53 protein-coding genes and 1 pseudogene (2 of these 54 only partly in view) are annotated in these 54580 nt (G+C 72.2%); 23 read left to right on the top strand and 31 right to left on the bottom strand.

Annotation, left to right across the window (positions count from 1 at the left end):
• Both ABZ887_RS34400 and ABZ887_RS34395 read left to right on the top strand, forming a co-directional pair.
• Positions 1-538, top strand: the 3' portion of a protein-coding gene (locus ABZ887_RS34400) for a cation acetate symporter (protein WP_361298182.1). Its footprint begins 1175 nt before the window's first position; 538 of the gene's 1713 nt are visible here — the last part of the coding sequence; its start codon lies beyond the left edge, outside the window; its stop codon occupies positions 536-538.
• On the top strand, positions 535-1716 hold the full coding sequence (locus tag ABZ887_RS34395; RefSeq protein WP_361298179.1) for a histidine kinase: 1182 nt from the start codon (positions 535-537) through the stop codon (positions 1714-1716). Before ABZ887_RS34400 ends, ABZ887_RS34395 begins: the two co-directional genes overlap by 4 nt.
• Positions 1717-1810: 94 nt before the next feature.
• Here ABZ887_RS34395 and ABZ887_RS34390 read toward each other — a convergent pair whose 3' ends face one another.
• The 7 genes from ABZ887_RS34390 to ABZ887_RS34360 all read right to left on the bottom strand — a co-directional run bounded on the left by ABZ887_RS34390 (position 1811) and on the right by ABZ887_RS34360 (position 9648).
• Entirely contained in the window at positions 1811-1990 is a 180-nt protein-coding gene (locus tag ABZ887_RS34390) for a hypothetical protein (protein ID WP_361298176.1), read from the bottom strand.
• 13 nt (positions 1991-2003) lie between these two features.
• Positions 2004-3827 (bottom strand): protein kinase, encoded by a 1824-nt coding sequence (locus ABZ887_RS34385; RefSeq protein WP_361298173.1) that lies wholly within the window; start codon positions 3825-3827, stop codon positions 2004-2006.
• A 22-nt stretch (positions 3828-3849) separates the two neighbouring features.
• Positions 3850-5238, bottom strand: coding sequence for a PASTA domain-containing protein (locus ABZ887_RS34380; RefSeq protein ID WP_361298170.1), 1389 nt, complete (start codon positions 5236-5238; stop codon positions 3850-3852).
• Positions 5239-5295: 57 nt separating this feature from the next.
• Entirely contained in the window at positions 5296-6246 is a 951-nt protein-coding gene (locus ABZ887_RS34375) for a cytochrome c oxidase assembly protein (protein ID WP_361298167.1), read from the bottom strand.
• A 208-nt stretch (positions 6247-6454) separates the two neighbouring features.
• A complete protein-coding gene (locus tag ABZ887_RS34370) occupies positions 6455-7480 on the bottom strand; it encodes a 6-phosphofructokinase (protein ID WP_361298164.1) in 1026 nt (341 codons plus the stop codon).
• Positions 7481-7660: 180 nt separating this feature from the next.
• On the bottom strand, positions 7661-8389 hold the full coding sequence (locus tag ABZ887_RS34365; RefSeq protein WP_093505915.1) for a glutamine amidotransferase: 729 nt from the start codon (positions 8387-8389) through the stop codon (positions 7661-7663).
• A 20-nt stretch (positions 8390-8409) separates the two neighbouring features.
• A complete protein-coding gene (locus ABZ887_RS34360) occupies positions 8410-9648 on the bottom strand; it encodes a MurT ligase domain-containing protein (RefSeq protein WP_361298160.1) in 1239 nt (412 codons plus the stop codon).
• Between the two features lie 150 nt (positions 9649-9798).
• On the opposite strand from ABZ887_RS34360, the gene def reads away from it, so the two are divergent.
• Entirely contained in the window at positions 9799-10338 is a 540-nt protein-coding gene (gene def, locus ABZ887_RS34355; protein ID WP_361298157.1) for a peptide deformylase, read from the top strand.
• A gap of 97 nt (positions 10339-10435) precedes the next feature.
• On the opposite strand, the gene ABZ887_RS34350 is transcribed toward def, so the two are convergent.
• The gene (locus ABZ887_RS34350) at positions 10436-11080 is read right to left on the bottom strand and encodes a TetR family transcriptional regulator (protein WP_361298154.1); all 645 of its coding nucleotides are present in this window, start codon (positions 11078-11080) and stop codon (positions 10436-10438) included.
• Positions 11081-11252: 172 nt separating this feature from the next.
• Between ABZ887_RS34350 and ABZ887_RS34345 the strand changes: the two genes are divergently transcribed.
• The gene (locus ABZ887_RS34345) at positions 11253-12479 is read left to right on the top strand and encodes an acyl-CoA dehydrogenase family protein (protein WP_361298151.1); all 1227 of its coding nucleotides are present in this window, start codon (positions 11253-11255) and stop codon (positions 12477-12479) included.
• A gap of 83 nt (positions 12480-12562) precedes the next feature.
• On the opposite strand, the gene ABZ887_RS34340 is transcribed toward ABZ887_RS34345, so the two are convergent.
• From ABZ887_RS34340 to ABZ887_RS34330, 3 genes are read right to left on the bottom strand one after another with little or no spacing between them, the layout of a single operon-like run.
• Positions 12563-13084: a cupin domain-containing protein gene (locus ABZ887_RS34340; RefSeq protein ID WP_361298148.1), complete on the bottom strand. Its 522-nt coding sequence runs from the start codon at positions 13082-13084 to the stop codon at positions 12563-12565.
• A 7-nt stretch (positions 13085-13091) separates the two neighbouring features.
• Positions 13092-14342 (bottom strand): cytochrome P450, encoded by a 1251-nt coding sequence (locus ABZ887_RS34335; RefSeq protein WP_361298145.1) that lies wholly within the window; start codon positions 14340-14342, stop codon positions 13092-13094.
• A 5-nt stretch (positions 14343-14347) separates the two neighbouring features.
• Positions 14348-15412 carry a type III polyketide synthase gene (locus ABZ887_RS34330; protein ID WP_361298142.1) on the bottom strand — a complete coding sequence of 355 codons (1065 nt, stop codon included), beginning with the start codon at positions 15410-15412 and terminating at the stop codon, positions 14348-14350.
• Between the two features lie 185 nt (positions 15413-15597).
• On the opposite strand from ABZ887_RS34330, the gene ABZ887_RS34325 reads away from it, so the two are divergent.
• Positions 15598-16260, top strand: a complete 663-nt coding sequence (locus tag ABZ887_RS34325; RefSeq protein WP_361298139.1) for a transcriptional regulator — start codon at positions 15598-15600, stop codon at positions 16258-16260.
• A gap of 81 nt (positions 16261-16341) precedes the next feature.
• On the opposite strand, the gene ABZ887_RS34320 is transcribed toward ABZ887_RS34325, so the two are convergent.
• The 5 genes from ABZ887_RS34320 to ABZ887_RS34300 form a co-directional block, all read right to left on the bottom strand.
• Entirely contained in the window at positions 16342-16572 is a 231-nt protein-coding gene (locus ABZ887_RS34320) for a DUF6213 family protein (RefSeq protein WP_089105419.1), read from the bottom strand.
• 25 nt (positions 16573-16597) lie between these two features.
• On the bottom strand, positions 16598-17983 hold the full coding sequence (locus tag ABZ887_RS34315) for an NADP-dependent succinic semialdehyde dehydrogenase (RefSeq protein WP_361298136.1): 1386 nt from the start codon (positions 17981-17983) through the stop codon (positions 16598-16600).
• 75 nt (positions 17984-18058) lie between these two features.
• Entirely contained in the window at positions 18059-18526 is a 468-nt protein-coding gene (locus tag ABZ887_RS34310) for an NUDIX domain-containing protein (RefSeq protein ID WP_361298133.1), read from the bottom strand.
• The gene (locus ABZ887_RS34305) at positions 18523-20061 is read right to left on the bottom strand and encodes an ATP-dependent DNA ligase (protein ID WP_361298130.1); all 1539 of its coding nucleotides are present in this window, start codon (positions 20059-20061) and stop codon (positions 18523-18525) included. Before ABZ887_RS34305 ends, ABZ887_RS34310 begins: the two co-directional genes overlap by 4 nt.
• 54 nt (positions 20062-20115) lie before the next feature.
• On the bottom strand, positions 20116-21057 hold the full coding sequence (locus tag ABZ887_RS34300) for an NAD(P)/FAD-dependent oxidoreductase (protein ID WP_361298127.1): 942 nt from the start codon (positions 21055-21057) through the stop codon (positions 20116-20118).
• Positions 21058-21135: 78 nt separating this feature from the next.
• Between ABZ887_RS34300 and ABZ887_RS34295 the strand changes: the two genes are divergently transcribed.
• From ABZ887_RS34295 to ABZ887_RS34270, 6 genes are all read left to right on the top strand, one after another.
• Positions 21136-21708 (top strand): XRE family transcriptional regulator, encoded by a 573-nt coding sequence (locus ABZ887_RS34295; RefSeq protein ID WP_361298124.1) that lies wholly within the window; start codon positions 21136-21138, stop codon positions 21706-21708.
• 120 nt (positions 21709-21828) lie between these two features.
• A complete protein-coding gene (locus tag ABZ887_RS34290) occupies positions 21829-22797 on the top strand; it encodes an NADPH:quinone oxidoreductase family protein (RefSeq protein ID WP_361298121.1) in 969 nt (322 codons plus the stop codon).
• On the top strand, positions 22794-23975 hold the full coding sequence (locus tag ABZ887_RS34285) for an acyl-CoA dehydrogenase family protein (RefSeq protein WP_361298118.1): 1182 nt from the start codon (positions 22794-22796) through the stop codon (positions 23973-23975). The genes ABZ887_RS34290 and ABZ887_RS34285 overlap by 4 nt, the downstream gene beginning before the upstream one ends.
• Entirely contained in the window at positions 23972-25063 is a 1092-nt protein-coding gene (locus tag ABZ887_RS34280) for an acyl-CoA dehydrogenase family protein (protein ID WP_361298115.1), read from the top strand. Before ABZ887_RS34285 ends, ABZ887_RS34280 begins: the two co-directional genes overlap by 4 nt.
• Positions 25064-25262: 199 nt before the next feature.
• Positions 25263-26126, top strand: a complete 864-nt coding sequence (locus tag ABZ887_RS34275; protein ID WP_361298112.1) for a phosphatidylinositol-specific phospholipase C/glycerophosphodiester phosphodiesterase family protein — start codon at positions 25263-25265, stop codon at positions 26124-26126.
• A 102-nt stretch (positions 26127-26228) separates the two neighbouring features.
• Positions 26229-26423 carry a hypothetical protein gene (locus tag ABZ887_RS34270; RefSeq protein WP_089105410.1) on the top strand — a complete coding sequence of 65 codons (195 nt, stop codon included), beginning with the start codon at positions 26229-26231 and terminating at the stop codon, positions 26421-26423.
• Between the two features lie 9 nt (positions 26424-26432).
• Here the strand turns inward: ABZ887_RS34270 and ABZ887_RS34265 are convergent, their stop codons facing one another.
• The 4 genes from ABZ887_RS34265 to ABZ887_RS34250 form a co-directional block, all read right to left on the bottom strand.
• Positions 26433-27605 carry a phosphodiester glycosidase family protein gene (locus ABZ887_RS34265; protein WP_361298108.1) on the bottom strand — a complete coding sequence of 391 codons (1173 nt, stop codon included), beginning with the start codon at positions 27603-27605 and terminating at the stop codon, positions 26433-26435.
• Between the two features lie 144 nt (positions 27606-27749).
• Positions 27750-28118 (bottom strand): DUF779 domain-containing protein, encoded by a 369-nt coding sequence (locus ABZ887_RS34260; protein ID WP_350789064.1) that lies wholly within the window; start codon positions 28116-28118, stop codon positions 27750-27752.
• 80 nt (positions 28119-28198) lie between these two features.
• Positions 28199-30541, bottom strand: coding sequence for an ABC transporter permease (locus ABZ887_RS34255; RefSeq protein ID WP_361298104.1), 2343 nt, complete (start codon positions 30539-30541; stop codon positions 28199-28201).
• Positions 30538-31230, bottom strand: a complete 693-nt coding sequence (locus ABZ887_RS34250) for an ABC transporter ATP-binding protein (protein ID WP_361298101.1) — start codon at positions 31228-31230, stop codon at positions 30538-30540. Before ABZ887_RS34250 ends, ABZ887_RS34255 begins: the two co-directional genes overlap by 4 nt.
• Positions 31231-31403: 173 nt before the next feature.
• Between ABZ887_RS34250 and ABZ887_RS34245 the strand changes: the two genes are divergently transcribed.
• The 3 genes from ABZ887_RS34245 to ABZ887_RS34235 all read left to right on the top strand — a co-directional run bounded on the left by ABZ887_RS34245 (position 31404) and on the right by ABZ887_RS34235 (position 34699).
• Complete coding sequence (locus tag ABZ887_RS34245) at positions 31404-32633, top strand: sensor histidine kinase (RefSeq protein WP_361298098.1); 1230 nt, start codon at positions 31404-31406, stop codon at positions 32631-32633.
• Positions 32630-33304 carry a response regulator transcription factor gene (locus ABZ887_RS34240; protein ID WP_361298095.1) on the top strand — a complete coding sequence of 225 codons (675 nt, stop codon included), beginning with the start codon at positions 32630-32632 and terminating at the stop codon, positions 33302-33304. The genes ABZ887_RS34245 and ABZ887_RS34240 overlap by 4 nt, the downstream gene beginning before the upstream one ends.
• A 63-nt stretch (positions 33305-33367) precedes the next feature.
• A complete protein-coding gene (locus tag ABZ887_RS34235; RefSeq protein WP_361298092.1) occupies positions 33368-34699 on the top strand; it encodes an enolase C-terminal domain-like protein in 1332 nt (443 codons plus the stop codon).
• 67 nt (positions 34700-34766) lie between these two features.
• Here ABZ887_RS34235 and ABZ887_RS34230 read toward each other — a convergent pair whose 3' ends face one another.
• On the bottom strand, positions 34767-36365 hold the full coding sequence (locus ABZ887_RS34230) for an MFS transporter (RefSeq protein ID WP_361298089.1): 1599 nt from the start codon (positions 36363-36365) through the stop codon (positions 34767-34769).
• Positions 36366-36558: 193 nt separating this feature from the next.
• Here ABZ887_RS34230 and ABZ887_RS34225 point away from each other — a divergent pair, with 193 nt between their 5' ends.
• Positions 36559-37554, top strand: a complete 996-nt coding sequence (locus ABZ887_RS34225; protein ID WP_361298086.1) for an Lrp/AsnC family transcriptional regulator — start codon at positions 36559-36561, stop codon at positions 37552-37554.
• Between the two features lie 109 nt (positions 37555-37663).
• Here the strand turns inward: ABZ887_RS34225 and ABZ887_RS34220 are convergent, their stop codons facing one another.
• From ABZ887_RS34220 to mdlC, 3 genes are all read right to left on the bottom strand, one after another.
• Positions 37664-38908, bottom strand: a complete 1245-nt coding sequence (locus ABZ887_RS34220) for a cytochrome P450 (protein WP_361298083.1) — start codon at positions 38906-38908, stop codon at positions 37664-37666.
• Positions 38909-39010: 102 nt separating this feature from the next.
• Positions 39011-39760: an SDR family oxidoreductase gene (locus ABZ887_RS34215; RefSeq protein WP_361298080.1), complete on the bottom strand. Its 750-nt coding sequence runs from the start codon at positions 39758-39760 to the stop codon at positions 39011-39013.
• A 72-nt stretch (positions 39761-39832) separates the two neighbouring features.
• The gene (gene mdlC, locus ABZ887_RS34210) at positions 39833-41242 is read right to left on the bottom strand and encodes a benzoylformate decarboxylase (protein ID WP_361298077.1); all 1410 of its coding nucleotides are present in this window, start codon (positions 41240-41242) and stop codon (positions 39833-39835) included.
• 10 nt (positions 41243-41252) lie between these two features.
• Here mdlC and ABZ887_RS34205 point away from each other — a divergent pair, with 10 nt between their 5' ends.
• Entirely contained in the window at positions 41253-41567 is a 315-nt protein-coding gene (locus tag ABZ887_RS34205) for a tautomerase family protein (RefSeq protein ID WP_361298074.1), read from the top strand.
• A gap of 232 nt (positions 41568-41799) precedes the next feature.
• On the opposite strand, the gene wrbA is transcribed toward ABZ887_RS34205, so the two are convergent.
• Both wrbA and ABZ887_RS34195 read right to left on the bottom strand, forming a co-directional pair.
• Positions 41800-42402 (bottom strand): NAD(P)H:quinone oxidoreductase, encoded by a 603-nt coding sequence (gene wrbA, locus ABZ887_RS34200; protein WP_361298307.1) that lies wholly within the window; start codon positions 42400-42402, stop codon positions 41800-41802.
• Between the two features lie 93 nt (positions 42403-42495).
• Positions 42496-42981, bottom strand: a pseudogene (locus ABZ887_RS34195) (YceI family protein); the annotation flags it as partial.
• 153 nt (positions 42982-43134) lie between these two features.
• Here ABZ887_RS34195 and ABZ887_RS34190 point away from each other — a divergent pair.
• Positions 43135-43719, top strand: coding sequence for a MarR family winged helix-turn-helix transcriptional regulator (locus ABZ887_RS34190; protein WP_361298071.1), 585 nt, complete (start codon positions 43135-43137; stop codon positions 43717-43719).
• A gap of 78 nt (positions 43720-43797) precedes the next feature.
• Here the strand turns inward: ABZ887_RS34190 and ABZ887_RS34185 are convergent, their stop codons facing one another.
• Positions 43798-45045: an MFS transporter gene (locus tag ABZ887_RS34185; RefSeq protein ID WP_361298068.1), complete on the bottom strand. Its 1248-nt coding sequence runs from the start codon at positions 45043-45045 to the stop codon at positions 43798-43800.
• A 99-nt stretch (positions 45046-45144) separates the two neighbouring features.
• On the opposite strand from ABZ887_RS34185, the gene ABZ887_RS34180 reads away from it, so the two are divergent.
• On the top strand, positions 45145-46230 hold the full coding sequence (locus ABZ887_RS34180; protein WP_361298065.1) for a helix-turn-helix domain-containing protein: 1086 nt from the start codon (positions 45145-45147) through the stop codon (positions 46228-46230).
• 14 nt (positions 46231-46244) lie between these two features.
• On the opposite strand, the gene ABZ887_RS34175 is transcribed toward ABZ887_RS34180, so the two are convergent.
• Positions 46245-46856, bottom strand: coding sequence for a TetR/AcrR family transcriptional regulator (locus tag ABZ887_RS34175; protein WP_361298304.1), 612 nt, complete (start codon positions 46854-46856; stop codon positions 46245-46247).
• 122 nt (positions 46857-46978) lie between these two features.
• Between ABZ887_RS34175 and ABZ887_RS34170 the strand changes: the two genes are divergently transcribed.
• The 3 genes from ABZ887_RS34170 (at position 46979) to ABZ887_RS34160 (ending at position 49512) form a co-directional block, all read left to right on the top strand.
• On the top strand, positions 46979-48406 hold the full coding sequence (locus ABZ887_RS34170) for an aldehyde dehydrogenase family protein (protein WP_361298062.1): 1428 nt from the start codon (positions 46979-46981) through the stop codon (positions 48404-48406).
• A 67-nt stretch (positions 48407-48473) separates the two neighbouring features.
• Positions 48474-48950: an MEKHLA domain-containing protein gene (locus ABZ887_RS34165; protein WP_361298059.1), complete on the top strand. Its 477-nt coding sequence runs from the start codon at positions 48474-48476 to the stop codon at positions 48948-48950.
• A gap of 109 nt (positions 48951-49059) precedes the next feature.
• Positions 49060-49512: a MarR family transcriptional regulator gene (locus ABZ887_RS34160; RefSeq protein ID WP_361298056.1), complete on the top strand. Its 453-nt coding sequence runs from the start codon at positions 49060-49062 to the stop codon at positions 49510-49512.
• 354 nt (positions 49513-49866) lie between these two features.
• Here ABZ887_RS34160 and tnpA read toward each other — a convergent pair whose 3' ends face one another.
• The gene (tnpA, locus tag ABZ887_RS34155; protein ID WP_266991251.1) at positions 49867-50295 is read right to left on the bottom strand and encodes an IS200/IS605 family transposase; all 429 of its coding nucleotides are present in this window, start codon (positions 50293-50295) and stop codon (positions 49867-49869) included.
• A 23-nt stretch (positions 50296-50318) separates the two neighbouring features.
• Here tnpA and ABZ887_RS34150 point away from each other — a divergent pair, with 23 nt between their 5' ends.
• Together ABZ887_RS34150 and ABZ887_RS34145 are read left to right on the top strand one after the other, a co-directional pair.
• Positions 50319-51599, top strand: a complete 1281-nt coding sequence (locus ABZ887_RS34150) for a transposase (protein ID WP_361298052.1) — start codon at positions 50319-50321, stop codon at positions 51597-51599.
• 56 nt (positions 51600-51655) lie between these two features.
• A complete protein-coding gene (locus ABZ887_RS34145; RefSeq protein ID WP_361298049.1) occupies positions 51656-52888 on the top strand; it encodes a HAMP domain-containing sensor histidine kinase in 1233 nt (410 codons plus the stop codon).
• 51 nt (positions 52889-52939) lie between these two features.
• On the opposite strand, the gene ABZ887_RS34140 is transcribed toward ABZ887_RS34145, so the two are convergent.
• Complete coding sequence (locus tag ABZ887_RS34140) at positions 52940-53563, bottom strand: DedA family protein (protein WP_361298301.1); 624 nt, start codon at positions 53561-53563, stop codon at positions 52940-52942.
• Positions 53564-53750: 187 nt separating this feature from the next.
• Positions 53751-54580, bottom strand: the 3' portion of a protein-coding gene (locus ABZ887_RS34135) for a substrate-binding domain-containing protein (protein WP_361298046.1). It continues 430 nt past the right edge of the window; the window shows 830 of its 1260 coding nt (coding positions 431-1260); its start codon lies off the right edge, out of view; it ends in the stop codon at positions 53751-53753.

The raw sequence follows: 54580 nt of genomic DNA, 5'->3' as shown, positions 1-54580 counted from the left end.
GCTCGGCGCGCTGGTGGCGGGCGGTGCCTTCGCCGCGTTCCTCTCCACCGCCTCCGGCCTCACCATGGCGGTCGCCGGCGTCCTCACCCAGGACGTCCTCCCGTCCCGCGGCGTACGGCACTTCAGACTCGGGACGGTCCTCGCCATGGCCGTACCGCTCGCCGCGAGCGTCCCGGTGGGCGGCCTGCCGGTCGCCGACGCCGTCGGACTGGCCTTCGCCGTGTCCGCGTCCTCCTTCTGCCCGCTGCTGGTCCTCGGCATCTGGTGGCGGCGGCTGACCCCGCCAGGCGCGGCCGCCGGGATGCTGGCCGGGGGCGGCTCGGCGTTCTGCGCGGTGGCCGCGACGATGGCCGACCTGCCCGGCACCGGCGAGCTGCACGCCCTGCTGGCCTGGCCCGCGCTCTGGTCGGTCCCGCTGGGCTTCCTCACCATGATCCTGGTGTCCCTGGCGACCCCCGGCCGGGTACCGCCCGGAACGGCCGCGATCCTGGCCCGCTTCCACCTGCCGGAAGAGCTGCGCGCGGAGGTCAAGGCGTGACCGGGTTCCTCGCGGGCCTCCTCGTGGCCGTCCTCCCGCTCCTCGCCGCCGGCTTCTGGCTCGGCCGCCGCACCGCACGCCCCGAGAGCCTCGGCGGCCTCGGCACCCCCGTCGAGCACGCCACCTTCGAGACCCTGCACACCGCCTCCCTCGCCGCACCCCCGCTGCGCGCGGGCCTGACCGAGGAGACCGCCCGCCGCTCGGCCCGCCGGCTGCGCACCCTGCTCGGCACCGACGCGCTCTGCCTCACCGACCACGAGAACCTGCTCGTCTGGGACGGCGTCGGCGACCACCACCGCACCGAGATCACGGAACGGCTCGCCGGGCCGCTGGAGTCCGGCCGCGGCGAGGCCTTCCGCCTGCACTGCGAGTATCCCGACTGCCCGGTCCGCTGGGCGGTGGTCGCGCCCCTCACCGTCGACGACCGCGTCCACGGCACCCTGGTCGCCTGCGCCCCGCGCGAGTCCGCCGTCCTGGTCCGGGCGGCCGGCGAGGTCGCCCGCTGGGTCGGCGTCCAGCTGGAACTGGCCGACCTGGACCGCTCCCGGACCCGGCTCATCGAGGCCGAGATCCGCGCCCTGCGCGCCCAGATCTCCCCGCACTTCATCTTCAACTCGCTCGCGGTGATCGCCTCGTTCGTCCGCACCGACCCCGAGCGCGCCCGCGAACTGCTCCTCGAATTCGCCGACTTCACCCGCTACTCGTTCCGCAGGCACGGCGACTTCACCACCCTCGCCGACGAACTCCACGCCATCGACCACTACCTGGCGCTGGTCCGGGCCCGCTTCGGCGACCGCCTCACGGTCACCCTGCAGATCGCCCCCGAGGTACTCCCGGTCACCCTGCCCTTCCTCTGCCTCCAGCCCCTGGTCGAGAACGCCGTCAAGCACGGTCTGGAGGGCAAGACCGGCACCTGCCACATCCAGATCACCGCCCAGGACGAGGGCGCCGAGGCCCTGGTGGTCATCGAGGACGACGGCGCAGGCATGGACCCGGTCCTGCTGCGCCGCATCCTCGCCGGCGAGACCAGCCCCTCCGGGGGCATCGGCCTGTCCAACGTCGACGACCGGCTCCGGCAGGTGTACGGGGACGACCACGGGCTCGTCATCGAGACCGCGCCCGGTGCGGGGATGAAGATCACCGCACGGTTGCCCAAGTACCAGGCCGGAGTGCACTAGCGCTTCGCTGGAAGGGCCGCGTTGTGCCGTCGTTCGTCTGCGGCGCCGTCGTGGCTGGTCGCGCAGTTCCCCGCGCCCCTTCGGGGGCGCTGTGTCAGTTGTTCTGGGTCACCACCATCGCCAGTGTCAGCAGGCCCAGCACCACCCAGCCGAACCAGAGCCAGCCGTTGCTGCCGAGCGCCACCGTGTAGGCCGTCACCACGACGAGTCCGCCGACGGTGAGCACCCCCATCGCCTTGGTGGCACCGTTCGAGCCGTTCGCAGAACCGGGCATCGCGACACCCTCCTCATGGTCCGTCTCCCTCCATGGTGCCCCCGTTCTGCTTCCTGACGGCGCACACGGCGAAATGAAAGCCGGCCGTCCATGTGGCCTCACTGGTCCAGGAGTCCGCCTCGTACACGGAAGGATCGAATCCGTACTCCTCCGGCGGTACGTCCCGGGCACAAGCCCTGTCCTGCTGTTTCGCCGCCTCGGCCAGCGTCAGGCCGGCGGCCAGCCGGGTGAATCCGAGCACCTCCTCGTCGTGGGGGCCCGAGCAGGAGACGAGCAGCGCGGTCCGCGCGGGCGGCAGCCTGAGACAGTCCCGCTTCTGCATGGTGGCGTTGCCCACGAACGCGGACCCCAAGGTGCGATACCCGTCGAGCGGCCCGTAGACGGGGCCGTGCGCCCCCAGCACCAGGCAGGCGACCCGGCCGCCGGTCGAGTCGAACCCGTCCCCGATCGGTACGACGGCGACGGACCGCACATCCGCGAGTTTCCCGCGCAGATCCCCGGTCCGCTCCGCGCACCCGGCGGGCCCCTTCGCACGCGCCTCCGAGGCGGACGCCACCGGCACGAACGTCATCACCTGGCCGTCCGGTGCCTTGTCCGCGCAGGTCGGGTCGACGGTGAGCGTGGGGGTGCCCACGAAGCGCGTCCCGCTGGACCACTCGGCGACGACACAGTCACCGCCGTCGAGGGGCTGCGTCAGGCCGACCACGCTGCCGTACGGCCCGGCAGCGGAGCCACCGCTCTGATGCGCGACCGCCCACCAGACTCCGGTCAGGGCCAGCACCAGCCCCAGGGCGGCGGCGACAGCGGCCCGCAGGGCGTGCGGAGGCGGACGGCGCCGGTGTCCGGGCGGGGGAGCGGGCGACGGGTCCGGGCCCGACACGACGACGGGGGCTCCGAAGTCGGGCACCACAGGGGGAGCGCCCCAGGGCGGTACGGAACCGGGATCGGTGCGGGGACGGACGTCCGCCTCCGCCCGCGACGACACGACCAGCGACAGCGCGGCCTCGGCGGCCACCGCCGACATCCGCAGCGCCGGATCCTTGACGAGCAGCGCGAGCACCGCGGGCGCCAGGGCACCCGCCAGCACCGGCGGAGCGGGCTCGTCCGTGACCGTGGCGGAGATCTCCGCGGTGTCCGAACCCCGTTCGAACGGTCGTCGCCCCTCCACCGCGTGGTACAGCGTGCACCCCAGGGAGAACAGATCGGCGGCCGGTGTCGGTGGCCGGCCGGAGATCCGCTCCGGCGCCAGATATCCGGCCGTCCCCACCAGCGCCCCGGACTGCGTGTACCGGGGCTCCCCGCCGTCCGGCTGCACCGAGATGCCGTAGTCCGTCAGCAGCACCCGGCCGTACGGCGCGCTCATGCGGTCGGGCGCGAGCAGGATGTTCGCCGGTTTCACGTCCCGGTGCAGCACGCCCTGCTGATGTCCGGCGGTCAGTGCGTCGAGGACGGCGAGGCCGATCCGGGCGCACTCCGCGGGCGGCAGCGGCCCGGCCCGCTCCAGCAGTGCCCGCAGATCGACCGCGCCCTGCACGTACTCCATGACGATCCACGGCAGCCCCTCGTGCTCCAGCACGTCGTGCACGGTCACCACATGCGGATGCCCGCGCAACCCGGCCGCGTGCCGCGCCTCGGCCAGGGCGCGGGCCGCCCGGCCGGCCCGTTCCTCCTCGTCCGTACCCCGCAGCACCAGCTCCTTGAGCGCGACCCGGCACGTGAGCTTCGGGTCGTGGGCGAGCCAGACATGGCCCATACCGCCGCTGCCCAGTCGGCTCAGCAGCACATACCGGTCGGCGATGATCCGGCCCGCTCCCGACGACGGCGAATCTTGAGGCATCCGGCCACTCCCGGGTTCGGTGTCACGTCGTACTCGCACTGGACTCGCCGTCCGACGCCGGCGCGCCGTCCTCCGGCACGTCGGAGGCCGGGGGATCGCTGTCGGCCGGGGTGTCGGCCGGGACGGATTCGGTGACCGGCGGGGGAGCGGCGGATGATGCCGGCGGTGTGGTGTCCGCCGCGTGGGTACTCGGGACCGGCTCGAAGGAGGAGGCGGGCGGTGTGGACCCGACGGACGGCGAACCGGCGTCCCACGACGCGTCCGGGGCGGACGACGAAGGCGACGCGGACCCCGACGCGGGATCGGCGGACGAGGGCGACACGGCCGTACCGGAATCCCCCGAGGACGAGGACGAGGACGAGGACGAGGAAGAGGAAGAGGAAGAGGAGGAGGCGGACGGTGACGAAGACGCCGACGGAGACGAGTCCGAGTCCGAGCCCGAGTCCCCACCCGGGGACCGGTTCTCCGCCCCGGACTCGCCGCCCACCCGCAGGGTGACGTACTCCCCGAACCCCAGCTCCGTCCCCGCCACCGGGTCCGAGCCCACCACCCGGGCGTCGTCGGACGGCAGCTCGGCACCGTCGGAGGCGACGGCCAGCCCCGCGTCGGAGAGCCGTCCGCTCGCCGCCCCGAAGGACATGCCGATGACGTCGGGTACAGAGTGCAGCTCGCCGGTACGGAACACGGTGTCGTGCGTGCCCGTCGTCCCCACCGGCCGCTCGAAGCCCCGGTCGGGGTCGGTGACATCGACGAGCGCCAGTCGCTTCAGTGGCCGCGCGGCGGGTCGTACGGCCGTCACCTCGGTCCGGTCGTACCCCCGCCACTTCTTGTTGCCGTGCTCGAACCCGACCTTGATACGGCCGGCATCGCCCTCGAAGGGCCGCAGCGGATTTCCGCACGAGCACTTCACGGCGGGCTGTCCCTGCCGATCGACGAGAACGGCGATTCCGGCCTGGAGCAGGGAGTCGTAGGGGACGGCACTTCCCTTTTTGTAATCGTGGTTTTTCGCGAGGGTGTCGTGACGCAGCAATACGGGAGTGAGGCGGTCGAGGAAATCAGGAATGTGTTCGGTCGAGATGCCGAAGACACTGGCCCAGGCCTGTGCCTTGCGGTGATTCGCGGGATCGGTGAGGAATTTCCTGAGTTTCTCGACGTCGCAGATGGTCGGCTGCCGGGTGCCCCCGTAGAGGCCGGGCGAGTCCCCTTGCTGCAGGTTGCCGCGCACCGGCAGTGAACGGACCTGTTTGTCGTGGCCGAGCCCCTGGTCCTCGTCGAAGAACGGGTCGAGTGCCGGTACACCGGCGGCGACCGCCTTGACGGCGATCGAGTCCCGCCCGCAACCGCTGAGTACCAGTACCGGAACCAGGACGACGAGTACGCATGCCCGGTGCAAGAAAGCGCGCAGTGCCATGACCGCTCCCCCCGGCGGTTATTCCGTCGCGCTTTATGCTACTGAATGAAAAGCCTTTCAGCCCTTGCGTGCGTGCAGTGAGGCCAAATAGGCGTTGTATGCCTCGAGTTCCTTGTCGCCGTCCCGGTCGGCGGCCCGGTCCAGGCGCCGGGCCTGGCGCTGCTCGGAGCCGTACCACTGGAACAGCAGGGCGATCAGCACCAGTACGGACGGGACCTCACTGAACGCCCAGGCGATGCCGCCGGCCGCGGTCTGGTCGGAGAGCGCGTCGATGCCGAGCGAGGCGGGCGGATGCTTGAACGTCTCGACCATCGGCTCCGACGCCATCATCAACGCGATGCCGAAGAACGCATGGAACGGCATGCCCGCGAACAGCTCCAGCATGCGCATGAGGTACCCCGGCCGCTGCGGTCCCGGGTCGACGCCGATGATCGGCCAGAAGAAGACGACACCGACGGCGAGGAAGTGCACCATCATCGCGATGTGCCCGGCCTTCGAGCCCATCAGGAAGTCGAACAGCGGGGTGAAGTAGAGCGCGTACAGGCTGGCGATGAACAGCGGGATGGTGAAGGCGGGATGGGTGATGATCCGCATGTACCGGCTGTGCAGCAGGGCCAGCAGCAGCTCACGCGGCCCCTTCCGGCCCCGCCCGGCGACGGGCAGCGCGCGCAGCGCCAGGGTCACCGGGGCGCCCAGCAGGATCAGGATGGGCGACAGCATGCTGATGATCATGTGCTGCACCATGTGCACGCTGAACATGACCATTCCGTAGTCGTTCAGCCTGGTGCACATCACGAGCATGATGGTCAGTACGCCGATGACGAACGACACGGTCCGCCCCACGGACCACGAGTCCCCGCGCCGCCGCAGCCGCACCACACCCCACCCGTACAGGGCGAGCCCGGCGACACAGGCGACGAGGAAGAAGGGATCCGCCGACCACTCCAGTCCGCGCCCCAGCGTGAACGGCGGCAGATCCATGGTCATGCCATGCCCGCTGTGATCCATCCGCCGGCTCCTGATTCGTGGGGGGTTGTACGTTTACAGCCGCCCACAAGACTAGAACCGCCCTCGACCGCACTTGCGAGCGGGGGCCAGGACACCCACCTGAAGGGGCGCGGGGCTGTATCGATATGCGGCTCCGCCGCGTGGGCGCGAGCAACCACACACGACCCGCACCCGGCAACGAATCGGAACCTCCTACGGCGAGGCCCCCCTAGAGCACGGTCTCCGCCTCGTCGTACCGCTCCGCGGGAACCGTCTTCAACGTCTCCACCGCCTCCGCCAGCGGCACCATCACGATGTCGGTCCCCCGCAGCGCGGTCATGTGGCCGAACTCCCCCCGGTGCACCGCTTCCACCGCATGCCACCCGAACCGCGTCGCCAGGACGCGGTCGTACGCCGTCGGCGTGCCACCCCGCTGCACATGCCCGAGGATGACCGGCCGCGCCTCCTTGCCGAGCCGCTGCTCCAGCTCGACGGAGAGCTGCCGGGCGATCCCGGCGAACCGCTCATGGCCGTAGATGTCCTTGCCGCCCTCGTCGAAGGCCATCGTGCCCGCCTTCGGCTTGGCCCCCTCCGCCGCGACGACGATCGCGAACCGCTTGCCCGCCTCGAACCGCTCGCCGACCCGGCGGGTCAACTCCTCGATGTCGAAGGGCCGTTCCGGCACGACGATGGCGTGCGCGCCGGCCGCCATGCCGGAGTGCAGGGCGATCCAGCCGGTGTGCCGGCCCATGACCTCGACGACGAGCACCCGCTGGTGGGACTCGGCGGTGGTCTTCAACCGGTCGAGCGCCTCGGTGGCGACCCCCACGGCCGTGTCGAAGCCGAAGGTCACGTCGGTGACGGCGATGTCGTTGTCGATGGTCTTCGGCACGCCCACGATCGGCAGGCCGGCGTCGGACATCAGCCGGGCCGCCTTCAGCGTGCCCTCTCCACCGATCGGGATGATCGCGTCGAGCCCGAGCTCGGCCACATGGCCCCTGGCCCGCTCCACACCGTCCCGCAGATGGGAGGGCTGGACCCGGGACGACCCGAGGATGGTGCCGCCGCGCGCCAGGATGCCGGCCACGGCGTCGAGGTCGAGCTTGAGGTAGTCGCACTCCAGGAGGCCCTTCCAGCCGTCCCGGAAGCCGATGACCTCGTCGCCGTGGTCGGCGACGGCACGGTGCACGACGGACCGGATGACGGCGTTCAGGCCGGGGCAGTCGCCGCCGGACGTGAGGACACCAATGCGCATAGCCCGAAACAACCTTCTCCACGTGGGCCGGAGACCGGACCACGCTGTCCGGCTGACATCGCGGCCACCCTACCGGCGCAAGGGGGTCATTCCGCACCGGGCGTCCGCCTGCTGGACGTGCCCGCACATGTGAGCGGACACCCTGTCAGGCGGGCCCCGGAACCGGCCGTTCCAGAAGGTTTACGCGGGCTGCTGAGCGGCGGCGATGCGCTCGTTGCGGAGCGCCTCGTACCAGCGGTCGTCGATCGGCGGCAGCGCGTTCACGTCGAGCGCCAGCTTCAGCAGCAGGTCCGCGATGAGCGGGTTGCGGGCGAGGACGGGCCCGTGCATGTACGTGCCGAAGACGGTGTCGTTGTACGCGCCCTCCGTGCCGTCCCCGGTGCCGTTGCCCTTGCCCAGCTGGACCCGGGCGAGGGGGCGGGCGGTCGGGCCGAGCTGGGTGACGCCCTGGTGGTTCTCGAACCCGGTGAGCGGGGGCAGCCCGAGCCGCGGGTCGATGTCGGCGAGGACGTCACCGACACACCGCTCGCCGGTGCCGCGCACGGTCGTCACGTCGAGCAGGCCGAGGCCCGGCTCCCGCTGCCCGAGGTCGTTGATGAACTCGTGCCCGAGGATCTGGTAGCCGGCGCACACGGAGAACACGATCGCGCCGTTCTCCACCGCCCGGTACAGGTGCCCGTCACGGCGCAGCCGCTCGGCGGCGAGCCGCTGCGGACGGTCCTCGCCGCCGCCGATCAGGTAGATGTCGCCGGAGGTCGGGATCGGCTGGTCGCTGCGCACGTCGAGCCGGGCCACGTCGAGACCGCGCTGCCGGGCCCGCCGCTCCACGACGAGCGCGTTGCCCTGGTCGCCGTAGGTGCTGAGCAGGTCGGGGTAGATCCACACCAGCCGCAGTTGGTTGTCGCTCATGAACTCTTCGTCCTTCGTGGTCAGTTGCCGACGCGGCGGCGCAGGTCCTGGAACGCGGTGTAGTTCGCGATGACCTCGATCCGGCCCGGCGGGCACATCTGCACGGCCTGGTCGAGGGAGTCGCAGACCTGGAAGTGCTGGTTCGCGACCTCCAGGCGCACCGCGAGGTCCAGCTTGCGGTCGCCCAGCACGAAGATCGGGTGGCCGGTCAGGCGCGTGTAGTCCACGTCCCACAGCCAGGAGGTGTCGGTGCCGTCCGCGCCGCGCGCGTTCACCGAGAGGATCACCGGCGCCGGCGGCGGGTCGATGAGCGAGAACGTCTCCAGCCAGCCGGCCGGGTTCTTGGCCAGGAGCAGACGCAGGTCGCGGTTCTGGAACTGGACGACGTCGTAGCGTCCCGCGACGGCCTGTACCTGGTACATCCGCTCCAGGGCGACCTGCGGCGGCACCCCGAAGACGGCGGCGACGGCGGCCGAGGAGGCCGCGTTCGCCTTGTTGGCGCGCCCCGGCAGCTGCAGGTGGATCGGCCAGGCGGACCCGTGCGGGTCGAGGACGTGGTCCCCGGAGAGCACCCAGCTCGGCGTCGGGCGGCGGAACCCGCACTCACCGCAGAACCAGTCGTCGCCGGGCCGCTGCATCACGCCACCGCAGGACGGGCAGGACCAGGCGTCGTCCTTCCACATCTGGCCCGCGGCGACCCAGATCACGTTGGGGGAGGAGGACGCGGCCCACACCACCAGCGGGTCGTCGCAGTTCGCCACGATGACGGCCTTGGTGCCGGCCAGGCCCTCCCGCCAGTTCTCGGCGAGCATCCGGGTCTCGGCGGCGCGGTCGAGCTGGTCGCGGGAGAGGTTGAGCAGTGCGATGCACTTGGGGTCGGTGTCCCGGGCCACCCCGGCCAGGTACTTCTCGTCGACCTCGATGACACCGAACTTGGACTCCGAGCCGCCCGCCAGCGCCGACGTGATGCCGGCCGGCATGTTGGCCCCGAGCGCGTTGGACACGACCGGCCCGGCGGCCTTCAGTGCCTCGGCGATGAGCCGGGTGGTCGTCGTCTTGCCGTTGGTCGCCGAGACGAGGGTGACGTCCAGGTTCTGGGCGAGCCGGGCGAGAAGGTCGGGGTCGAGTTTGAGCGCGACCCGGCCACCGATCACGGAGCCGCTGCCGCGACCCGCCGCCCGGGACGCCGCCGCGACCGCCTTGCCCGCGGTCACGGCCAGCTTGGCCCGCGGCGTGAGCGGGTCCGAGTTGCCTGCCATCAGTTCTCGATCCTCCTTGCGTACGCGCCGCGCCTGAGCCATCCGGCAACGTGGTGTGAGGTCAGCCTATCGAGATCCATTCGCACACCCGAATTCCGGCCCGTGCCTGCGCGGCGAGCAGGGGCCGATCCGAACCGTACCCTTGCGGCCATGCGACACGGTTCCATTCCGGGCGCCCACGGGCGGGTCCGGCCTCTCACCCTGCTCGGCGACCCCGTTCTGCACGCCCCTTGTGCGGAGGTCACCGACTTCGGCCCCGAACTCTCCCGGCTGGTGGAGGACTTGTTCGCGACGATGTACGCGGCGGAGGGCGTGGGCCTGGCGGCGAACCAGGTGGGGGAGCCGCTGCGGGTGTTCGTCTTCGACTGCCCCGACGACGAGGACGTCCGCCACCTGGGGCATGTGGTCAATCCGCGTCTGGTGGCGGCGGACGGCATCACACTCCGCGGCCCCGAGGGCTGCCTGTCCCTGCCGGGCCTGGAGGCGGGCACGGAACGGTACGACCACGCGGTGGTCGAGGGCTTCACGGCGACGGGGGAGCCGATCACGATCCACGGCACCGGCTTCTTCGCGCGATGCCTCCAGCACGAGACCGACCACCTGGAAGGCCACGTCTACGCCGACCACGTCACAGGCAGGCGCAGGCGCAAGCTGATGCGCCAGGTGGCCAGATCTTCTTGGCACCGGTGAGGAGAGATACCCAGGGGCACGGGGCTGTGTCTGATTTGCGGCTGCCGCCGCGCGGGCGCGAGAAGCCTCACCGGGCGGGTAGCCGAAACCGAACCCCTCAGAACCCCGGCCCCCCCACTTTGTCCCCCGCAGCCGCCAACCGCCCCCACAGCAGGTCCGCCAAACTCTTCACCAGTTCCGCACGGGAACAGGGCCGCTCCCCCAGCCACCAGTCCCCGGCCGCATGCATCATCCCGACGATCCCGTGCCCCCACACCCGCGCCAGCTGCTGACTGTTCGGCCCCAGATCCAGCCGGTCCTCGATGACCTGCGCCAGCTCCTCACCCATCCGCCGCAACAGCGGAGCCGAGTGCACCCCGACGTCGAACCCCTGGTCGGTCCCCGTGCCGCCCTCCGCGGGATGCATCAGGAACCGGTACACCTGAGGCCGCGCCTCGATCGCCGCGAGGTACGTGTCCAAGGTCGCCTCGACGCGCTCGCGGCGCTCCGCGGGAGCGTCCAGCGCGGCCCGCAACGAGTTCAGCAGCGCGTCCGTGTGCCGCTTGGCCAGCGCCGCGTACAGCCCGCTCTTGTCGCCGAAGTGGCGGTAGAGGATGGGTTTGGTGATGCCCGCCTCCGCCGCGATGGCGTTCATGGAAGCCTGTGGGCCGTCCCGCAGCACCACCCGGTCCGCGGCCTCCAGCAGCTCGCGCCGTCGGCGGTCGGCGGACCTCTGCTGTTCGGTCCGCTGCGTGGTGTCCATGTGCTCTCCCCACCCCGTGCTGTTTCGGTGACGCCTGCGCAAACTAACACCTGACGGCCATCCGCTCTCGAACTGGCTGCCGAGGTGACCTTGGGAGTTGACTTTTCCTACCGACGAGTAACAGACTCGGGTTACCGCTAGTAACACATTATGCGCCGCCGCTGGAGGAGTCATGGCCGAGTTCACCATGGAACTCAACGACGAACAGAAGGAGGTCCGGGACTGGCTGCACGGTTTCGCCGCCGACGTCATCCGTCCCGCGGCCGCCGAATGGGACGAGCGTGAGGAGACTCCCTGGCCGGTCATCCAGGAGGCCGCGAAGGTCGGCATCTACTCCCTCGACTTCTACGCCCAGCAGTACTTCGACCCCACCGGGCTCGGCATCCCGATGGCCATGGAGGAGCTGTTCTGGGGCGACGCGGGCATCGCCCTGTCCATCGTGGGCACGGGCCTCGCCGCCGTCGGCGTCCTCGCCAACGGCACCGAGGAGCAGATCGGCACCTGGATCCCCCAGATGTACGGCGACACCAACGACGTCAAGGTCGCCGCGTTCTGCTCCTCCGAGCCCGACGCCGGGTCCGACGTGGCCTCCATGCGCACCCGGGCCGTCTACGACGAGGCCAAGGACGAGTGGGTGATCAACGGCACGAAGACCTGGGCGACCAACGGCGGCATCGCCAACGTCCACGTCGTCGTCGCGGTCGTCGACCCGGAACTCGGCTCCAAGGGCCACGCGTCCTTCATCGTCCCGCCGGGGACGCCCGGGCTCTCCCAGGGCCAGAAGTTCAAGAAGCACGGGATCCGTGCCTCGCACACCGCCGAGGTCGTCCTCGACAGCGTCCGGGTGCCCGGTTCCTGCCTGCTCGGCGGCAAGCAGAGGCTGGACGAGCGCCTCGCCCGGGCCCGGGAGCGGGCGAAGTCGGGCGGTGAGCGGGTGAAGAACGCGGCGATGGCCACGTTCGAGGCCTCGCGGCCCGCCGTCGGCGCGATGGCCGTCGGTACGGCACGCGCGGCGTACGAGGTCGCGCTCGACTACGCCATGACCCGTGAGCAGTTCGGGCGGCCGATCATCGACAACCAGGGGGTGGCCTTCGCGCTCGCGGACATGCGGACGTCCATCGACGCGGCCCGGCTGCTGGTGTGGCGGGCGTCCTGGATGGCGATCAACGGGAAGCCGTTCGACGCGGCCGAGGGGTCGATGTCGAAGCTGTTCGCCAGCGAGACGGCGAAGAAGGTGACCGCCCAGGCGATCCAGATCCTGGGCGGCAACGGGTACACGCGGGAGTATCCGGTGGAGCGGATGCACCGGGATGCGGCAATTTACACCATCTTCGAGGGTACGAGTGAGATCCAGCGGCTGGTGATCGCGCGGACCTTGTCGGGGATGCCGATTCGGTAGCGCCGTAGGGGTGCGGGTGCGTTGCGGGCCTACGGCGCGTTGTGGCTGGTCGCGCAGTTCCCCGCGCCCCTAGGTAAATATCCTCACCGGTGCTTCAGAGGTGTGAGCTGCTCGATGTCGTAGCGCTTCCGGAGTTCCTCGATGGCCTCGTGGTCGGGTGGGCCCTCGCTGCCCAGGATCTCCAGGAGTTCCTCGAAGTAGCGCTCGTGATCCGGCGGTGGGGATGCCTGGAAGAACATCCGTGCCGGGGTGTCCGTCGGGTTGGCGAAGGCGTGGGGGCAGCCGGGGGGTACGGCGATCAGTGTGCCCGGGGTTGCCCGCACCACCCTCGTGCCCGAACTCGACTCCCACTTCTGCCAGTTGTCGGGGGTCCGGATGCGGGGCTCGAAGGCGAGGACGTCCAGTTCGCCTTCGAGGACGTAGAACAACTCCTCGCTGCGGGTGTGCACATGGGCGCCCACGTCGAAGCCCGGCGGGACCTCCACCTCGAAGGTGGAGGCCATCCGCGAGTGCGTGCCCGTCACCTTGAAGGTGACACGCTGGGCCGGCGTGTGGACCACGCGGCCGTGTCCCGGTGGTACGAGGAGTCCCTCGGTCGTGGTCATGAGCCGCTCACCACGTCACAGGTAGTGCCTCGGGTCCCCGGATCAACGCGCCCTTTCTGAAGGGGACCTGCTCCGGGGGCACGGCGAGCCGCAGCCCGGGCAGCCGGTCGAGGAGGGCGTCCACCAGCAGTTCCTCCTCCAGCCTGCCGAGCTGGCCGCCGGGACAGTAGTGCGGGCCGAACCCGAAGGAGACGTGCGGGTTGGGGCTGCGGGTGAAGTCGATCGTCTCGGGGTCCGGGAAGACCAGCGGGTCACGGTTGGCGGCCAGGTACGAGACGTAGATCGGGTCGCCCGCGCGGATCCGTACGCCCTTGATGTCCACGTCCTGCAGGGCGATCCGGGACAGGCCGACCGCGCTGCGGTGCGGGATGTAGCGCAGCAGCTCGTCGATCGCCCGGGGGCGGATCGCCGGCTCGGTGCGCAGCCGGTCCAGGAGGTCGCGGCGGGTCAGCAGCAGGTAGAATATCTGCCCGCTGTTGTTGGTGACCGCCTCGCCGCCGATCTGGAGGAGGACGGCGAGACCGACGGCCTCCTCCAGCGTCACCTCGCCGCGACCCACGGCCGCGCCCAGCAGGGAGGCCACGTCCTCGCCCGTGCTGCCCTCGCGCAGGGCGATGAGATCGCCGAAGTAGGCGCTCATCTCGCGCTTGGCCTTCTCGCTGACCTCCTTGCCGTGACTGGAGGACAGGATCAGCTGGGTCCAGACGTGCATGCTGTGCCGGTCGGCGGCCGGCACCCCCATCACCTCGCAGATCACCGCGATGGGGAACGGGCTCAGGACCGCCGCCGTGAGATCGGCGGGCGGGCCGTCCTGGACGAGCTCGTCGACGATCTCGTCCAGCATCCGGCGGGCCTTCTCCCGGACCCGCTCCACGCCCTTGGAGGTGAGCGCGGAGGCCACCGTGCGGCGCAGCCGCGTGTGGTCGGGCGGGTCCAGGAAGCCGACCGCGCCGCGGTCCGGGATGAAGTGCGGGGCGAGCCGGGTGACCGGCTGCTCCATCACCGCCTCGCGGCTGAACCGGGGGTCGTTGGCCACCATCCGTACGTCGTCGTACCGGGTGACCAGCCACGCCCAGCCCTCCCCGTTGGGGAGCTGGATCCGGGTGACCGGACCCTCCCGCATCAGCTCGGCCAGGGTGGGGTCGAAATCCACCCCCGTCAGGTCCGGCACCTCCCAGTGCCGGACCGGACAGGCGGCCTCACCGGGTGCCTCGCCGGGTGCCTCGTCGGCGGGGTCGAGTGGTTCGGTGAGTGTCATCGAGGTCAGTCCGCCTCTTCGTCCGAACGCCGCCAGCGACCCAGCGACATTTCCGCGGTGATGCCGGGACCGAAGCCGGCCAGCAGGCCGCGCGCCCGGTGCTCGGCACCGCCCTCGTCGAACATCCGGCGCAGCGCGTCCAGGACGACGGCGCTCGCGATGTTGCCGTACTCGGTGAGCGTGGCCCGGCTGAACCGGAAGGCGTGCGGCTCGACCTGGAGGAACTTGCTCAGGTCGTCCAGGATGCGCGGCCCGCCCGCGTGGACTATGTAGAAGTCCAGGTCGGACGCGTCCCAGCCGTGCAGCCCTGCCAGGTCCTGGAGAGCCGGTGCCAGCGGCTCCATGGTCGCCGGGACCCGCTTGTCCAGCAGGAAGTGGAACCCGGTGGCCCGCACGTCGTACATGATCCACTCCTCGGTCTTCGGGATCAGGTACGAGCCGTTGCGTTCGAGCTCGACGCCCGTGCCGCCCTTGCCGCGGACCACGGCGGCGGCGATGCCGTCACCGAAGAGCCCGTTGGAGAGCAGCGAGCCGACGCCGAGGTCGGTCGGCTGGTAGCACAGCGAGCAGAACTCGCAGGCCACGATGAGGGCGTTGGCGTCCGGGTACGCCGAGCAGAAGTCGTGCGCCCGGTTGATCGCCGCTCCGCCGGCCGCGCAGCCGAGCTGCGCGATGGGGATCTGGCGGGTCGTGGAGTCGAAGTCCATCTCGTTGATCAGCCACGCCGTGAGCGAGGGCATCATGAAGCCCGTGCACGAGACGTAGATGATCACGTCGATGTCGGTGGTGAGCAGCTCGGCGTCGTCGAGCGCCCGCTGGATGACTGCGGGGACCCGGGCCTTGGCCTCGACCTCGTAGAGCTTGTTGCGCTCCTCGAAGCCGGGGTGCTTCAGGGTTTCCTCGATCGGCTGCACGATGTGCCGGGTGCGAACGCCCGTGTTCTCGATCAGTCTCAGCGCCAGCGGCAGCTGCGGGTGGTTCTCGTGGTGGGAGCGCGCCAGTTCCAGCGTCTCCTCCATCGTGATCACGTACTCCGGGACCGACACTGAGGGTTTGCACAAAGTCGCCATGAACCGTGCCTGCTTTCAGCCTTCCGGTGGGTTTGGGCCCGACCGGTCAGAGAGGTGGTTCACCTCAGGAGGTGGTTCCCTCACGATCACCCGTGAGGGCGATGATCTCTCGCCGGACTACTCCGAACCGGTGACCCCGTGTCAGGGTCGGAACAGCACAGAGCTATCCGTACGAGGAGGACGCGATGCCCGGCACGGCCGCGGAAATGCTGAAAACGACCAGGTCAGAGCTTGCCCCGAACCCGAACGCCAATCCATTGGTCCCCCTCGTCGCCAGCGGCCGGGCGAGTCTGGAGACACTCGCCGCACTTGCCCTGGAACAACACCAAGTGATCCCCGCCGACCGACGCGCGTTCCTGCATCTGGCGCAGCGCGCCTCCGAGGAGCCTGCGGCCGCCGGGTTCTTCACCATGCTGGCCGAGGGCGAGGAACTGGCGGCAGAGCGGCTGGGCGCGTTCACCGAGGCGTGCGAAGTGGATGAAGAGCGCATGCAAGCGTACGAGCCCCTACCGGGCTGCCAGGCGTACCCGGCGTACATCTCCTGGCTCGCCCTCAACGCAACCCCGACGGACGCCGTCCTCGCCATCACGGCCAACTTCGCGACGTGGGGCACGTATTGCGCGGCCATCGCGCAGGCCCTGCGCACGCACTACGGCTTCACCGACGAGGCCTGCGCCTTCTTCGACTTCTTCGCGACCCCGGCTCCGGCACTCGACGTACAGGCAACGGCAGCGGTCCAGGCGGGACTGGAGTCAGGGCGCCTGGACGAGAAGTGCGTGTACACGTACGGCCGTCTACTCCAGGCGTACGAGGAGATGTTCTGGACGTCGCTCAGGACACTCACCTAGGGGCGCGGGGCTGTTTCGATTTGCGGCTGCCGCCGCGTGGACGCGACCAGCCACGACGCACCCGTACCCGCCGAACGACCGCTACTCCCCACTGCTGTGGGCGATACAAGCCACGTCGATCCGATCGGCGAGCTTCGCGAGCTCAATGGTCAGCGCAGCCACCGTGTCCTCGTCCAGCCCACCCTCGTCGGCCTCCACCAGACGCAGCCACCGTGCCCCCAACGTCCGCAACAACTTACTCACGTCGGCCGCGGCCACCTGCAAGGTACCGCGGTCGTCGACGATCAGAGGCAGGGTCACTTCGCGGTTCACACCCGGGATCGTAGCCGTGCAACCGTCACGCACCCTGCCAAACGGTGGTGATGTTGCAGAACTCCCGGATTCCGTGCCCGGACAGCTCACGGCCGTATCCGGACCGCTTCACCCCGCCGAAGGGGAACGCCGGGTGAGAGGCGGTCATGCCGTTGACGAACACGCCGCCGGCCTCCAGGTCCCGTACGAACCGGTCCACCTCGGCCTCGTCGCGCGTCCACACGTTCGAACTCAGCCCGAAGGACGAGTCGTTGGCGATGAGGACCGCCTCGTCCAGGTCCCCGGCCCGGTACAGCGTGGCCACCGGCCCGAACGCCTCCTCGCGGTGGATGCGCATGTCGCGGTGGATCCCTGCGAGGACGGTCGGCGGGTAGAACCAGCCGGGCCCGTCCGGCCGCTCCCCGCCGCACAGCACCTGCGCACCCGACCGCTTGGCGTCCTCGACCAGCTCCTCCAGGTCCTTGCGCCCCTGCTCGCTCGCGAGCGGCCCGACGTCCGTCTCCTCGTCCATCGGGTCGCCCGTGCGCAGTGCCGCCATGCCCGCCACGAACCGCTCGGCGAACGCGTCGTAGACGGCCGTGTGCACGATGAACCGCTTCGCGGCGATGCACGACTGCCCGTTGTTCTGGACGCGCGCCGTCACCGCGATCCGCGCGGCGCGGTCGATGTCCGCCGAGGGCATCACCACGTAGGGGTCGCTGCCGCCCAGCTCCAGGACCGTCTTCTTGATCATCTCGCCGGCGGTGGCGGCGACCGCGCGGCCCGCGGGCTCGCTGCCGGTGAGCGTCGCCGCCTTCACCCGCTCGTCGCGCAGAACGTCGTCGACCGCGCCGGAGCCGATCAGCAGGGTCTGGAAGCAGCCCTCGGTGAAGCCGGCCCGGTGGAACAGGTCCTCCAGGTACAGGGCGGTCTGCGGGACGTTGGACGCGTGCTTGAGCAGGCCCACGTTGCCCGCCATCAGCGCCGGGGCGGCGAAGCGGACCACCTGCCAGAGCGGGAAGTTCCACGGCATCACGGCCAGCACCGGACCGATGGGGCGGTACCGCACCCGCACCCGGGACGCTCCCGAGTCCTTCACGTCCGTCTCCGCCGGCTCCTCGTCGGCCAGCAGGGCCTGCGCGTGGTCGGCGTACCAACGCATCGCCTTCGCGCACTTGGCGGCCTCCGCACGGGCCTGCTTCAGCGGCTTGCCCATCTCGGTGGTCATGGTGCGCGCGATGTCGTCCAGGTCCGCGTCCAGCAGGTCGGCTGCCCGGTGCAGCAGCCGGGCGCGCTCGGCGAAGGTGCTGGTGCGGTACGTGCGGAACGTAGCCTCGGCGAGTTCGAGCCGGCGTTCGAGCTCGTCCTCGTCCATGGCCTCGAACGTTTCGAGCGTCTCGCCGTTCGCCGGGTTGACCGTCGCGATGGGCATGGCTGACCTCCCTGGGAGCGGGCTTGCTACGACCTTCCCGCGCGGCCGGGCGGACCGCAACGTAGGGGGCTCTGTTCAGCCCGTGTGCTCCGCCAGCCGGTCGAGGAACGCGGCCTGGGCCTTGACGATCACCTCGCGGGCCCGGTCGGGGGTCAGCCAGGCCACCCGGTCCAGCTCCGGGAACTCCTGGATCCGGCCCGACCGCGGCGGCCACTCCATGATGAAGACGCCGGGCTCGATCGTGGCCGGGTCCAGGTCCGCCTCGATCGCCCACGCCGTCACGATCTTGCCGTTGGTCTGCCGGACCTCGCCCAGCCCGATCGCCTCGCCGTCCGGCGGCGGCAGGCCCAGCTCCTCCTGGAACTCGCGCCGGGCCGCCGCCCAGGCCGTCTCGTCGGGCTCGTACTCGCCCTTGGGGACGGTCCAGGCGCCCGCGTCCTTCTTCGCGAAGAACGGTCCGCCCATATGGCCGAGCAACACCTCAAGGCCTTCGCCGGTATGCCGGAACAACAGCAGTCCGGCGCTTCGCTTCGGCTCGGTCAACGCCGTACCTCCGGGTGCGCGGCCAGCAGGGTCTCCACCGTATCGGCCTCCTCCGGCCGCTTGTCCTCGCGATAGCGGACCACCCGGGCGAAGCGCAGGGTGACACCGGCCGGGTAGCGGGTGGACCGCTGCAGTCCGTCGTAGGCGATCTCGACGACGAGTTCGGGGCGTACGGTCACCACCCAGCCGTCGTCCGAGACCGCCAGCTCCTTGAACCGGGCGGTCTGCCACTCCAGCACCGCGTCGGTCAGGCCCTTGAACGTCTTGCCGAGCATCGCGAAGGTGCCGTCCGGGTTGCGGGCGCCGAGGTGGAGGTTGGAGAGCCTGCCGGTGCGGCGGCCGTGGCCCCATTCGGCGGCCAGGACGACCAGGTCGAGGGTGTGGACGGGCTTCACCTTCAGCCAGGAGGCGCCCCGGCGGCCGGCGCTGTAGGGGGCGTCCAGGGCCTTGACGACCACGCCCTCGTGGCCGCGGGCGAGGGTGGCCGCGAGGAACTCCTCGGCGGCCGTCGTCTCGTCCGGCCCGGAGACCAGTGCCCGGCGCACCCGCATCGGTTCGGGGACCAGCCGGGCCAGCTCCGCGTGGCGGTCGGCGAAGGGGAGGTCGAGCAGGTCCTGGCCGTCGGCCGAGAGCACGTCGAAGAAGACGGGGGAGACCGGGACCTCCCGCGCCGCCTTCGCCACGTCCGTCCGGGAGCCGACCCGGCCCGCCGTCTCCTGGAAGGAGCGGGGCCGCCCGTCCGCGTCGAAGGAGATCACCTCGCCGTCCAGGATGAACCGGTCGCCCCGCAACTCCCGTGCGGCGGAGACCACTTCGGGGAGGCGTTCGGTGATGTCGTCGAGCGTCCGGGTGAAGATCCGCACCGTGTCGCCGTCCCGGTGGACCTGGACCCGGATACCGTCCAGCTTCTCCTCGACCGCGCAGCCGTCCAGCTTCTCCACCGCCTCCGCGACCGAGGACGCGGTGTGCGCCAGCATGGGCAGCACGGGACGGCCGACGGTGAGCCGGAAGCGGTCCAGGGCCGGCGGGCCGTCCGCCAGCAGGGCCTCGGCCACCGTCTGGAGGGACCCGGCGAGCATCACCGCCCGGCGGACGGCGGCCGGGTCCGCGCCGGTCGCCTGCGCGAGCCCTTCGACGGCGACCGCGTCCAGGGCGCCCTGCCGCACCTCCCCGGTGATCAGCCCCAGCAGGAAGCGCTGCTCGTCCGCCGTCGCCGCGCCCATCAACTCGCCGACGATCCTGGCCCGTTCGGCCTGAGAACCGGTTCCGGAGACCTTGCCGAGTTCGCTGAGCCGGGCGTCGACCTCGCGGACCGTGAGAGACGCGGCTGCGGCCGGCGGGACGGGCCGGCTCAGCACCTTCCAGCCGACGCCGAGCCTGCCCTGCGGGAGCCGGCCGGCCAGGTAGGGGATGACGACCGGGACGTCGTCGGGGGCCGTCTCCCGGAAGAGCTCGGCGAGCAGCGCGGTCTTGCGGGATCTCGCCGCGGTGGCGGCGACCTCCCGGGACACTTCGGCGAGCCGGGTCAGCAGCATGCAGCCATGGTGCAACGGGCGGGCCCGGACCACACCACAACGTACGTGCCCGGACTACACCCGCACGGCCGCGTCCAGGTCCGCGAAGAGCAACTCGCCGTTGATGGCCGCCCCTGCCCGGTAGCCGCGGCTCGCCGCGTTGACCACCTGCTCGGCGAAGCCGCTCGTGTTGCCGGCCGCCCACAGCCCGGGCACGGTCGTCAGGCCCCGCTCGTCGATCACGGGGTAGGCGCCGAAGGGGGTCTCCGCCAGCTCCGCGCCCAGCGCGACCAGCAGGTCGTTCTGCGGGACCGGGCGCGGGGCGACGAACAGCGCCTCCCGCGCGTGCACGCTCCCGTCGACGAGCTCCACCCCGGTCAGCCGGTCGTCCTCGACGCGCAGCACCGCGACCTCGCCCGGCACCACCCGGACCCCGGCCGCGGCCAGCCGGCGCAGGTCCTCGTCGGCCAGCTCGGCCTCCTCGACCTGGTGCAGGAAGAGGGTCACGTCCTTCGACCACTGGGTGACCATGAGCGCCTGGTGCACACTCATCGGGCTCGTGGCCAGCACGCCGAACGCCTGGTCGCGTACCTCCCAGCCGTGGCAGTAGGGGCAGTGCACCACGTCCCGGCCGAAGCGTTCGGCCACCCCGGGGACGGCCGGGAGTTCGTCCTTGAGGCCGGTGGCGACGACCAGGTGCCGGGCCCGGACGGTACGGCCGCTCGCCAGCGACACAGTGAAGCCGTCCGGGGCGTCCCCGTCCCGTGCCGCGTCCACCGCCCGGTCCCGGACCAGCTCCACGCCGTACCGGGCGATCTCCTCCCGGCCCACGGCCAGGAACTCCGCGGGCGGCATGCCGTCCCGGGACAGGAAGCCCTGCATGTGCGCGGCCGGGGCGTTGCGCGGCTCGCCCGCGTCGACGACCAGGGTGCGGCGCCGGGCCCGGCCCAGGACCAGCGCTGCGGACAGCCCGGCCGCGCCGCCGCCGCCGACGACCACCTCGTATGTATCGGTCATGGTGACCACCTCCGCCGCCGAGGGTTGCCCGGCGACTGCCGGATTGACAAACGTCTTTGCCGAAACTGCAATGCAGGCATGACTACGGACGACGTCCTCGCAGGTGTGGGACCCCGGCTGCGCCGGCTCCGCAAGGAGCGGGAGGTCACCCTCGCCGCCCTCTCCGAGACCACCGGCATCTCGGTCAGCACCCTCTCCCGGCTGGAGTCCGGGCTGCGCAGGCCCAGCCTGGAGCTGTTGCTGCCGATCGCGCAGGCCCACCAGGTGCCCCTGGACGAACTGGTCGGCGCCCCGCCGGCCGGCGATCCCCGGGTGCGGGCCAAGCCGATGGAGCGGTTCGGCCGCACCTTCCTGCCGCTCACCCGGCAGCCCGGCGGTCTGCAGGCCTTCAAGGTGGTCGAACCGAAGCGGAAACTCGAACCCGAACCGCGTACCCACGAGGGCTACGAGTGGTTGTACGTGCTGTCAGGGAAGCTGCGGCTGGTGCTCGGCGAGCACGACGTCGTGCTGGGTCCGGGGGAGGCGGCCGAGTTCGACACCCGGGTGCCGCACTGGTTCGGGTCGACGGGGGAGGGGCCGGTGGAGTTCCTCAGCCTGTTCGGGCCGCAGGGGGAGCGGATGCACGTACGGGCGCGTCCGAAGCGGGCGTGACGAATCCGGCGTTCCCTCCGGCGGCTGTTCCCACCATGGCAAGCGACCGCTTAGTATGCGATGGACCCGGTCAGACGACGGTCGGACGACGCAGTCGACGCAGTCCCGTGGAGGCACCGCATGCAGGCATGGCAAGTGCACGAGAACGGCGAGCCGAGCGAGGTGATGCGGCTCCAGGAGGTGGAGCTGCCCACGCCCGGCGACGGCCAGGTGCTGCTCAGGGTGCGTGCCGCCAACATCAACTTCCCCGATGTCCTGATGTGCCGGGGGCACTACCAGGTGCGCCCGCCGCTGCCGTTCACCCCCGGGGTGGAGATCTGCGGCGAGACCGAGGACGGCCGCCGGGTGCTCGCCAACCCCGCCCTGCCGCACGGCGGTTTCGCCGAGTACGCGGTCGCGGACGCCGCCGCGCTGCTGCCGGCCCCGGACGCGCTGGACGACTCCGAGGCCGCCGCGCTGCACATCGGCTACCAGACGGGCTGGTTCGGCCTGCACCGCCGGGCGGCCCTGCAGGCCGGCGAGACGCTGCTCGTGCACGCCGCCGCGGGCGGGGTCGGCAGCGCGGCCGTCCAGCTCGGCAAGGCGGCGGGGGCGACGGTGATCGGCGTGGTCGGCGGCGCCGACAAGGTCGCCGTGGCCCGCGAGCAGGGCTGTGACGTCGTCGTCGACCGTCGTACCGAGGACGTCGTCGCCGCCGTCAAGGAGGCCACGGGCGGCCGCGGCGCCGACGTGATCTACGACCCGGTGGGCGGGGACGCCTACACCCAGTCCACCAAGGTGGTCGCCTTCGAGGGCCGGATCGTGGTCGTCGGCTTCGCCAGCGGCACCATCCCGAGCCCGGGGCTCAACCACGCCCTGGTGAAGAACTACTCCATCCTGGGCCTGCACTGGGGCCTGTACGCCACCAAGAACCCCAGGCTGATCCTGGACTGCCACCGGCAGCTCACCGAGCTGGCCGCCAAGGGCGCCATCAAGCCCCTGGTGAGCGAGCGGGTCCCGCTGTCCGAGGCCGCGGCGGCCGTGCAGCGGGTCGGTGACGGCGTCACCACCGGCCGGGTCACCGTCGTACCGAAGGGAGCCGCAGCATGACCGACGCTGCCGAACTCACGCGCCGCACCGCCGAGTTGCTGGCCGCACACCCGCCCGCCAGCACGGCGAAGCCCGACTTCCTCAAGGCCCGCTTCGACGCGGGGCTGGCCTGGGTGCACTACCCGGAGGGCCTCGGCGGCCTCGGTGCCCCGCGCTCCCTCCAGGTCGTCGTGGACGCCGAGCTGGCGGCCGCCGGCGCCCCCGACAACGACTCGCGCCGCAACGGCATCGGGCTCGGCATGGCCGCGCCGACCATCCTCAGGTACGGCACGGAGGAGCAGAAGCAGCGCTATCTGCGGCCGCTGTGGATCGGCGAGGAGGTCTGGTGCCAGCTGTTCAGCGAGCCGGGCGCCGGTTCCGACCTGGCCGCGCTGGGGACGAGGGCCGTCCGTGAGGGCGACGAGTGGGTGGTGAACGGGCAGAAGGTGTGGACGTCCGGCGCGCACAACTCCCGCTGGGCCATCCTCATCGCCCGCACCGACCCGAACGTGCCCAAGCACGCGGGCATCACCTACTTCATCTGCGACATGACCGACCCGGGCGTGGACGTCCGGCCGCTGCGGCAGGTCACCGGCGAGGCCGAGTTCAACGAGGTCTTCCTCACCGACGTGCGCATCCCCGACTCCCGCCGCCTCGGTGAGGTCGGCGACGGCTGGCGGGTCGCGCAGACCACCCTCAACAACGAGCGCGTCGCGATCGGCGGCATGCGGCTGCCCCGCGAGGGCGGCATGATCGCCCCGGTCGCGAAGACCTGGCGCGAACGCCCCGAGCTGCGCACCCACGACCTGCACCAGCGGCTGCTGAAGCTGTGGGTCGAGTCCGAGGTCGCCCGCCTCACCGCCGAGCGGCTGCGCCAGCAGCTGGTCGCAGGACAGCCCGGCCCGGAGGGCGCCGGAATGAAGCTCGCCTTCGCCCGCCTCAACCAGGAGATCAGCGGCCTTGAGGTCGAACTCCGGGGCGAGGAGGGCCTGTTGTACGACGACTGGACCATGCGCCGGCCCGAACTGGTGGACTTCGTCGGCCGCGACGCCGGCTACCGCTACCTCCGTGCCAAGGGCAACAGCATCGAGGGCGGGACCAGCGAGGTCCTGCTGAACATCGTCGCCGAACGCGTCCTGGGCCTGCCGGCCGAGCCGCGCACCGACAAGGACGTCGCGTGGAAGGACCTCGCCCGATGACAACGCAGAGCGCACAGCCCGACCTGCTGTACTCGGAGGAGGAAGAGGCGCTGCGGGCCGCGGTGCGGGATCTGCTCGCCGACCACTGCGACGCGCCGGGCGTCATCGCCCGCACCGAGTCGGACGTCCCGCACGACGCGGCCGCCTGGAAGGCCCTCACCGAGGGTATGGGGCTCGCCGGGCTGCTGGTACCGGAGAAGCTCGGCGGCCAGGGTGCCTCGCACCGCGAAGTCGCCGTCGTCCTGGAGGAGTTGGGGCGGGCGGTGGCGCCCGTGCCGTATCTGACCAGTGCCGTGGTGGCGACCGAGGCGCTGCTGGCCTGCGGTGACGAGGAGTTGCTCGGGAAGCTGGCGTCCGGGCGGACCGTCGGGGCGCTGGCCGTGGGGCTGCACGTCGCTCCGGGCGTCGGCTTCAGGACCGTGCGCGTCGAGGACGGGCGCCTGTACGGCGAGTTGACCGGGATCGCGGACGCGGTCGCCGCGGACGTGCTGCTGGTGCCCGGGGACGACGGCGGGCTGTACGCGGTCGGGGCGGGTGCCGCGACGGTCACCCCGCAGGTCGCCTTCGACCTGACCCGGCCGCTCGCCACGGTGACCCTGGACGGGGCGGCCGGGCGCCGCGTGGGCGACGCGGAGCCTTCGGTACGGCGGGCGCTGCGGGCCGGGGCGGGGCTGCTGGCCTCCGAGCAGTTCGGCGTCGCCGAGTGGGCGTTGACCGAGACCGTGCGGTACCTCAAGGAGCGCAAGCAGTTCAACCGGCTGGTGGGCGGGTTCCAGGCGATCAAGCACCGGCTGGCGCAGCTGTGGCTGGAGGTCGTCAACCTTCGCGCGGCGGCGCGCGGGGCGGCCGACGCGCTGGCCTCCGGCGAGGACGCCGATGTGCTGGTGGCCGTTGCGGCGGCTTACGCGGCGCCGGTTGCGGTGCACGCTGCCGAGGAGGCGCTGCAGTTGCATGCGGGGATCGGGATGACCTGGGAACATCCGATCCATCTCTATCTGAAGCGGGCCAAGGCGGATTCGATCGCCTTCGGTACGGTGGGGGCGCATCGAGAAGCCTTGGCCGGACTGGTCGATCTTCAGGCGCCGTGAATTTCGGTCGTCGACTGCGGGTGCGTGGGGGCTGGTCGCGCAGTTCCCCGTGCCCCTTTGGGGCGCGCTCCTGCTGAGGCCCGCATGAAGTGAACCAGGGGTGGCAGTCCAGCCAACTCCCTGCGCAGATACACCAATTGGGCTCTGTTCGAACGCATACTCCCTTCGGTCCCTCATGGCCCTACAAGGGAGGCAGAGCATGGCCCTCACCACCCGTCGCAGAGCCCTCACCACCCTCGGTGCCGCCCTCGTCGGCGGCGTCGCGTTGCCCGGCGCGCAGGCGTGGGCGGGCGGCGGTCACCGCGGCCGGCGGCCGCTGTGGCGTGCCCACGCGCACAACGACTACGAGCACACCCGCCCCCTCCACGACGCCCTCGACCACCGCTTCGGCAGCGTCGAGGCCGACATCTTCCTCGTCGGCGACCAGCTCCTCATCGGTCACACCGTGGACGACCTCGACCCGAGCCGCACCCTCGAATCCCTCTACCTCGACCCGCTGGCGGCGATCGTCAAGGCCAATCACGGTTCGGTGTACCGCGGTTGGCGCAGGCCGCTGCAGCTGCTCATCGACATCAAGACCGAGGGCTCCTCGACGTACCTGGAGCTCGACCGGCATCTGCGGCGCTACCCGCACCTGTTCACGACGTACCGGCACGGCCGGGTCGTCCCCGGTGCGGTCACCAACGTGATCTCCGGTGACCGCGCGGCCCGCACCCCGATGGAGGCGCAGACCGTGCGCCGGACCTTCTACGACGGCCGGTTGACCGACCTCGGCACCTCGGCGCCCGCCTCCTTCGTTCCGCTGATCAGCGACAACTGGCAGCTCAACTTCACGTGGCTCGGCGAGGGCGCGTTCCCCGACGCCGAGCGGCAGAAGCTGCTCGGCATCATCGGCCAGGCGCACGCGCACGGCCAGACAGTGCGCTTCTGGAACACCCCCGACGTGGCCGGGCCCGCCCGCGACGCGCTGTGGGGAGAGCTGTTCGCCGCCGGGGTCGACTACTTCAACACCGACGACCTGGCCGGCCTGGAGGCCTTCCTGGACGCCCACGCGGCGTCGTAAAACCACTCGAACGGGGGCCGTGTCAACCGCACGGGCCACCCCTCCGCTACGCCACACTTGCGGCCGAACGCCCCGAAACGGGCGTGGCGGAGGAGGTTCGCGATGGCCGTTTCCATCTCTGTGGTGCTGCTGCTCCTGTTGCTGGCCGTGATCTTCATGCGCCAGGGCGCGCTGAAGATCTCACACGCCCTGGTCTGCATGCTGTTCGGGTTCTTCCTGGCCAGCACCAGCATGGCGCCGACCATCACCAGCGGGCTCACCGCGACCGCCGATCTGGTCAGCAGTCTGAAACCCTGAGCCACCCGGTCAGGGTTTCCAGAAGACCCCGATCCCGTTCGCCACGGCGCGTTCCGGGCTGTCGGTCGGGTGGTTGAGCACGCTCACCGTCTTTGCCCCCGGGGTGCGGGCCACCATCGTCGTGGAGCCGCCGCCGTCCAGGCTGAACGCGTCGTCCGCTCCCAACTGCCGCATCTCGTCGGCGACTTCGGCGATGGTCAGGCCGCTGCGATAGGCCGCCGCGCCGTCCAGTGCCAGCAGCATGAGCCTCCGTCCGCCGTTCGCGTGGCCGACGGCCGTGCGTACGGCCGAGGTGGTGTCGTTCAGCCCGGCCAGCGGTCGGCCGTCGCGCAGCACGGGGTAGCCGCCGACCGCGAAGCGGTACCGGATCCAGGTGGCGGACGCCATCATGCGCTCGCGCACCGTGACCCGTTCGCCCTTGGTGAGGGCGCGCAGCCTGTCCGCGCCCGCTTCCCGGCCGAGCAGGACGGTCGTCCCCGGGGCGATCTCGCCGCTGCCCGGGGTGGCGGACGTGGCGACGACCTTGCCGGCGCGGATCTTCACCTCGTAGGTGTCCGTGCTGCACCCGGCGGCCCGGTCGGTGTCCGAGCCGCAGGTGGCGCGCTTGCGGGAGGCCGCGCCCCAGGCGGCGGTGTAGGCCCCGACGGACCCCTGTGCCAGCGCGTACTGGTTGAGGCCGCGCAGGGTGAGGGTGGCGTCGGGGGTGCGGACCGTGCCGGCGAGCGTCAGCCGGTCGAGCCGGGCCCGGCGGTCCACGCCGACGCCGAAGACGTCGGTGGTGTCGGTGCCGGGCGGCAGCGACGGGCCGAACCGCTGGGCCGTCGGCACCGCCGCCTTGAGCACCCTGCCGTGCGCGATCGCCGGTCCGACGCTCGCGCCGGTCGCCTCGACGCCGGGGTGCTGGGCCTCGGTGATGTTGAAGAAGTCGCCGTTCACGCCCGCGACCGCGCCCGCCGCGTCCGCCATCGCGGACACCGGCGACCGTGCGGCCACGGCGCCCGGGGAGAGCAGGTCCACGTGGACGTGCGGGTCGGTCAGGTCGACGGTCAGCAGATGTGCGTGGACCGTGCCCTTGGCCGCCGGGAGGTCGAACTGCCGGTAGGTGACGCCGGACGCGATGCGTCCGGCGCCCGACACGGCGCCGGCCGGTGCCGCCCCCGCGAGGGCCGCACCGGCCAGCATGCCGGACGTGGTGAGAAGCGTGCACAGAGTTCGGGTCGTCGCTGCCAGTCGTCTCCGACGATGCGTCACCGCACCCCCTGATGTCTCGTCAAGTTCCTCAGGACTCCGGGGAAGTGCAGCAGACGAGAGTGACCGGCAGGGCTGCTAGGCGTCGACTACGCGAGAACGGGTGAGGAAACGCACCCCCTCGGGTGCCTCCAGGGAGAAGCCGCTCCCCCGTCCGGGTACCACGTCCACGATCAGCCGGGTGTGGCTCCACACCTCGTACTGGCTGCGGGACATCCAGAAGGTGACCGGCTGCTCGACACCGTCCACCGCCAGCTCGGCCAGCAGTACGTCCGAGCCGCCGGTGCGGAACTCGCCGTCCGGATAGCACATGGGCGCACTGCCGTCGCAGCAGCCGCCGGACTGGTGGAACATCAGCGGGCCGTGCTCGGCGTGCAGTCGGCGCACCAGTTCGGCGGCCTGCGGGGTGAGTTCGACGCGCGGTGGCGTCGCTGTAGTGTCGGCCATGGTCACCCTCCTGGGGCCGGGGCGGCGGACCCCTCAGTCTCACCGCTGTGTCACCGGCGCGTCCAGAACCGGGCGTTGATCTACTCGGTGCGCAGTGCCGTCGCCGTCCGGACCCGGGCCGCCCAGCCCGCCGGGAGCAGCGCGCCGAGGACCGCGATCGCCGTGCCGCTCAGGGCGAGGAGGAGCAGGCCGGACGTCCGGTAGACGTCGAGGACCACGTCGGGCAGGCGCAGTCCGGCGCTGTCGCCCATGGCGGGCATGACGACGCGGTGCACGGCGAGACCCAGCGGGACGCCGAGCGCCCCGCCCGCCAGCCCCGGCAGGACGACCGAGGCGATCACCAGTGTCACCGTCTGCCGGGGCGTCATCCCGAGCGCCTTGTGGATGCCCAGGTCGCGGATGCGCTCATGGGTGTCGAGGACGACCCCGCCCAGCACCCCGAGTCCGGCCACCGTCATCAGGATCAGGGTGAGTGCCGCCGCCAGCGTGTCGAGGGCGACCGCGCCGTCGCTGCCGTTGACCGACTTGGTGTCGGTGGCCGAGACGCCGAGCGGCTTCAGGGCCGCGTTCAGGTGTTTCACGTACGTGTCGGCGTCGGTGCCCGGGGTGAGCCGTACGGCGTGGTCGGCCGGGTGCAGGTCCGGGGCGGCGGTCCGGAGCGTCGCGAGGTCCGTGAACACCCGCAGGCCCTGCTCGCCGACGTCGAAGACCTCGCCGACGATCCGGATCCGCACCGGAGAGCCGTTCACGGTGAGGGTGACGGTGTCGCCCACCTCGGCTCCGCTCGCGGTCAGGAACGGGGTCGCCACCACCGCCTCACCGGCCGCCCGGACCCAGCGCCCGGACACCATCACGAACCCGCCCCAGGAGGCGTCGCCGTCGTAGGCGACCACCGGCACGGCGCCCGTCACCCCGGAGACCTTGGCCTCGGTCCTGACGCTGCCGTACTGGTCGCGGGTGCCGGGCTGAGCGGCGATCGCGGCCTCGACGGCGGCGGCCTGCGCGGCCGTGACCCGTGGCGCGTCCGGCCCGACGGGTACCGGGCCGGCCGTGCGCCCGGCGCCCACGGTCACGTCCGCCGCGTTGTGGTTCTTGGCGGCCACCACCTCTCCCAGCGACGCGGCCATCCCGGTGGCGAAGGTGACCGCCGCCGTGCCGAAGACGACCGCCGCGACCATCGAGACGGCGCGGGCGGGCCGGTGGAAGGGCCGGGCCAGGCCGAGGCCCACCGGTCGCGGCACCGGCAGCCGGGCCGCCAGCCGGGCCGCCGTACGGCCCCGGCCCGCCGCCGGGGTCCGGCCCACGGCCAGCGCGTCGACCGTGCGCAGCCGCCCGGCCCGCCAGGCGCTCAGCCACGCCGTGCCGGACACCACGCCCAGCACCCCGCCCACGACGGCCAGATCGACGCCGGCGGAGACCCCCAGTCCGACCGAGCCGTACACGGCCGCGGTGTCCGCCAGCAGCGGCGCCGCGAGCAACTGCCCGACGACCACACCGAGCCCGGCGCCGATCGTGGCCGGGACCAGCGCCTGCGCCACATGGGCGCGGACGACCTGTGCCGGAGTGCAGCCGACCGCCTTCAGGACGCCGATCCGCCGCAGCCCGGTGCCCACCGCACCGGCGACCACGTTCCCGACGACCAGCGCCGACATGGCCAGGCCCAGCACCCCGAAGGCGACCAGGAACGGCACGTACAGGGCGGTCTCGCGGGTCGCGAACAGCCTGACGGAGAGCCAGGACCGGGCGTCGGTGAGCGCGCCCTTCGGTACGGCCGCCGCCACCGCCGCACTGTCCCGGGCGACCTGGGCGTCGGTGGCCGCGTGGGCGAAGCGGTACAGCATCTGATAGCCGTCGGGGCGGCCGGACTTGGTGAGGGCCGAGATCTGCGCGGGCACCACCCAGGCGTCGGCGGTACGGCTCACCGAGCGGGCCGTGCCGACCACCCTGAGCGTCGGGTCGCCGGGCACTCCGGGGAACTCCAGCGCCTCCCCGAGGCGCACGGGCGGCCCGTCCGGATCCGCCGCGAGCACGATCTCGCCGGTCCGCCGGGCCCAGCGGCCCGCGGTCAGCGTGACCCGGTCCACCGCCCCGCCGGGGTCCGCGCGGCCGACGACCGACAACGCGCCCGAGTGCTCCGGTGCGGCGGTCGCCGTCGGGAACGGGCCGGACGACGTCGTCACCCCGGAGGCCCGGGCGGAGGCGGCGATCCGGGCCGGCGTGGCCAGGCGCGCGTCGAACTGCGCGGTGAGCTGGGCGCCGTGCTGGCGCCCGAACGCCCGGTCGAAGGGGGCCCGCGAGGCCATCAGCAGCGCCCCGGCCAGCACGGACGCCGTCACCGCCAGCAGCGCGGCCAGGGCGATGACCAGGGTCTGCGTACGGCGCCGGGTCATGCCCGACCGGACGACCCGGCCGAGGCCGCTCATCGGACCGTCTCCGCCGCGACGTCGGCGGTGATCCGGCCGTCGGTCAACCGGACCGTGCGCCGGGTGCAGGCCTTGGCCAGGTCCTGGTCGTGGGTGACCAGGACGAGGGTCTGGCCGTCGGCGTTCAGTTCCCGCAGGAGACGGGCGACGTCGGCGCCGGACGCGGAGTCCAGGGCGCCCGTCGGTTCGTCGGCCAGCAGCAGCGCGGGCCGGTTCATCAACGCCCGGGCCACCGCGACGCGTTGGCGTTGACCGCCGGAGAGCCGGCCGGGGTAGGCGGTCGCCTGGGCCGCGATGCCCAGCGACTCGAGCAGCTCCCCGGCCCGGCGAGCGGCCTCCCGCCGTCCCGTTCCGGCGAGTCGGGCGGCCAGCGCCACGTTGTCGGCGACGGTCAGGTCGTCCAGCAGGTTGAAGAACTGGAACACCATCCCGACGCCCGCCCGCCGGTAGCGGGCCGCGCCCGCCTCGCCCAGCCCGTCCACTCGCACGCCGTCCACGGTGACCGTGCCCTCGTCCGGCCGGTCCAGGCCCGCGATCAGGTTGAGCAGCGTCGACTTGCCGCTGCCGGAAGGCCCCAGCACGGCGACGGCCTCCCCGGGTGCCACGGTCAGGGTCACGTCCAGCAGCGCGGGCGGTCCGGCGTCGTAACGCCGGGTCACGTCCCGCAGTTCGATCAGCGGTGCCGTCATCGGTGGGCCTCCGTCCCTCGGTGGCCGCCGACGCTAGGGAACGGGCCGGGGCGGGCACGACGGCCGCCGGGGGTAATCGCCGTACCGTGTCGGGAGTACGGGGCGCGAGGTCATCCTGGAGATGTAGTCGGAAGAGGGATGCCCGGCGGGCGAAGGCCGCCCAGAATGAGGCGATGACGACGAGACGGGCGTCCGGCCCGCTGGTACGACTGCGCGCGCTCGCCGGGCCGAGCGGTCCCGCGCCCGGGCTCACCGCGCGAGGCCGGCTCTTCGACGCCGGCCTCGCCCTGCTGATCCTCGTGTCCGAGATCCAGTACGCGGTGGACCCGGACGGGCCGACCGGGCGGCACCGCACGGCGGGCCTGGTCTGCCTGGCGTTCCTCTCCTCCGTGCCGCTCGCCTGGCGCCGCCGCTACCCGCTGGCCGTGCTCTGGATCGTGCTGGCGGCGAACGTGCTCACCCCCGACGACGTCACCCGGCTCACCTTCTACGCCTGTGTCATCGCCGCCTACAGCGCGGCCGCGTACAGCCCCCACCGGGTGGCGGCCACGGGCACGCTCGCGCTGGCCGTGCTGCTGACCTTCACGATCGGGCGGTCGGTCCCGCACACCCCCTTCGGCGCCGAACCCACCGTCCCCACCCAGTACGTGCCCCTCTTCATCGCCGCGCCGCTGGTCGTGGTCACCCTCGGACTGCGCACGTGGAAGATCCGGGCGGCCGAGAGCCGGGTGCGGCTGGCGGAGGTGGAACAACGCCAGGCCGAGGCGCTGCGCAGTGCCGTCGAGCACGAACGGGCCCGGATCGCCCGGGAGTTGCACGACGTCGTGACGCACAACGTCAGCGTGATGGTCATCCAGGCCGGCGCCGCCCGTAAGATCATGGACAGTTCGCCCGAGCAGGCGCGCGAGGCGCTGCTCGCGGTGGAGGCGGGCGGCCGTACGGCGATGGGGGAGCTGCGGCAGGTGATGGGGCTGCTCACGACGGACGACCCCGAGGAGACGGAACTGGAGCCGCAGCCCGGTCTGGAGCGGCTCGGCCCGCTGGTCGACCGGACCCGGGGCACCGGCACCCCCGTCGAGCTGTCCGTCTCCGGAACGGTCCGGCCGCTGCCCGGCGGGGTCGAGCTGACCGCCTACCGTGTGGTCCAGGAAGCGCTGACCAACGCCCTGAAGCACGCGTCCGGTTCGCGGGCCGTCGTGCGCGTGGACTACGGCGAGGACGAACTGCGCGTCGAGGTCGCCGACTCCGGCGGCACCCCCGGACCGGCCGCCGCGACGGGCAACGGACGCGGGCTGATCGGACTGCGCGAGCGGCTCGCCGTGCACGGCGGCACCCTGAGCAACGGGCCGCGTCCGCTGGGCGGTTACCGGGTCCGGGCCCGGATACCCCTGGAGCGCGCGTGAGTTCGCCGGCGAACCCGCCCCGGGTCGTCGTCGCGGACGACCAGGCACTGGTGCGCACCGGCTTCCGGCTGATCCTCGCGGCCGACGGCATCGAGGTCGTCGCCGAGGCCACCGACGGCCACGAGGCCGTGGACGCGGTACGGCGCACCCGGCCGGACGTCGTCCTGATGGACATCCGGATGCCCGAGCTGGACGGCCTGGAGGCGACCCGCCGGATCCTCGCCACCCCCGACCCGCCGCGCATCCTCATGCTGACCACCTTCGACCTCGACCGGTACGTGTACGCGGCGCTGTCCGCCGGAGCCAGCGGCTTTCTGCTCAAGGACGTCACGCCCGAGCACCTGACGGCCGCCGTCCGCACGGTCCGGTCCGGCGACGCGCTGCTGGCGCCCGCCATCACCCGCCGCCTCGTCGAACGGTTCGCCCGGGCCGGTGCCGACGCCGCCGCCCTGCACCGCGACCTCGCCCACCTCACCCCCCGGGAACTCGACGTCCTGCGCCTGCTCGCCGAGGGCCTGTCCAACGCCGGCCTGGCAGCCCGCCTCCACCTCTCCGAGGCCACCGTCAAGACCCATGTCTCCCGCGTCCTCGGCAAACTCTCCCTGCGCGACCGCGCCCAGGCGGTGGTCGTCGCCTACGAGACGGGACTGGTCACCCCGGGCGGCCGCTGAGGGGGTCTGGCCCGCGGGCTCACGTGCCTGGCGCTCGTCTTCATATGTAGATACTGTCTCCGTATGAGACAGCCCTTCGTCACTCGTTTCTCCGTGTATCCGGTGGCCGGCCGGGACTCCATGCTGCTCAACCTCTCCGGTGCGCACGCCCCGTACTTCACCCGCAACGTCGTGGTCGTCGAGGACTCCGAGGGCCGGACCGGGCTCGGCGAGGTGCCCGGCGGGGAGGCGATCACCCGGACCCTGCGGGATGCCGAGCCGCTGGTCGTCGGCGCCCGGCTGGGCGACCACCAGCGGGTGCTGCGGGTCATGGGGGAGCGGTTCGCGGGCCGGGACGCCGGCGGCCGCGGGGAGCAGACCTTCGACCTGCGCACCACCGTGCACGCCGTCACCGCCGTCGAGTCCGCACTGCTCGACCTGCTCGGCCAGCACCTGGAGGTGCCCGTCGCCGCCCTGCTCGGCGAAGGCAAGCAGCGCGACTCGGTACGCGTCCTCGGCTACCTCTTCTACGTCGGCGACCCCGACCGCACCGACCTGGACTACCTGCGCGAACCCGAGGCCGACGTGGAGTGGTACCGGATCCGCCGCGAGGAGGCCCTCACCCCGGAGTCGATCGTTCGGCAGGCCGAGGCGGCCTACGACCGCTACGGCTTCCGCGACTTCAAGCTCAAGGGCGGAGTCCTGGCCGGCGCCGAGGAGGTCAAGGCCGTACAGGCGCTCAAGCAGCGCTTCCCCGAGGCCCGCATCACCCTCGATCCCAACGGCGCCTGGTCCCTGCACGAGGCCGTCGAGCTGTGCCGTCCGCTGCTCGGCACGCTCGCCTACGCCGAGGACCCCTGCGGTGCCGAGGGCGGCTACTCCGGGCGCGAGATCCTCGCCGAGTTCCGCCGGGCCACCGGGCTGCCCACCGCGACCAACATGATCGCCACCGACTGGCGGCAGCTCACCCACGCCCTCGCCCTGCAGTCGGTGTCGATCCCGCTCGCGGACCCGCACTTCTGGACCATGCGCGGGTCGGTCCGGGTGGCCCAGCTCTGCCACGAGACGGGGCTGACCTGGGGCTGCCACTCCAACAACCACTTCGACATCTCGCTGGCCATGATGGCCCACTGCGGTGCCGCGGCCCCCGGCGACTACAACGCCCTGGACACGCACTGGATCTGGCAGGAGGGACAGGAGCGCCTCACCGAGGAACCGCCGACGATCACCGGCGGCGAGGTCGCCGTCACCGACGCCCCCGGCCTCGGCGTCCGGCTCGACATGGACCGGCTGCTCGCGGCCCACGCCCTCCACGAGGAGCGGAACCTCGGCGCGGGTCGGGACGACGCGGCCGGGATGCGCTACCTGGTGGAGGGCTGGACCTTCGACGCCAAACGGCCCTGCCTGGTGCGGTGAGCCGTCAGAGCCGTCAGAGCCGTCAGAGCCGTCAGAGCCGTCCCCGCGGTCCCCGGCTGTCCCGCTGTCAGGCGCCCCGCGCCGCCGAGGCCTGCTCGGGCGAGGCCGTGGTGTGCCCCGCCGCCCTGAGCGTCCCCTGCTGCCGGGGCGTACGCAGCAGGACGACCGCGACCAGGGCGGCCAGCAGTGTCAGGCTGCCCGCCGTGATCAGGCACAGGCGCATGCCGTCCAGGAAGGAGTCGCCGAGCGCGCCCATCGTCTGCCCGGTCCGCGCGCCCAGGTCCAGCCCGGCGACCGCGCCGAGACCCTCCGACTGCGCGGTCGTGACGATCCGGTCCTGCGCCGCGCCGGTGATCCCCGCGTCGGTGAGGTGACCCGGCAGCGCGTCGAGCGCCCGGGTGGTGAGCAGCGCGCCCAGGACGGCCGGGCCGAGGGCGCCGCCGACCTGCCGGAAGGCGTTGTTGCCCGCGGCGGCCATGCCGGCCAGGTGGTACGGCACGGCGGCCACCGCGGTCGCGGTCATCGGCGTCATGACGAAGCCGATGCCGAGGCCCAGCAGGGCGAGCCGCCAGGCGGCCGAGCCGAACGAGGTGTCGGCGGCCAGACCGGTCAGCGCGAACTGGGCGGCGGCGACCAGCAGCAGGCCGCCGGTGATCATCACCCGTGCCGATATCCGGTGCATCAGCCGCCCGGCCGGCCCGCCGACCAGCAGGGCCGCCCCGGTGACCGTCAGCAGCCGCCAGGCGGCGTCCATGGTGTCGAGCCGCTGCACCACGCCGAAGTAGAGGCTGAGCACGAAGAAGAACCCGATGAGCGCCAGGAAGCTGGTCATCGCGACCAGTGTGGTGGCGGTGAAGGCGGGGCTGCGGAACAGGCTCAGGTCCAGCATCGGGCTGTCGCTGCGCCGCTCCGCCAGCACGAACCCGGCACCGGCGACCACGGCCGTGAACAGCGCCACCATCACCTTGACGTCGGTGAACGAGCCCGCCCCGCCCTCGATCACGCCGTACACCAACGCGGTGACCGCGAGCGTGGCGGTGAGCTGGCCGGGCCAGTCCAGGCGGCGCCCGTGCGGTGCCCGTGAGTCGGGCAGCCGCAGGGCCGCGACGGCGACGGCCAGCAGTGCGACCGGAACGCTCGGCAGATAGACCCAGCGCCAGGAGAAGTGCTGGACGATCACCCCGGCGATCAGCGGACCGACGGCCAGGGCCGCCATCAGGCAGGTGGCCCAGATGCCGATGAACTTGCCGCGCTCCCGGTGGTCCGGCACCGCGTGGCTGATCAGCGCCAGCGTGGTCGGCAGCAGCGCGGCCGCGCCGACGCCGGCCAGGGCCTGTCCGGCCCAGACGACCTCGATCGAGTGCGCGCACAGGGCGGTGACCGCGCCCGCCGCCGAGAACAGCAGGCCCGCCAGGAACACCTTCTTGCGCCCGTGGACGTCTCCGAAGACGCCGGCGGTCAGGATGAAGGCGGCCATCGGCAGCACGAACGCGTCCTGCACCCAAGACAGTTGGGCGGTCGAGGCGTTGAGCGCGGCCTGCAGGGCGGGCAGGCTCACGGCGACGGTGGTGACCGGAAGATAGGCGACGAAGACGCCCAGGCAGGCCATCACGATGGTGGCCGCCCGTCGCTCGACCGGCCCGCTCGCCGGTGTCGTGACGTTCACGGAGATACTCCTTCGCGGCGCACCGCACCGCGGTCGAGGGCCACCGGCGGGTCCGGCGGCCTGTGTCGTACGGGTGTCCGAGGGGAAACCCGCCGCCACAGCATCCGGTCTGCGCCCCCGCAACCACCAACCAAGGGGCCCTCCGGCTGCGGAAACCTCCATTCACCCCGCGCCTCTGTGACAGACTTCCGCCATGCTCGACATCGTGGACAGAAAGATCCTCCGCGCCCTGCAGTGCGCGCCCCGGCTGCCCTTCCGCCGGATCGGCGAGGTGGCCGGTGTCTCCGAGCAGACCGCGGCCCGCCGCTACCAGGCGCTGCGCCGCAGTGGCACGCTGCGCGTGCTGGGACTCGTCAACCCCCGGGTGTACGGCTCCGCGCAGTGGGTGGCCCGGGTCCGCTGCCGCCCCGACCGGGTCGCCCCGCTCGCCGACGCCCTGGCCCGGCGCCCCGACATCTCCTACGCCCATCTGGCCTCGGGCGGTTCGGAGATCTTCTGCGTGATCCGCGCGCCGCTCGACACCGAGCGCGACGACGCCCTCTTCCGGCAGCTGCCGAAGTCCGCCTCGGTCCTGGACGTCAGCGTCGACCTGCTCCTGCACGAGTACGGCGCCCCCGGCACCGCCGAGTGGACCGGCTACGGCCACAGCCTCGACACCGAGCAGATACGGCTGCTCACGGCGGAACGGCCACCGCCCGCCGCCGTGCCCCCGCCGCCTCCCGCGGAGGAGGACGCCCCGCTGCTCGACGCCCTCGCCGAGGACGGCCGTACCACCCACACCCGCCTCGCCGAGCGCACCGGCTGGTCGTCGGCCCGGGTGGCCCGTCGGCTGGAGGCGCTGGAGGGCTCCGGCACCCTGGAGTACGAGGTCGAACTGCTGCCGGAGCACCTGGGGTACCCCCTCAACGCCACCGTCTGGCTCCGCGTGGCCCCCGCCCGTCTGGAGCGGGTCGGCGAGGAGTTCGCCCGCCACGAGGAGGTCCCGTTCGCCGGGGCCGTCACCGGCGAGTACAACCTGCTGGTCAGCGTCGTCGCCCGGGACCCCGACGACTTCTACCGCTACCTGACCACGCGCGTCGCCGCGACCGCGGGCATCGACGGCTACAGCGTCAGCATGCGGGCCCGCCCCCTCAAGAAGGCGGCATCCCTCATCTCCCGGGGCCGGCTGGTGCCGGCGGCGCCTGTCTGAGTGCTCCACTGGAAGTGCCGCGATGTGCCGTGTGCCGTGTGCCGTGTGTCGGCTGCGGCGCCGTCGTGGCTGGTCGCGCAGTTCCCCGCGCCCCTTACGGGGCCCGCGCTCAGACGGAATTCCCGGTGTCCTCGGCTGCCACGAGTGACACCGGCAGCCGCCGTACCCCGTGCATCAGCAGGCCCGGCGCCCACTCCAGGTCCGCTTCGGCCACGGTCAGGCTCAGGTCCGCCACCCGCCGTACGAACGCGGCGACCGCGACCTCGGCCTCCATCCGGGCCAGCGGGGCGCCCAGGCAGTGGTGGACGCCGTGGCCGAAGGCGAGATGGCCGCCGGCCGGACGGTCCGGGCGGAAGGTGTCCGGGTCCTCGAAACGGGCCGGGTCCCGGTTGGCCGCGGCCAGGGACACCAGCAGCATGTCGCCGCGCCGCACCGGCACCTCGCCCACCAGCAGATCCTCGGTGGCGAAGCGCTCGGTCGCCGTCACCACCGGCCCGTCGATCCGGAGGAACTCCTCGACCGCCGCGGGGATCAGCCCCGGGTCGGCACGGAGCGCCTTGAGGAGGTCCGGCTGCCGGGCGAGGCCGAGGAGCACGGCGCCGATGAGGTTCGCGGTCGTCTCGTACCCGGCGATCAGCAGCAGGAAGGCCATGCCGACCAGCTCCGGGTCGGTGAGCCGGTCCTCGCCGGTGTCACCGGCCAGCGCGCTCAGCAGGTCCGGTCCGGGCTCGGCCCGCTTGCCGGCGATCAGCTCCGCCAGATACCCGCTCATCCATACGTAGGCCTCCTCCCGGTCCGAACCGGCGACCGGGGCCACGATCTGCTCCGAAGCCCAGCGGAACCGGTCCCAGTCGCCCAGCGGCACACCGAGCAGTTCGCAGATCACCGAGATGGGCACGCGGGCGGCGAAGTCGTCGACCAGGTCCGGTGTCTCCGCGGCCAGGACGTCGTCCGCCAGCCGGGACGCAATCTCCCGGGTCCGCGGCCGCAGCGCCTCCACCCGCTGCGGGGTGAAGGCGCGTGCCACCACCTTGCGCAGCCGGGTGTGGTCGGGCGGGTCCATGGTCAGCATGTAGTCGACCCCGACCTCGTCGCGGACCCCGCTCATCAGCCAGCCGGGCTCCAGCCCCGCGCGCTCGCTGCGCTTGGACACCCGAGGATCGGTGAGCACCCGGCGTGCCGCCTCGTATCCCGTGACCAGCAACTGCGGCGGCGCACCGGCCGGTTCACAGCGGTGCGCGGTCCCCGACTCCGTCAGCGGCCGCAGTACCGCGTGCGGGTCCGCCCGGAACGCGGACCCCTCCAGTACGGTCCGCAGCGCGGCGCCCTCGCCGCCCGGGATCTGTGTGGTCATCGAGGTCTCCCGCTTGAGAATATTGCTTTCTTCGGCAAATATATGCGGCAAGCATTGTGGTCAAGTGGAGGTCTGTCAAGGAGAGTTCGAAAGGGGCGGATGCTAGAAACTGGCCCGTGTTCCGCCGTCGATCGTCACCATCGCGCCCGTGACGTAGGCCGCGGCCGGCGACAGCAGGAACGCGGCGGCACGGCCGAACTCCTCCGGAGTGCCGAGGCGGCGCAGCGGGATGCCGGCGGCGGTGGTGCCGGCGTCGCCGGTGATCGACTGGAGTTCGAGCGTCCGGTCGGTCCCGATGTGGGCCGGCACCAGCCCGACCACCCGGATGCCCCGCGGGCCCACCTCCCCGGCGAGGGTCTTCGCGTAGCCGGCCAGCGCGGGCCGCAGGGCGTTGGAGACGACGAGGCCGGGGATCGGCTCGTACACCGAGGTCGACAGGACGAAACCGATCACCCCGCCCTCGCCGAGCCGCGCGGCGACGGCCCGCGACAGCCGTACCGCGCCGAGGAAGCCCGATTCGAAGGAGGCCCGCCACTGGTCGTCGTCGATGCTGTCGGTGGTGCCCGTCGGCGGGCCGCCGACGCTGATCAGGACGCCGTCCAGCCCTTCGAACGCCTGGTGCGCCGCGGTGATCAGCCGGTCCGGCGTCCCGGCGTCGGCGTTGTCCGCGACCACCCCGACGGCCTGCCCGGGGCCGCCCAGCTCCGCCTCGGCCGCGGCCAGCGCGTGCGTGCTGCGCCCGCTGACCACCACCCTGGCGCCGCCCGAGGTCAGTTCGCGGGCGGCGGCCAGGCCCAGACCACGGGTGCCGCCGGTGACGATATAGACGCGGTCCTTCAGTCCGAGATCCATCTCTGCTCCCCAGTTCCCGAGGCTCCCCGATTCCCGAGGCTCCCCGATTCCCGCGCTACTCCCGGGCGCCCGTCACAGCATGGCCTTCTGCGGCTGGGTGGCGACCACGATGACGGTCGTCGTGTCCGCGGTCAGGGCCGCCTTGAACTCGCGCTGCAGGTCCTCGGTCGTGTCGACGTCGACCGCACGGCAGCCGAAGCCGCGGGCCACCCCGGCGATGTCCAGGCCGGGCAGGTCGAGGCCGGGCACGCCCGGCGTCTCCTCCAGGACCGCGAACGACTTGAGGATCGAGTACTCCTGGTTGCGCATCACGACGTAGACGATCGGCAGCCGGTGCTGCGCCGCCGTCCAGACGGACTGCACGGAGTACTGGAAGGAGCCGTCGCCGATCAGCCCGACGACCGGCCGGGGCACACCCCGTTCCCGGTCGGCCAGGGCCACCCCGACGGCGGCCGGCGCGCCCCATCCGATGCCGCTGCTCGCGGTGGCGAAGAAGGAGCCGGTCCGGGTGGTGGGCAGCCACTCGATCTGCTGGGCCATCGTGGACGTCGACTCGTTGACGATGACCGCGTCGGCCGGCTTGACGCTGCTCAGGGCGGCGTACACCTCCGGCGGCGTCAGCGGGCTGTTCGGCGCCTCCGGCAGCACCCGGGGACGCTCCATCGGCTGCGGGGTGGTCCGGGCCGATCCGTCCTCGACGGCGGCCAGGAGCAGCTCGATCGCCGCTTTGGGGTCGCCCAGCAGGCTGTCGCCCACGCGGGCGGCGGCGGCCACGTCGGGGTTGCCGGTGATCTGGAGGAGTTCGGTGCCGTCGGGCAGGTAGGGGCCCGGGACGTACGGGTAGTAGCGGAAGACCTCCGCGCCGATCACGACCACCAGGTCGTGCCCCTCCAGGCGGTCGCTGATGGTCTTGACCGACATGCCTAGGGGCCCGCGGAAGAGCGGGTGGTCCTCGGGGAAGGAGGCGCGGTCGAGGAGCGGGGAGCCGTAGACGGCCGCGCGCAGCCTCTCCGCGAGCGCGACGGCCACGTCCCAGCCGGCGGCCTTGTCGACCTCGGGCCCGAAGACCAGCGCAGGACGGCTGCTGGCGGAGATGCGGTCGGCGAACGCGCGCAGCCGGTCCGGGTCGGGCAGCACCCGGTCGCTGAAGGTCCGCATACGGGTGAAGCCGGACAGCGGCCGCTTCCAGTCGTCCATCGGCACGGACAGGTAGACGGGACCGGCGGGCGGCTGCAGGGCCATCGCGTAGGCCCGCAGGAACGCCTCGGGCACGTCCTCGGCGCGTGCGGGTTCGTACGACCACTTCACCCACGGTTTGGGCAGCGTGGTGGCCTCCCGGTTGCCCAGGTAGGGCTCGCCGATCAGCAGCTCCCGATGCTGCTGGCCGGAGGTGACGATCAGCGGGGTATTGCCGTGATACGCGGCGACCAGGTTGCCGACGCTGACCGGTGCGTCGAAGGCCGCGCTGGCCTCCGAGATCACCCGGATCCATGTGGCGATCAACCATGTGCCGCCGGCCTACGTCAACGTGATCTTCTCCGAACCGCCACCGGACAGCGTCTTCGCCGGAGGAGAGCCCGGAGCCCCGCTGATCGTCTCCGGCTGGGTCCGGCGCGGACACCCGCAGGAGGAGGCGACGCGGCTGGCGCTGGAGCTGTCCTCGGCCGCCGCCCGCGTCACCGGAGTACCGGAGAGCCACGTCATGGTCGTGCTCCAGGACGGCCCCGCCCGCTCCGCGGTGGAAGGCGGCCTGGTCCTGCCCGAACCGGGCGAGGAGGAGGAATGGCTGGCCCGGCGGGGCGAGTGAGTCCTGTCGGCCGCACCGGGGTGCCCGGGGCCGACGCTCTGCACCCCGGGGCGACACCCTGGATCCCCGGCCGGCGCCCTGGGGCCGGAGCGGCCCTCCGAGACCCTTGCCGTGCGCGGGCCGTGTGCCCGTCCCTCGTGTCAGGACCGTGTGCCCGGCGGCAGCCCCCTGCCGCCGGGCACACGGCCGTCTCCGGTGGGCCGTCCGCTGCGCGGCCCTCGTCGGTCGTCGGTTACGCGGCCGTGAAGCGCGCGGTGACGGCGGCCACCCGCTTGCCCTGGTAGACGGCGGCGGCGCGGGCGGTGTCGTCGACGGGGATCGCGCCCTGGCCGTTGACGTGGCTGGTGCCGTAGGGGTTGCCGTCCACGAACTTCACCGGGTCGGTGTAGCCCGGGGTGACGAGGATGCCGCCGAAGTGGTGGACGGAGTTGTAGAGCGCGAGCAGCGTGGACTCCTGGCCGCCGTGCGCGGTGGCCGTGGCGGTGAAGCCGCTGTAGACCTTGTCGGCCAGCTTGCCCTGGGCCCACAGCCCGCCCAGCGTGTCGATGAACTGCTTCAGCTGGCTGGCGATGTTGCCGAACCGGGTCGGGGTGCCGAAGACGACGGCGTCGGCCCACTCGATGTCGGCCGGGGTGGCGATCGGGATGTCCCTGGTGGCCGCGGCATGCGCCGACCAGGCGTCGTTGCTCGCGATGGCCTCTTCGGGCGCGAGCTCGGACACGCGCAGCAGCCGTACCTCCGCACCCTCCTTGCGGGCGCCGTCGGCCACGGCCTCCGCCAGCTCGTGGACGGTACCGGTCGACGAGTAGTAGACGACCGCGATCTTGGGAGACATGGGGAGTTCCTCTCGCTGTGCTGCGCTCTCGACGGCGGACGCCGTCTCGGTCTGCTGGGCGGCGGACGTCGCGGGGTGGGCGGTGGCGGACAGGGTGAGCCGCAGCTGACGCGCCGCGAGCCCCTTCGCCGCGGTCAGCCCGTGGCGGTACCGGTCGACGGTCGCCGAGGCCGAGATCTTCAGGGAGCCGTTCTCGACGGACAGGGAGTCCACAGTCAGCTCGACCGGCGCGCGGTGCCCGCGGACGGTCAGGTGACCCTCGACGACCCAGGTGCCGCCCGCGCCGCGGGCCACCCCGGTCGACTCGAACCGGATCCCGGGGTGGCGCTCCGCGTGGAGAAACGCGGCGGAGCGCACGTGCTCGTCACGGCGTGGCGTCCCGGTGTGGAAACTGCCCGCCTCGATCACGGCGTGCGCGGTCGACCGGGTGACCGGCTCGGCGACCGTGATGCTCGCCGACTCCACCCGGAAGGTGCCGTTCACCTTGCCCAGACCGAACATGTGCCGCGTGGTGAAGCCGATGGACGACCGCTCCGGATCGACCGTGTAGGTCCCCGCGGGGGGCAGTTCGACGCTCATGCCTTTCCGGCCTCTCGGTTGGCGTCGCGCGGCTGGTCCGCTACGGCGCTATTGCTTGCCTTGGCAAGTATACTGGCGTCATCGAAATGCTTTGTCAAGCAAGTAATCCTGTGCTTCAGTGGTAAGGGCCGGACAAGGAAGGGAGGTCAGCACGTGTCACCGCAGCCGCCGGAGCCCACGTATCCGCTGAACGACGACGAGGAACGCCTCTGGCGTGCGCTGCAGCGGATGCTGGTGGCCCTGCCCCGGGCGCTCGACGACGACCTGCTCTGTGCCACGGGCCTGTCGCTCACGCAGTACATCGTCCTGGCCAACCTCTCCGAGGCCGACGGAAACAGCATGCGCATGACCGAACTGGCCACGGCGGCGGCGCTGTCCGCGAGCCGCATCACCAGGGTGGTGGAGAACCTCCGGGACCAGGGCCTGGTGACCAAGCGGCGGCACTGCACGGACGCCCGCGGGTACGTGGCCGAGCTGACCGACGCCGGCATGCTGCGGCTGGCCGCTGCCTATCCGGCGCATCTGGCCAGTGCGCGCAGACGCGTCATGGACCAGCTCGACCCCGCCCTGGTCCAGCGGCTGGCCGAGCAGATGAAGTCGGTCGCCGACCCGCTCGCCTCCCCCTGCGAACGCGGCCCGGGGCACCGGGAGCGCCCCGCGGCCGGGGACGGCGCCGGATGCGGCGAGGAGCCCCCGCGCCGGCCGGACGTCGCCGGCTACCGCACAGCAGTCGCCTGACCCGAGCGGTGCCCGGCCAGGGCCAAGGGTGCCCGGACCAGGGCCACTTCACGCCGTCCCCCGCGGCGATCGCAGGGCTCACGAGCCTGCTCGCGCCCGGCGGAGGCCACGGCTGAGCCGCGTTCCCCGGTCGCTCTCGGTGGCGACGGCGGTGGCGGAGAGGAGCGTTGCGGCGGCGAGGCCGCCCCAGAGGGCGGCCGGGCCCCGGGAGGCGAGAGCGGTGATGACCGCGGGGGAGACGGCGAGGCCGAAGCCCGTGGAGAGCTGGAAGCGGGCGAGGGCGCGGCCCAGGACATGGGCCGGGGCCAGGGCGGTGACGAGCGCGGTGGCGCTGCCGGCGTAGATGATCTCGCCGATCGTGCAGACCACCGCCACCGCGGCGACGGCCGGGACGCTCCAGCCGTGTGCCGGTGAGGTGGCCGCGAGGAAGCCGAGGTAGGACACGGCGACCACCACGCCGGCGAGGGCCAGCACGGCCCGCCGGGAGAAGCGGGACAGCAGCACGGTGACCGGCACCTGCAGGGTGACCACGAGCACCGTGTTCGTCACGAAGATGGCGGCCGACCACATCGGGGACGCGTGCAACTGCGTCACCAGGACGAGGGGGAGCGCGACTTCGGTGACGTTGAGGCAGAAGGCGTAGACCACGTTGGCGGCCAGCAGCGCGCGCATCCTGGGGGCGGGTGCGGGTCCGTCGGCCCCGTCCTCGGGCGGAGCAGCGGCCGGCTGTGTGTGCAGGTGGACCGACCATGCCAGGGCCGCCGCGGCGAGGTAGGCGAGCCCGGTGACGGCTGCCAGCGCCCGCAGTGCGGTGGTGCCGCCCGCCAGGCACGCGGTGGCGAGGAGGGCGCCCACCCCCAGGCCGGCGTTGCGCAGCGCGCGGCCCGCCGCGAGCGCGGCGTCGCGTTCGCGGCCGTGGGCGACCGTGGCCACGAGGGCCGCATGGGCGGCCGGCCATGCCTGGTTGCCGATGCCGAGGAAGAGTGCCGCCGTCGCGAACAGCCGGACGTGCCCCGCCGGGGTGGCCAGCAGCAGCGCCACGCCCACCACCCGGACCAGCATCGACGCCGCCACGACCGTGCTGCGCGCGCCCCGGTCCAGCCAGCGGCCGACCGCCGGCATGCACGCCAGACCCACGACGATGCCGGCCGTCATGGCGATGCCGGTGGCCGGCGCGGACAGCCTCAGCACCGTCACCCCGTAGAGCAGCAGAAAGGGCCGCAGCAGTCCGGTGCCGAGCGCGTCCACGGCCAGGGCGACGGCATAGCGGGGGCCTCCGGAGGCACGGACGAGGGCACGCGGCCGGATATTGACGGTGGTTGCCATGGCGTCAACGGTGCGTTCGCCCGCCGGGCCGGCCATGTGGGTTGACGGACACCGTCAATCGACGCGGTCGCCGGCCGTCCGGCCAGCGATGATGAGGGGATGACGTTGAGGATCGACATCGGCGGCCTGCCGTCCGGGCGGCTGCGGTTCGCCGCCTCCCCGCTGGCCGAACTGACCGCGATGCTGCACGTGCTGGCCGAACCCGGACACCACCCGCAGCTCGCCGGCTGGGCCGGGGACGTCTGGGCGGGGCTGCGGCCCGAGCTGGCCGAGCGGCTCAGGGAGGCGGAGTTCCTCTGGCGTTCCTCACGCGCCGACTTCCTGGTCCCCGCCCGTCCCCGGCCCACCCTCGCCGAGGAGTTGGACGACGTGGACCGGATCGAGGACGAGACCTATGTGACCGCCGCGCTCACCACCACGTGCGGCAGCAACCGGGTCCACTTCGCCGCCCCGTCGCCGCTCGCCGACGCGGCGGCGCGGGAGCGGGCCCTGGACCTGGCCCAGGCCCGCGGTGCGCTCCAGGAGGCCTTCGCGGAACGGCTGCTCGCGGACCCGGCCGCCGTGCGGGCGCGGGTGCGCGACACCCTCGAACAGTGCGCCGAGGCCTTCTTCGACGCCGCCTGGACGGGCGTCGCCGTGCAACTCGCCACCGACCTGCGCCTGAAGAACGACCTGCTCAAGCGTCAGGGCATCGGAGCGGCGCTCGCGTCGGTCTCCGGTGCCGTGACCCTGGCGCCGGACGGCGACTGCATCATCGTGGACAAGCTGCAGGACAGTGCGACCGCCGCCCACGGCACCGGGGTCACCTTCCTGCCCAGCGTCTTCGGCCGCCCGCACCTGGTGGCGGTCTACGCGCCCGGGTGGCAGCCGGTGGTGCAGTACCCCGTCGCCGAGCCGACACCGTCGGAGCCGGTGTCGCTGGAGACGGTCACGCTACGGCTGGAGGCGCTCGCGCATCCGGTACGGCTGCGGCTGCTGCGCACCCTGGCCCGCGGCCCGCACACCACCGGCGAGCTGGCCCACGCCTGGGAGCTCTCATCGCCGGAGGTCTCCCGCCACCTCGCCGTCCTGCGCCGCGCGGGCCTGCTGACGTCCCGACGGCACGGTCGTTACGTCCGCTACACCCTCAACCTCCCCGACCTGACGGCACTGGGAGCCGACCTGCTGGCGGCCGTACTGCGCTGAGCAGTCCCGCGGCCCTAGGCGGCGTCGGGGGAGCCGGGGCCGGTGAGTCCGATCAGGCTCATCACGGCCTCCCGGACGCCCTCCAGGTCGTACTCGCCCAGCGGGACCCCCGAGGCGCGTGAGTGCTTGGTGACGCCGACGAACGCACCGAACGCCATCGAGAGCAGCACCTGCGGATCACCGGTGCGGACGGCACCGGCCTGCTGCGCCGCCCGCATGATCTCCACCAGTTCGGCGTTGAGCCGGTCGACGACCTCGTACGCCTGCGGCCGCAGGTACGAGCCATGCACCTGGTGTTCGAGGAACGAGAACGCCTGAGGGTAGGCCAGGGCGAACGCGACCTGGTGCTGCCAGACGAGGCCGATCGCGGTCGCCGGATCGGCCGCGCGCACGGCGTCGGTGACCACGGTGTCGGCGAACGCCGCCTTCGCCTCGGTGAAGACCGCCTCGCCCAGCGCCTGCTTGTTGGGGAAGTAGCGGTAGATCGTGCCCACCGCGACCCCGGCGCGAGCGGCGATCTCCGGCACGTTCGTGCCGTCCCAGGTGCGCTCGTCGAACAACTCCAGCGCGGCGTCCAGCACTTTGCGGCGCAGGGGCGTCTCGTCGGCCGTCGCAGCGGGGGGCATGGTCACCCGTGAAACTTCGTTCAGTCACTCGATCTTGTCAAGGCGGAGAGGTAGGGTGCGGAGTGAATGAAAGTTCATTCATTCCCCGGTTCGTCCCATCACTCGTCATGAGGAGCGCGCCGATGAAGCGCTACGGCCACTGGATCGCAGGCGTGGAAACCGACCCGGCATCAGATCGCTGGCTGCCGTCCACCTCTCCCGGACAGGACGAGGTCCTGCACGAGATCGCCCTCGGCGACGCCACCGACGTGGCGCGGGCCGTCGAGGCGGCGGCCGGGGCGGTCGACGGCTGGTGGAACCGGCAGCCGGTGGAACGGGGGCGGCTGCTGGCAGCCGTCGCGGAACGGCTGCGGGACGAGGCCGCCGTCCTGGCGGAGCTGGAGTCGGCCGAGACCGGCAAGCCCGCCTGGCAGTCCCCGCTGGAGGTGGAGGGCGCCGCCCGCTACTTCGAGTACTACGCCGGCCTGGTCGACCTGCCCGGCGGCGAGGTGGTGAACATAGGGCCCGGCTTCCACGCGTACACCCGGCGCGAGCCGCTCGGCGTGGTCGGTGTCATCACGCCGTGGAACGCGCCCCTGAACCAGGCCGCCCGCTCCATCGCCCCGGCCCTCGCGGCCGGCAACGCCGTGGTGGCCAAGCCGTCCGAGTTCACCTCGGCCAGCACGCTCCGGCTGGCCCGCATCGCCACCGAGTGCGGTCTGCCCGACGGCGTGCTGAACGTCGTCACCGGCACGGGGGACACCGTGGGCGCGGCGGTCGTCGGCCATCCCGGGGTCCGCAAGGTGGCGTTCACCGGATCGGTGCGCGCCGCCCGCGAGATCGGCCGGATCGCCGCCGACCGCATCATCCCGCTCACGCTGGAGCTGGGCGGCAAGTCGGCCAACGTCGTCTTCGCGGACGCCGACCTCGCCAAGGCCGCCCAGGGGGCCGTCGAGGCGTTCCTGCCCAACGGCGGCCAGTCCTGCATGGCGGGCACCCGGCTGCTGGTCGACGCGCGGATCCACGACGAGTTCGTGGCGGCCGTACAGGCCGTGCTGGCCCACGTCACGCCGGGGGAGACCTACGGGCCGGCGATCACCCGCGCCCAGTACGACAAGGTCGACGAGTACTTCAGGATCGCCGAACAGGACGGCGCCACCCTCCTCACCGGCGGCCGGCCGACCGGGGACGGCTGGACCTTCGAACCGACCGTCTACACGGACGTCACCCCGGACATGCGCATCGCGCGCGAGGAGATCTTCGGCCCGGTGCTCGCCGTCCTGCGCTTCGAGGACGAGGAGGAGGCGGTGGCCCTCGCCGACGACTCCGACTACGGGCTGGTCGCGGCCGTCTGGACCGGTGACGTGACCCGCGCCCACCGGGTGGCCGCGCGCCTGCAGGCCGGGCAGGTCTACGTCAACGCGTACCCGCCCGGCATGATGGTCGAGGGCCCGTTCGGCGGCTACAAGAACAGCGGGTACGGCCGCGAGAAGGGCCTGGAGGCGCTGCACCACTACACCCAGACCAAGTTCGTGGCCGTCCGCCTCCAGGAGGACCAGCAGGTGTGGTGACCCGGCGGTCGGCGGCCGTACCCGCTCTGGAACCATCCTTTCGGCATTCGACGAAAGGCGGACACCGATGGCCACGGCCTACGACGCGGAGCACAGCCGGGGCCCGGCCTTCGCGCGGCTTCTGCTCTCCAGTCACGAGCGGCTGACCGGCGCCCCGCTGTGCCCCACCGCGTTCCAGGACGACGGGGAGGCGGCCCGCTGGCTCTACGCAAGCGCACCCTTCGGGCTGCTCGCGCACGGCGCCGGGCCGGATCCGGTCTTCGTCTACGCGAACTCCACCGCCCAGAAGTGCTTCGAGTACCCGTGGGAGGAGTTCGTACGGCTCCCGTCCCGGCTGTCCGCCGACCCGGACGCGCAGGGCGACCGGGACGCCTTCGTGCACTCGGTGGCCACCCGCGGACACGCCTCCGGCTACCGGGGGCTGCGGATCGCCGGGTCCGGCCGGAGGTTCTGGATAGAGGACGTCACCATGTGGAACCTCCTTGAGGCGGACGGCACCTGCCACGGCCAGGCGGCGGTGTTCCGTTGCTGGAGCGAGGCCTGAGCGGCTCGGTCGGGGGGCTGTCCGGCCGAGCCGCCGAACAGCCCCTGACGTGGACCGGAAGGCGGAGATCGGGTTGAGATTCCTTGCTTGAGCACGCTATTCTGCTCAGATGAGCGCAGAAGAGCCGTTGACCGCCCAGGAAGAACGCTTCTGGCGCGCCCTGATGCGCGTCATCGTCGCGCTGCCCCGTTCCCTCGACGACGACCTGCTGCGGACCACCGGGCTCACGCTCACCGAGTACGTCGTCCTGATGAACCTCTCCGAGGCCGAGAACCAGGAACTCCGTATGGCGGACCTCGCCTCGGCCACCGCCCTGTCGGCCAGCCGCATCACCCGTGTCGTGGACGCGCTGCAGAGCCGTGGCCAGGTCGTCAAGCGGCGCTACGAGGGGGACGCCCGCGGCAACGTCGCGACCCTCACCCCGGAGGGGCTGAAGCGGCTCCGGGACGCCTACCCCGTGCACCTGGCGAGTGCCCGCAAGCGGGTCGTGGACCTGCTCGACGGCCGGTCGGTGCCCGCCATGGTGCGGCAGTTCGAAGCGGTCGTCGAGAAGCTCGGCTGAACTCCGCCGCACCGGCCGCCCCGCTGATATACAAACGTCAAACAGTTGCTGTGTGCGGCTGCGGCCGGACCACGACCCCGGGAAGAGGCGATGCGGGAGCGACCTCGGCGGAGACGGCCGGCATGACCTCGCGACCGGAGACCGGAGAAGCGGGAGAGCCGGGCCCGGCTGCTGGGCCGGTTGTGGCGGCCGCCACGCGCCCACGGCGCACAGCCCCGGCACCGGGTGGTCGGCCCCCTGGAGCTCTTCTACCTCTGATCTTGGCCAGTGCTCCGCCCTTCAGGGCGGGGGTGAAGGCCACCCTTGGCCCGGAGGCGCGAAGCGCCGGAGTGCTCTGCGCCCTTGGGGTGAAGGTCAGACAGGGCGCTGCTGGTTTTCGATGTACTGCTTGACGACGGTCAGGGGTGCCCCGCCGCATGATCCTGCGAAGTAGGAGCCGGACCAGAAGTGTCCACCCCACAGGTACCGGCGGACATGACTGTCGTACTCCTGGCGGAGTCTGCGGGAGCTGACGCCCTTGAGGGAGTTGACCAGCTTGGAGAGCTGGACCTTGGGCGGGTAGTGCACGAGCAGGTGGACGTGGTCCTGTTCGCCGTTGAATTGCTTCAGCTCGGCCTCGAAGTCGGCGCAGACTTCCCGCATGATCTCTTCTGTGCGGGTCAGCATGGCGTCGGTGAACGCCTTCCGCCGGTACTTCGTGACAAAAACCAAGTGAACGTGCAGGTTGTAAACAACATGGCGACCAGTTCTGACATCGGGATTAGGGTTCCAGCGGGGTGACATAAACCAATGGTAGGGTCTCGATAGTGAGTCACAACACCCTGGTCAAGCGGCAGTTCGGGCACCGTGCCCGGCTTGCGCTGTCGCCTGCCGAGAGGTTGAAGGCAGACGGCCAGGCGCACGCGGCCCGCACGATGTGGAACCTGCTGCACGCGTGGTGGCGGATGATGCCGAAGGAGAAGCGGACACTCGCGAACCCGGACGCCGCGATCCGACAGGCCCGTGAGGACATCGACTTCCTGGCCGTCCTCCCCGCCCAGGCCGCGCAAGCGGTACTCAAGACGTACTTCCGTGCGTGGAAGAACTGCTGGGAGGGCCGCGCCGACGCCCCGAACTTCAAGGGCCGGTTCCGCACGGTGATGTCCGTGGACATCCTGCAGGGCCGGGACCTGAACATCACCCGCGTGCACCGCCGCTGGGGCATGGTCAACATTCCCAAGGTGGGCCGGGTCCGCTTCCGGTGGACCAAAGACCTTCCGGTCGGCAAGCGTGCAGGCGCGGAGAACCGGATCACCGGGGCACGACTGATCAAGGACGTGCTCGGCTGGCACATCGCCTTTCGTGTTCAGACCCTGGAGGTCAAACCCGGTCCCCACCAGGGGCCGGACGTCGGTATCGACGTGGGCGTCACCGTGCCCATAGCCCTGTCGGACGGTGAAACGTACGGGCACGGCGCATGGCTGACCGGCAAGGAGAAGGCAAGGCTCCTGTACCTGGAGCAGCGTGCCGCGCAGCGTAAGCAGCACCGCAAGCCCGGCGAGCGCACCAGCCGCCGGCTGCACCGTACCTATGACCAGATCGCAGGACTGCGCGCGAAAGCCAAGCGCCGGGTCTTGGACTGGCAGCACCAGACGACCACCGTCATCGCCCGCACATACGGCACCGTCGTGGTCGAAGCACTCAGCATCACGAACATGGTCAAGTCGGCCAGGGGAACCATCGAGGAGCCGGGGAAGAACGTTGCCCAGAAGGCTGGGCTGAACCGCTCCATCAGCGGGGAGGCATGGTGCCGGACGGTCACCATGCTGACGTACAAGACCGCCCAGCTCGGCGGCACCGTGGTCAAGGTCCCCGCCCCCGGCACCTCTAGGCGCTGCTCAGCGTGCGGCTTCACCACGTCCGGCAGCCGGGAGAGTCAGGCCGTGTTCGTGTGCAAGAACCCGGACTGCGGCTGGTCGGGCAACGCCGACCACAACGCAGCCCGGAACGTCTTGCACCTGTACCGGATGGGCCTCGCGCTCATCCCGGCTGCCGGGAGGGCAGTCGTCAGGCGCGCGAAGCGCGTCAAGCCCGCTGCCGCGAGGTAAGCAGGAATCTCCCGGCTTCAGCCGGGAGAGCACTTCAAGACGCCAAGAGCCACCTCATGAAGACGACGCTCGGCTCGAAGGACAAGCCCGGGCCCGAGCTGCCCGGATCCGCCCGGAACCTGAGCCTGCGGGAGGGCACGCCCGGCACCCTCCCCGCCGTCTCCGGAGGCGGCCACTGGCGCGTGGTCCTGCGCAACGGCGACGACGGCACGAAGATCGTGGTCGCCCTGCCGCTCGACACGGTGGACGGCGCCACGTCGAAACTCCTCTGGCTGGACGGCGTGCTGCTGGCCGTCACGATCGCCGCCCTGCTCGCCCTCGGCCGCACGGTGGTACGGCTGGGACTGCTGCCGCTGACCCGGATGGAGCGCACCGCGGCCGACATCACCGAGAGCCGGCCGGACCTGCGGCTGCCCGACACCGACCCGCACACCGAGATCGGCCGGCTCGGGCGGGTCCTGAACTCGATGCTGGACCGGCTCCAGCGGGCGCTGGCGGAGCGCGAGGCATCCGAGGCCCGGCTGCGCCGGTTCGTCGCCGACGCCGGTCACGAACTGCGCACCCCGCTCACCTCCATCCAGGGGTACGCCCAGCTCGCGCTGCGTCCCGAACGCCGCTCGGCGGAGGAGGAGCGGGAGGCGCAGCGGCTGATCGTGCAGAACGCCGAGCGCATGGGTCTCCTCGTCGACGACCTGCAACTGCTCGCCACCCTCGACAAGGAACCGGCGTACCAGTCGGAGCCGGTCGACCTGCTGTCGGTGGCGGCCGACGCGGTGAGCGGCGCCGCCGTGCACGGCAGCGGGCATCCGACCGACCTCGGCCCGCTGTGCGGCGACGGCGGGAACGGCGGGGAGCTGGACATAGTCCCGGCCGTCGGCGATCCGCACCGGCTGCGGCAGATCGTGGAGAACCTGCTGTCGAACGCCCGTACCCACACCCCGCCGAACACCCCGGTACATGTGCGGGTCGGCGTCACCACGGCCGGCTTCCGGGCCGGCGGCACCAACCGCCCGGGACGCTACGCGGCCTCCGCTCCGCTGCCCCCGGGATCGACGGTGGCCGTCCTGGAGGTCGCCGACGAGGGTCCCGGCCTCGCCGCGGCCGACGCCGAGCACGTCTTCGAGCGCTTCTACCGGGCCGACCCGTCCCGGTCCCGCGCCCACGGCGGCAGCGGCCTCGGCCTGGCCATCGCGGCGACCATCGCCGAGGGCCATCGCGGCCGCCTCGAACTCGACACGGCACCCGGCCGGGGCTGCACGTTCCGGCTGGTCCTGCCGACGGCGGACTGACCCGGCCGCGGCCCCGGAGCCCCGGCCACGACCCCCGTGCCCCGGCCGGGGTCAGCGGCCGCGGCGGGCCCGGCGGGCCTCGACCAGCAGCGGCAGCAGGGACAGGACGACGATCGCGCCGACCAGCGGCAGCAGATAGCGGTCGATGTGGGAGACCGAGGAGCCCAGGGCGTACCCGGCGAGGACGAAGCTCTGCGACCAGAGGATTCCGCCGACGGCCTGCCAGAGGGTGAACGGCCGCACCGGCACCCCGAGCGCCCCGGCCGCCGGATGCAGCACCGACCGGAGCATCGGCACGAAACGGCCGATCACCAGCGCCTTGCCGTATCCGTACCGGGCGAGCAGCAGCTCCGCCCGGGCGGCGCCCTCCCGCACCCGCGGCCGGGAGGTACGGGCCAGCAGCGGCCGCCCGCCGTGCCGGCCGATCAGATAGCCGACCTGTCCGCCCGCCACCGCACCGACGGCCGCGCACAGCAGCACCTGCCAGAGCTCCAGCCGGGGCGGCCGGTCCGCGGTCGCCGCGCACAGCACACCGGCCGGGAAGAGCAGCGTGTCGCCCGGCAGGAAGAAGCCGACGACCAGCAGCCCCGACTCGGCGAAGATCACCGCCAGGACGCCCAGCGCACCGAAGGCGGCGAGCAGCGAGCCGCTGTCCGTCGGATTGACGGCGATCACCACGCTCGCCTCCCCGCCCTGTCGCCGGCCGTCTCCCTCAAGTGTGGCGTGCCGGCGGCCGGGGACCCGCCTTGAACACCGCGCGCGGCGGCTCAGGTCCGGTCCCGGGCGGCCGTCGTGGTCCACCGGCCCCCGGGACACCGGCCCCCCGGGACACCGGCACGGCCGGGCGCGGGCCGGCGATGGCTCACCCGTCCCAGATCCTCCGGTAGGCCTCCCGGTAGCCCGGGGGGTCCCAGGACATGGCTCCGGCGCTGTTGGCGGCTGTCGAGACGTGGGTGGGGGCGACGTAGCCGCTGGCGGGACGGCCGGAGAAGGCGCGGTTGAACTCGTCGACGATCTGCCAGCCCTGCTGCGACAGCGGCTCGGGAACGGTGGCGGACTGGTACTGCCCGCTGTCGATGCGCTGGAAGGCGGACGGGTCCCCGTCCCCGGCACCGATGTTGAAGGGCGGGCCCGTCCCCTTCCGGCCTGCCGCGCGGAAGGCGGGGGCGGCGTCGGCGAAGTACAGGTCGTTGATGGCGACGGAGTGGGTCCACGTGTCCGGGAACCGGGCGAGCAGGGAGGCGACCTCGCGCGGGGTGCGGCTGCTCGCGTCGGGGATCGGGATGTTCTCGTACGCGAGCAGCCGTACCCCGGCGCAGGTGGCGAGCTTCGCTCTGATCAGGTCGGACTTCCGCTTCGCGAAGGGGACCGAGGCGTCGGTGAACAGGACGACCCCGGCCCGGCCGCCGGAGTGCGCGATGATCCACTGCGCGCTGATGCCGGCGACGTCCTCGACCCGGGTGGTGACGTTGGTGAAGAGCGGGGGCCGTCTGCTCGGGCCGGGCGCGGCGACCGCGTGCCAGCCGACGAGCGGGATGCCGGCCCGACCGGCCGCGGCGACCTGCTGGGACGTCGAGCCGGGGTCGAAACCCCCGATCACGATGCCCGAGGGCCGCAGGGCCACCGCCTCGCCCATGGCCGCCTGGATGCCCGCCGGGCTGCCGCCGCCGTCGATCACCCGGACCTGCCAGC

It is taken from the genome of Streptomyces sp. NPDC047061 (assembly GCF_040643955.1).
Classification (GTDB): domain Bacteria; phylum Actinomycetota; class Actinomycetes; order Streptomycetales; family Streptomycetaceae; genus Streptomyces.
This window is presented reverse-complemented; position numbering and strand designations above follow the sequence as displayed.

Bases quoted from the DNA above. Each gene is read 5' to 3' on its own strand.
- ABZ887_RS34385 (WP_361298173.1), bottom strand. From the start codon at position 3,827: ATGCCTCAAGATTCGCCGTCGTCGGGAGCGGGCCGGATCATCGCCGAC.
- ABZ887_RS34285 (WP_361298118.1), top strand. From the start codon at position 22,794: ATGACCGACGCTGCCGAACTCACGCGCCGCACCGCCGAGTTGCTGGCC.
- tnpA (WP_266991251.1), bottom strand. From the start codon at position 50,295: ATGTCACCCCGCTGGAACCCTAATCCCGATGTCAGAACTGGTCGCCAT.
- ABZ887_RS34270 (WP_089105410.1), top strand. From the start codon at position 26,229: ATGGCCGTTTCCATCTCTGTGGTGCTGCTGCTCCTGTTGCTGGCCGTG.
- ABZ887_RS34260 (WP_350789064.1), bottom strand. From the start codon at position 28,118: ATGGCCGACACTACAGCGACGCCACCGCGCGTCGAACTCACCCCGCAG.
- ABZ887_RS34250 (WP_361298101.1), bottom strand. From the start codon at position 31,230: ATGACGGCACCGCTGATCGAACTGCGGGACGTGACCCGGCGTTACGAC.
- ABZ887_RS34180 (WP_361298065.1), top strand. From the start codon at position 45,145: ATGACGTTGAGGATCGACATCGGCGGCCTGCCGTCCGGGCGGCTGCGG.
- ABZ887_RS34235 (WP_361298092.1), top strand. From the start codon at position 33,368: ATGAGACAGCCCTTCGTCACTCGTTTCTCCGTGTATCCGGTGGCCGGC.
- ABZ887_RS34215 (WP_361298080.1), bottom strand. From the start codon at position 39,760: ATGGATCTCGGACTGAAGGACCGCGTCTATATCGTCACCGGCGGCACC.
- def (WP_361298157.1), top strand. From the start codon at position 9,799: ATGCGACACGGTTCCATTCCGGGCGCCCACGGGCGGGTCCGGCCTCTC.
- ABZ887_RS34220 (WP_361298083.1), bottom strand. From the start codon at position 38,908: ATGACCACACAGATCCCGGGCGGCGAGGGCGCCGCGCTGCGGACCGTA.
- ABZ887_RS34345 (WP_361298151.1), top strand. From the start codon at position 11,253: ATGGCCGAGTTCACCATGGAACTCAACGACGAACAGAAGGAGGTCCGG.
- ABZ887_RS34335 (WP_361298145.1), bottom strand. From the start codon at position 14,342: ATGACACTCACCGAACCACTCGACCCCGCCGACGAGGCACCCGGCGAG.
- ABZ887_RS34330 (WP_361298142.1), bottom strand. From the start codon at position 15,412: ATGGCGACTTTGTGCAAACCCTCAGTGTCGGTCCCGGAGTACGTGATC.
- ABZ887_RS34280 (WP_361298115.1), top strand. From the start codon at position 23,972: ATGACAACGCAGAGCGCACAGCCCGACCTGCTGTACTCGGAGGAGGAA.
- ABZ887_RS34245 (WP_361298098.1), top strand. From the start codon at position 31,404: ATGACGACGAGACGGGCGTCCGGCCCGCTGGTACGACTGCGCGCGCTC.
- wrbA (WP_361298307.1), bottom strand. From the start codon at position 42,402: ATGTCTCCCAAGATCGCGGTCGTCTACTACTCGTCGACCGGTACCGTC.
- ABZ887_RS34225 (WP_361298086.1), top strand. From the start codon at position 36,559: ATGCTCGACATCGTGGACAGAAAGATCCTCCGCGCCCTGCAGTGCGCG.
- ABZ887_RS34340 (WP_361298148.1), bottom strand. From the start codon at position 13,084: ATGACCACGACCGAGGGACTCCTCGTACCACCGGGACACGGCCGCGTG.
- ABZ887_RS34390 (WP_361298176.1), bottom strand. From the start codon at position 1,990: ATGCCCGGTTCTGCGAACGGCTCGAACGGTGCCACCAAGGCGATGGGG.
- ABZ887_RS34325 (WP_361298139.1), top strand. From the start codon at position 15,598: ATGCCCGGCACGGCCGCGGAAATGCTGAAAACGACCAGGTCAGAGCTT.
- ABZ887_RS34290 (WP_361298121.1), top strand. From the start codon at position 21,829: ATGCAGGCATGGCAAGTGCACGAGAACGGCGAGCCGAGCGAGGTGATG.
- ABZ887_RS34160 (WP_361298056.1), top strand. From the start codon at position 49,060: ATGAGCGCAGAAGAGCCGTTGACCGCCCAGGAAGAACGCTTCTGGCGC.
- ABZ887_RS34360 (WP_361298160.1), bottom strand. From the start codon at position 9,648: ATGGCAGGCAACTCGGACCCGCTCACGCCGCGGGCCAAGCTGGCCGTG.
- ABZ887_RS34295 (WP_361298124.1), top strand. From the start codon at position 21,136: ATGACTACGGACGACGTCCTCGCAGGTGTGGGACCCCGGCTGCGCCGG.
- ABZ887_RS34170 (WP_361298062.1), top strand. From the start codon at position 46,979: ATGAAGCGCTACGGCCACTGGATCGCAGGCGTGGAAACCGACCCGGCA.
- ABZ887_RS34255 (WP_361298104.1), bottom strand. From the start codon at position 30,541: ATGAGCGGCCTCGGCCGGGTCGTCCGGTCGGGCATGACCCGGCGCCGT.
- ABZ887_RS34365 (WP_093505915.1), bottom strand. From the start codon at position 8,389: ATGAGCGACAACCAACTGCGGCTGGTGTGGATCTACCCCGACCTGCTC.
- ABZ887_RS34300 (WP_361298127.1), bottom strand. From the start codon at position 21,057: ATGACCGATACATACGAGGTGGTCGTCGGCGGCGGCGGCGCGGCCGGG.
- ABZ887_RS34380 (WP_361298170.1), bottom strand. From the start codon at position 5,238: ATGGCACTGCGCGCTTTCTTGCACCGGGCATGCGTACTCGTCGTCCTG.
- ABZ887_RS34165 (WP_361298059.1), top strand. From the start codon at position 48,474: ATGGCCACGGCCTACGACGCGGAGCACAGCCGGGGCCCGGCCTTCGCG.
- ABZ887_RS34275 (WP_361298112.1), top strand. From the start codon at position 25,263: ATGGCCCTCACCACCCGTCGCAGAGCCCTCACCACCCTCGGTGCCGCC.
- ABZ887_RS34315 (WP_361298136.1), bottom strand. From the start codon at position 17,983: ATGCCCATCGCGACGGTCAACCCGGCGAACGGCGAGACGCTCGAAACG.
- ABZ887_RS34370 (WP_361298164.1), bottom strand. From the start codon at position 7,480: ATGCGCATTGGTGTCCTCACGTCCGGCGGCGACTGCCCCGGCCTGAAC.
- ABZ887_RS34265 (WP_361298108.1), bottom strand. From the start codon at position 27,605: ATGCTGGCCGGTGCGGCCCTCGCGGGGGCGGCACCGGCCGGCGCCGTG.
- ABZ887_RS34350 (WP_361298154.1), bottom strand. From the start codon at position 11,080: ATGGACACCACGCAGCGGACCGAACAGCAGAGGTCCGCCGACCGCCGA.
- ABZ887_RS34185 (WP_361298068.1), bottom strand. From the start codon at position 45,045: ATGGCAACCACCGTCAATATCCGGCCGCGTGCCCTCGTCCGTGCCTCC.
- ABZ887_RS34175 (WP_361298304.1), bottom strand. From the start codon at position 46,856: ATGCCCCCCGCTGCGACGGCCGACGAGACGCCCCTGCGCCGCAAAGTG.
- ABZ887_RS34145 (WP_361298049.1), top strand. From the start codon at position 51,656: ATGAAGACGACGCTCGGCTCGAAGGACAAGCCCGGGCCCGAGCTGCCC.
- ABZ887_RS34305 (WP_361298130.1), bottom strand. From the start codon at position 20,061: ATGCTGCTGACCCGGCTCGCCGAAGTGTCCCGGGAGGTCGCCGCCACC.
- ABZ887_RS34375 (WP_361298167.1), bottom strand. From the start codon at position 6,246: ATGGATCACAGCGGGCATGGCATGACCATGGATCTGCCGCCGTTCACG.